Source organism: Bacillus sp. 41-22 (assembly GCF_025809295.1).
GTDB lineage: Bacteria > Bacillota > Bacilli > Bacillales > Bacillaceae_G > Bacillus_A > Bacillus_A mycoides.
Genome location: NZ_CP084035.1, coordinates 205,344 through 263,014, shown reverse-complemented (window position 1 = coordinate 263,014; position 57,671 = coordinate 205,344). Strand labels below are relative to the sequence as shown.

At 37.5% G+C, this 57,671-nt stretch carries 53 protein-coding genes, 14 tRNA genes and 3 rRNA genes (1 of these 70 only partly in view); 10 read left to right on the top strand and 60 right to left on the bottom strand.

Annotated elements, in window-relative coordinates; genetic code table 11:
* Positions 1-216 precede the first annotated feature (216 nt).
* Entirely contained in the window at positions 217-966 is a 750-nt protein-coding gene (locus LCF45_RS01525) for a CPBP family intramembrane glutamic endopeptidase (RefSeq protein WP_002009988.1), read from the top strand.
* Positions 963-1,154, top strand: coding sequence for a YdiK family protein (locus LCF45_RS01520; protein ID WP_001246201.1), 192 nt, complete (start codon positions 963-965; stop codon positions 1,152-1,154). Before LCF45_RS01525 ends, LCF45_RS01520 begins: the two co-directional genes overlap by 4 nt.
* A gap of 29 nt (positions 1,155-1,183) precedes the next feature.
* Here LCF45_RS01520 and LCF45_RS01515 read toward each other — a convergent pair whose 3' ends face one another.
* Positions 1,184-1,813, bottom strand: a complete 630-nt coding sequence (locus tag LCF45_RS01515; protein ID WP_000372704.1) for a redox-sensing transcriptional repressor Rex — start codon at positions 1,811-1,813, stop codon at positions 1,184-1,186.
* Positions 1,814-2,000: 187 nt separating this feature from the next.
* Between LCF45_RS01515 and LCF45_RS01510 the strand changes: the two genes are divergently transcribed.
* A complete protein-coding gene (locus tag LCF45_RS01510) occupies positions 2,001-3,923 on the top strand; it encodes an ABC-F family ATP-binding cassette domain-containing protein (protein ID WP_090835618.1) in 1,923 nt (640 codons plus the stop codon).
* A 413-nt stretch (positions 3,924-4,336) separates the two neighbouring features.
* On the opposite strand, the gene tsaD is transcribed toward LCF45_RS01510, so the two are convergent.
* The 22 genes from tsaD to LCF45_RS01400 all read right to left on the bottom strand — a co-directional run bounded on the left by tsaD (position 4,337) and on the right by LCF45_RS01400 (position 13,958).
* Complete coding sequence (tsaD, locus tag LCF45_RS01505; protein ID WP_002009991.1) at positions 4,337-5,353, bottom strand: tRNA (adenosine(37)-N6)-threonylcarbamoyltransferase complex transferase subunit TsaD; 1,017 nt, start codon at positions 5,351-5,353, stop codon at positions 4,337-4,339.
* Complete coding sequence (gene rimI, locus LCF45_RS01500) at positions 5,353-5,796, bottom strand: ribosomal protein S18-alanine N-acetyltransferase (protein ID WP_002063534.1); 444 nt, start codon at positions 5,794-5,796, stop codon at positions 5,353-5,355. The genes tsaD and rimI overlap by 1 nt, the downstream gene beginning before the upstream one ends.
* 13 nt (positions 5,797-5,809) lie before the next feature.
* A complete protein-coding gene (gene tsaB, locus LCF45_RS01495; RefSeq protein WP_002124827.1) occupies positions 5,810-6,502 on the bottom strand; it encodes a tRNA (adenosine(37)-N6)-threonylcarbamoyltransferase complex dimerization subunit type 1 TsaB in 693 nt (230 codons plus the stop codon).
* The gene (gene tsaE / locus LCF45_RS01490) at positions 6,483-6,956 is read right to left on the bottom strand and encodes a tRNA (adenosine(37)-N6)-threonylcarbamoyltransferase complex ATPase subunit type 1 TsaE (protein ID WP_002009995.1); all 474 of its coding nucleotides are present in this window, start codon (positions 6,954-6,956) and stop codon (positions 6,483-6,485) included. The genes tsaB and tsaE overlap by 20 nt, the downstream gene beginning before the upstream one ends.
* A 174-nt stretch (positions 6,957-7,130) precedes the next feature.
* A tRNA-Asp gene (locus LCF45_RS01485) sits at positions 7,131-7,206 on the bottom strand.
* Between the two features lie 3 nt (positions 7,207-7,209).
* Positions 7,210-7,286, bottom strand: a tRNA-Met gene (locus LCF45_RS01480).
* Between the two features lie 12 nt (positions 7,287-7,298).
* Positions 7,299-7,414: ribosomal RNA gene (rrf, locus tag LCF45_RS01475) — 5S ribosomal RNA — on the bottom strand.
* Between the two features lie 102 nt (positions 7,415-7,516).
* Positions 7,517-10,438, bottom strand: a 23S ribosomal RNA gene (locus LCF45_RS01470).
* Between the two features lie 146 nt (positions 10,439-10,584).
* Positions 10,585-12,136 (bottom strand): 16S ribosomal RNA (locus tag LCF45_RS01465).
* Together the 16S, 23S and 5S rRNA genes with 14 tRNA genes alongside form the textbook arrangement of a ribosomal RNA operon.
* Before the next feature lie 76 nt (positions 12,137-12,212).
* Positions 12,213-12,283: transfer RNA gene (locus tag LCF45_RS01460), tRNA-Gly, on the bottom strand.
* Between the two features lies 1 nt (position 12,284).
* Positions 12,285-12,361 (bottom strand) — tRNA-Pro (locus LCF45_RS01455).
* A gap of 3 nt (positions 12,362-12,364) precedes the next feature.
* Positions 12,365-12,441 (bottom strand) — tRNA-Arg (locus LCF45_RS01450).
* Positions 12,442-12,537: 96 nt separating this feature from the next.
* Positions 12,538-12,620, bottom strand: a tRNA-Leu gene (locus LCF45_RS01445).
* A 16-nt stretch (positions 12,621-12,636) separates the two neighbouring features.
* Positions 12,637-12,709, bottom strand: a tRNA-Lys gene (locus LCF45_RS01440).
* Between the two features lie 5 nt (positions 12,710-12,714).
* Positions 12,715-12,789 (bottom strand) — tRNA-Gln (locus tag LCF45_RS01435).
* A gap of 87 nt (positions 12,790-12,876) precedes the next feature.
* A tRNA-Asp gene (locus LCF45_RS01430) sits at positions 12,877-12,952 on the bottom strand.
* A 3-nt stretch (positions 12,953-12,955) separates the two neighbouring features.
* Positions 12,956-13,032 (bottom strand) — tRNA-Met (locus LCF45_RS01425).
* A gap of 24 nt (positions 13,033-13,056) precedes the next feature.
* Positions 13,057-13,132 (bottom strand) — tRNA-Val (locus tag LCF45_RS01420).
* Between the two features lie 4 nt (positions 13,133-13,136).
* A tRNA-Glu gene (locus LCF45_RS01415) sits at positions 13,137-13,211 on the bottom strand.
* 8 nt (positions 13,212-13,219) lie between these two features.
* Positions 13,220-13,310, bottom strand: a tRNA-Ser gene (locus LCF45_RS01410).
* Positions 13,311-13,313: 3 nt separating this feature from the next.
* Positions 13,314-13,388 (bottom strand) — tRNA-Asn (locus LCF45_RS01405).
* 114 nt (positions 13,389-13,502) lie between these two features.
* On the bottom strand, positions 13,503-13,958 hold the full coding sequence (locus tag LCF45_RS01400; RefSeq protein ID WP_016095131.1) for a SprT family protein: 456 nt from the start codon (positions 13,956-13,958) through the stop codon (positions 13,503-13,505).
* Positions 13,959-14,168: 210 nt separating this feature from the next.
* Between LCF45_RS01400 and cmpA the strand changes: the two genes are divergently transcribed.
* Complete coding sequence (cmpA, locus tag LCF45_RS01395; protein ID WP_001143642.1) at positions 14,169-14,285, top strand: cortex morphogenetic protein CmpA; 117 nt, start codon at positions 14,169-14,171, stop codon at positions 14,283-14,285.
* A gap of 57 nt (positions 14,286-14,342) precedes the next feature.
* Here the strand turns inward: cmpA and LCF45_RS01390 are convergent, their stop codons facing one another.
* From LCF45_RS01390 to acpS, 6 genes are all read right to left on the bottom strand, one after another.
* Positions 14,343-16,511 carry a Tex family protein gene (locus tag LCF45_RS01390; RefSeq protein ID WP_002029442.1) on the bottom strand — a complete coding sequence of 723 codons (2,169 nt, stop codon included), beginning with the start codon at positions 16,509-16,511 and terminating at the stop codon, positions 14,343-14,345.
* A 68-nt stretch (positions 16,512-16,579) separates the two neighbouring features.
* Positions 16,580-16,930, bottom strand: coding sequence for a type II toxin-antitoxin system endoribonuclease NdoA (gene ndoA / locus LCF45_RS01385; protein ID WP_000635965.1), 351 nt, complete (start codon positions 16,928-16,930; stop codon positions 16,580-16,582).
* Positions 16,931-16,934: 4 nt separating this feature from the next.
* Positions 16,935-17,222: an antitoxin EndoAI gene (locus LCF45_RS01380; protein WP_000004570.1), complete on the bottom strand. Its 288-nt coding sequence runs from the start codon at positions 17,220-17,222 to the stop codon at positions 16,935-16,937.
* A gap of 311 nt (positions 17,223-17,533) precedes the next feature.
* On the bottom strand, positions 17,534-18,703 hold the full coding sequence (gene alr, locus LCF45_RS01375; RefSeq protein WP_002124821.1) for an alanine racemase: 1,170 nt from the start codon (positions 18,701-18,703) through the stop codon (positions 17,534-17,536).
* Between the two features lie 117 nt (positions 18,704-18,820).
* Positions 18,821-19,771: a LolA family protein gene (locus LCF45_RS01370; protein ID WP_002124820.1), complete on the bottom strand. Its 951-nt coding sequence runs from the start codon at positions 19,769-19,771 to the stop codon at positions 18,821-18,823.
* A 156-nt stretch (positions 19,772-19,927) separates the two neighbouring features.
* Positions 19,928-20,287, bottom strand: a complete 360-nt coding sequence (gene acpS / locus LCF45_RS01365) for a holo-ACP synthase (protein WP_002009969.1) — start codon at positions 20,285-20,287, stop codon at positions 19,928-19,930.
* A gap of 92 nt (positions 20,288-20,379) precedes the next feature.
* Here acpS and LCF45_RS01360 point away from each other — a divergent pair, with 92 nt between their 5' ends.
* Positions 20,380-20,952, top strand: a complete 573-nt coding sequence (locus LCF45_RS01360; RefSeq protein ID WP_002124818.1) for a rhomboid family intramembrane serine protease — start codon at positions 20,380-20,382, stop codon at positions 20,950-20,952.
* On the opposite strand, the gene uvsE is transcribed toward LCF45_RS01360, so the two are convergent.
* From uvsE to LCF45_RS01290, 14 genes are all read right to left on the bottom strand, one after another.
* Positions 20,945-21,907 (bottom strand): UV DNA damage repair endonuclease UvsE, encoded by a 963-nt coding sequence (gene uvsE / locus LCF45_RS01355; protein ID WP_002009966.1) that lies wholly within the window; start codon positions 21,905-21,907, stop codon positions 20,945-20,947. The two genes, LCF45_RS01360 and uvsE, sit on opposite strands and share 8 nt — an antisense overlap.
* 92 nt (positions 21,908-21,999) lie before the next feature.
* A complete protein-coding gene (locus LCF45_RS01350) occupies positions 22,000-23,616 on the bottom strand; it encodes a degradosome RNA helicase CshA (RefSeq protein WP_002063522.1) in 1,617 nt (538 codons plus the stop codon).
* 306 nt (positions 23,617-23,922) lie between these two features.
* Positions 23,923-25,299, bottom strand: coding sequence for a UDP-N-acetylmuramoyl-tripeptide--D-alanyl-D-alanine ligase (gene murF / locus LCF45_RS01345; RefSeq protein WP_263894443.1), 1,377 nt, complete (start codon positions 25,297-25,299; stop codon positions 23,923-23,925).
* Positions 25,300-25,359: 60 nt separating this feature from the next.
* Complete coding sequence (locus tag LCF45_RS01340; RefSeq protein ID WP_263894442.1) at positions 25,360-26,448, bottom strand: D-alanine--D-alanine ligase; 1,089 nt, start codon at positions 26,446-26,448, stop codon at positions 25,360-25,362.
* 300 nt (positions 26,449-26,748) lie between these two features.
* Positions 26,749-28,023 carry an MDR family MFS transporter gene (locus tag LCF45_RS01335; protein WP_002124811.1) on the bottom strand — a complete coding sequence of 425 codons (1,275 nt, stop codon included), beginning with the start codon at positions 28,021-28,023 and terminating at the stop codon, positions 26,749-26,751.
* Between the two features lie 107 nt (positions 28,024-28,130).
* Positions 28,131-29,546: a branched-chain amino acid transporter BcaP gene (locus tag LCF45_RS01330; protein ID WP_002124809.1), complete on the bottom strand. Its 1,416-nt coding sequence runs from the start codon at positions 29,544-29,546 to the stop codon at positions 28,131-28,133.
* 257 nt (positions 29,547-29,803) lie between these two features.
* Positions 29,804-30,976 (bottom strand): homogentisate 1,2-dioxygenase, encoded by a 1,173-nt coding sequence (locus tag LCF45_RS01325; RefSeq protein WP_263894441.1) that lies wholly within the window; start codon positions 30,974-30,976, stop codon positions 29,804-29,806.
* The gene (locus LCF45_RS01320) at positions 30,942-31,898 is read right to left on the bottom strand and encodes a fumarylacetoacetate hydrolase family protein (RefSeq protein ID WP_263894440.1); all 957 of its coding nucleotides are present in this window, start codon (positions 31,896-31,898) and stop codon (positions 30,942-30,944) included. The genes LCF45_RS01325 and LCF45_RS01320 overlap by 35 nt, the downstream gene beginning before the upstream one ends.
* 66 nt (positions 31,899-31,964) lie before the next feature.
* Positions 31,965-33,083 (bottom strand): 4-hydroxyphenylpyruvate dioxygenase, encoded by a 1,119-nt coding sequence (gene hppD / locus LCF45_RS01315; RefSeq protein ID WP_002124802.1) that lies wholly within the window; start codon positions 33,081-33,083, stop codon positions 31,965-31,967.
* A 310-nt stretch (positions 33,084-33,393) separates the two neighbouring features.
* Entirely contained in the window at positions 33,394-33,504 is a 111-nt protein-coding gene (locus LCF45_RS01310) for a DUF3948 family protein (RefSeq protein WP_001083697.1), read from the bottom strand.
* Between the two features lie 42 nt (positions 33,505-33,546).
* On the bottom strand, positions 33,547-33,663 hold the full coding sequence (locus LCF45_RS01305) for a DUF3948 family protein (RefSeq protein ID WP_002029425.1): 117 nt from the start codon (positions 33,661-33,663) through the stop codon (positions 33,547-33,549).
* 35 nt (positions 33,664-33,698) lie between these two features.
* Complete coding sequence (locus tag LCF45_RS01300; RefSeq protein WP_073536510.1) at positions 33,699-33,815, bottom strand: DUF3948 family protein; 117 nt, start codon at positions 33,813-33,815, stop codon at positions 33,699-33,701.
* 35 nt (positions 33,816-33,850) lie between these two features.
* Positions 33,851-33,970: a DUF3948 family protein gene (locus tag LCF45_RS01295; RefSeq protein WP_000700010.1), complete on the bottom strand. Its 120-nt coding sequence runs from the start codon at positions 33,968-33,970 to the stop codon at positions 33,851-33,853.
* A 34-nt stretch (positions 33,971-34,004) separates the two neighbouring features.
* Entirely contained in the window at positions 34,005-34,124 is a 120-nt protein-coding gene (locus tag LCF45_RS01290) for a DUF3948 family protein (protein ID WP_002009865.1), read from the bottom strand.
* A gap of 464 nt (positions 34,125-34,588) precedes the next feature.
* Between LCF45_RS01290 and LCF45_RS01285 the strand changes: the two genes are divergently transcribed.
* Positions 34,589-35,461, top strand: a complete 873-nt coding sequence (locus tag LCF45_RS01285; protein ID WP_002187510.1) for a Cof-type HAD-IIB family hydrolase — start codon at positions 34,589-34,591, stop codon at positions 35,459-35,461.
* A 182-nt stretch (positions 35,462-35,643) separates the two neighbouring features.
* Here the strand turns inward: LCF45_RS01285 and LCF45_RS01280 are convergent, their stop codons facing one another.
* From LCF45_RS01280 to LCF45_RS01255, 6 genes are all read right to left on the bottom strand, one after another.
* Positions 35,644-36,609: an ABC transporter ATP-binding protein gene (locus LCF45_RS01280; RefSeq protein ID WP_002124795.1), complete on the bottom strand. Its 966-nt coding sequence runs from the start codon at positions 36,607-36,609 to the stop codon at positions 35,644-35,646.
* Positions 36,606-37,586: an ABC transporter ATP-binding protein gene (locus LCF45_RS01275; RefSeq protein WP_002091396.1), complete on the bottom strand. Its 981-nt coding sequence runs from the start codon at positions 37,584-37,586 to the stop codon at positions 36,606-36,608. Before LCF45_RS01275 ends, LCF45_RS01280 begins: the two co-directional genes overlap by 4 nt.
* Positions 37,587-37,596: 10 nt before the next feature.
* A complete protein-coding gene (gene opp4C / locus LCF45_RS01270) occupies positions 37,597-38,520 on the bottom strand; it encodes an oligopeptide ABC transporter permease (protein ID WP_016121366.1) in 924 nt (307 codons plus the stop codon).
* A 13-nt stretch (positions 38,521-38,533) separates the two neighbouring features.
* Positions 38,534-39,490 carry an ABC transporter permease gene (locus tag LCF45_RS01265; RefSeq protein ID WP_002091399.1) on the bottom strand — a complete coding sequence of 319 codons (957 nt, stop codon included), beginning with the start codon at positions 39,488-39,490 and terminating at the stop codon, positions 38,534-38,536.
* Positions 39,491-39,593: 103 nt separating this feature from the next.
* The gene (locus tag LCF45_RS01260) at positions 39,594-41,321 is read right to left on the bottom strand and encodes an ABC transporter substrate-binding protein (RefSeq protein WP_002169302.1); all 1,728 of its coding nucleotides are present in this window, start codon (positions 41,319-41,321) and stop codon (positions 39,594-39,596) included.
* Between the two features lie 243 nt (positions 41,322-41,564).
* Entirely contained in the window at positions 41,565-43,268 is a 1,704-nt protein-coding gene (locus LCF45_RS01255) for an ABC transporter substrate-binding protein (protein ID WP_002124791.1), read from the bottom strand.
* A gap of 233 nt (positions 43,269-43,501) precedes the next feature.
* On the opposite strand from LCF45_RS01255, the gene LCF45_RS01250 reads away from it, so the two are divergent.
* Complete coding sequence (locus LCF45_RS01250) at positions 43,502-43,699, top strand: hypothetical protein (RefSeq protein WP_002115459.1); 198 nt, start codon at positions 43,502-43,504, stop codon at positions 43,697-43,699.
* Between the two features lie 15 nt (positions 43,700-43,714).
* Here the strand turns inward: LCF45_RS01250 and LCF45_RS01245 are convergent, their stop codons facing one another.
* The 7 genes from LCF45_RS01245 to LCF45_RS27000 form a co-directional block, all read right to left on the bottom strand.
* Complete coding sequence (locus LCF45_RS01245) at positions 43,715-44,860, bottom strand: ABC transporter permease (RefSeq protein WP_002169304.1); 1,146 nt, start codon at positions 44,858-44,860, stop codon at positions 43,715-43,717.
* An 11-nt stretch (positions 44,861-44,871) separates the two neighbouring features.
* A complete protein-coding gene (locus tag LCF45_RS01240) occupies positions 44,872-46,068 on the bottom strand; it encodes an ABC transporter permease (protein WP_002124787.1) in 1,197 nt (398 codons plus the stop codon).
* A 15-nt stretch (positions 46,069-46,083) separates the two neighbouring features.
* Positions 46,084-47,016, bottom strand: a complete 933-nt coding sequence (locus LCF45_RS01235) for an ABC transporter ATP-binding protein (protein ID WP_000960163.1) — start codon at positions 47,014-47,016, stop codon at positions 46,084-46,086.
* Positions 47,017-47,154: 138 nt separating this feature from the next.
* Positions 47,155-47,811: a response regulator gene (locus tag LCF45_RS01230; protein ID WP_000619338.1), complete on the bottom strand. Its 657-nt coding sequence runs from the start codon at positions 47,809-47,811 to the stop codon at positions 47,155-47,157.
* Positions 47,808-49,001 (bottom strand): sensor histidine kinase, encoded by a 1,194-nt coding sequence (locus LCF45_RS01225; RefSeq protein WP_000902013.1) that lies wholly within the window; start codon positions 48,999-49,001, stop codon positions 47,808-47,810. The genes LCF45_RS01230 and LCF45_RS01225 overlap by 4 nt, the downstream gene beginning before the upstream one ends.
* 153 nt (positions 49,002-49,154) lie before the next feature.
* A complete protein-coding gene (gene abc-f / locus LCF45_RS01220; protein ID WP_002124786.1) occupies positions 49,155-51,041 on the bottom strand; it encodes a ribosomal protection-like ABC-F family protein in 1,887 nt (628 codons plus the stop codon).
* A gap of 124 nt (positions 51,042-51,165) precedes the next feature.
* Positions 51,166-51,300, bottom strand: a complete 135-nt coding sequence (locus LCF45_RS27000; RefSeq protein WP_000650295.1) for an RAxF-45 family protein — start codon at positions 51,298-51,300, stop codon at positions 51,166-51,168.
* A 420-nt stretch (positions 51,301-51,720) separates the two neighbouring features.
* Between LCF45_RS27000 and LCF45_RS01215 the strand changes: the two genes are divergently transcribed.
* Both LCF45_RS01215 and LCF45_RS01210 read left to right on the top strand, forming a co-directional pair.
* Positions 51,721-51,849 carry a hypothetical protein gene (locus tag LCF45_RS01215; protein ID WP_002029408.1) on the top strand — a complete coding sequence of 43 codons (129 nt, stop codon included), beginning with the start codon at positions 51,721-51,723 and terminating at the stop codon, positions 51,847-51,849.
* Between the two features lie 133 nt (positions 51,850-51,982).
* Complete coding sequence (locus tag LCF45_RS01210) at positions 51,983-52,777, top strand: DUF4931 domain-containing protein (RefSeq protein ID WP_078206734.1); 795 nt, start codon at positions 51,983-51,985, stop codon at positions 52,775-52,777.
* An 11-nt stretch (positions 52,778-52,788) separates the two neighbouring features.
* Here the strand turns inward: LCF45_RS01210 and LCF45_RS01205 are convergent, their stop codons facing one another.
* A complete protein-coding gene (locus LCF45_RS01205) occupies positions 52,789-53,322 on the bottom strand; it encodes a transglycosylase SLT domain-containing protein (protein ID WP_000713256.1) in 534 nt (177 codons plus the stop codon).
* Between the two features lie 248 nt (positions 53,323-53,570).
* Between LCF45_RS01205 and LCF45_RS01200 the strand changes: the two genes are divergently transcribed.
* Positions 53,571-55,220: a DUF2334 domain-containing protein gene (locus LCF45_RS01200; RefSeq protein WP_000831642.1), complete on the top strand. Its 1,650-nt coding sequence runs from the start codon at positions 53,571-53,573 to the stop codon at positions 55,218-55,220.
* A 32-nt stretch (positions 55,221-55,252) separates the two neighbouring features.
* Here LCF45_RS01200 and LCF45_RS01195 read toward each other — a convergent pair whose 3' ends face one another.
* From LCF45_RS01195 to LCF45_RS01185, 3 genes are all read right to left on the bottom strand, one after another.
* Positions 55,253-56,023 (bottom strand): TatD family hydrolase, encoded by a 771-nt coding sequence (locus LCF45_RS01195; protein ID WP_059037985.1) that lies wholly within the window; start codon positions 56,021-56,023, stop codon positions 55,253-55,255.
* Positions 56,024-56,769: 746 nt separating this feature from the next.
* Positions 56,770-57,126: a YxeA family protein gene (locus LCF45_RS01190; RefSeq protein ID WP_002009906.1), complete on the bottom strand. Its 357-nt coding sequence runs from the start codon at positions 57,124-57,126 to the stop codon at positions 56,770-56,772.
* A gap of 187 nt (positions 57,127-57,313) precedes the next feature.
* A protein-coding gene (locus LCF45_RS01185; RefSeq protein WP_002009911.1) for a YitT family protein crosses the window boundary here: on the bottom strand, positions 57,314-57,671 show its 3' end. The gene runs 479 nt beyond the window's last position; the window shows 358 of its 837 coding nt (coding positions 480-837); its start codon lies beyond the right edge, outside the window; its stop codon occupies positions 57,314-57,316.

Genomic DNA, 57,671 nt, shown 5'->3' with positions numbered 1-57,671 from the left:
TGAATCGTTGTTCCCACTTCTTGTATGTTACAATATGAAAGACACCCTAAGTTGTTTTCGCTAAACGTACAACTTTTTCCTGTCTCCTATTTTATTTTCAAATACTTATTTACAAAAAAAATATAATTCAAATGAAAGTTTATATCGTAGGTAGCATATTTACATGTTATCCTACCTTATCTCATACACTAGCGTTAGAAAGGATGGTTAAACCATTTGAAAAAACAATATTGGTGGATTATCGTTACATACATTTTAATGCAGTTATCAGGCATTGCCGGGTTACCGCTTCTCCTGAAAACTGGACTATACGATAATAGGGGATTTACTAGAGAGGAAAAACTTCAACTCATAACTGGTCATTGGGCTATCATTAGCTTTTTCATTGCATTATGCGTTGTACTTTGGTTACTCAGAACAGACATTCGTGACAGGCATTTAGATAAAATGCGCTCTACTGTTCCAGCTACAATTGGGTGGATTTTTATTGGTTTCTTCTTAGCGCTGTTCTCGCAAAGCATTGCCGGTATGATCGAAATGCGTTTATTAGGGATTACACCGGGATCTGAAAATACAGCAAGACTTATGGACATCGCAAGAACGACACCTTGGTTCCTTATTGTCATATCTATAATAGGACCTATTTTGGAAGAAATTGTATTTAGAAAAATTTTATTCGGTACACTTTATAAGAAGTTTAACTTCTTTATTGCCGCTATTATTAGTTCACTTGTATTCGCGGCGATTCATTTTGATTTTACTCACTTATTGGTATACACTTCTATGGGGCTCGTATTCGCCTTTTTATACGTAAAAACGAAACGAATTATAGTTCCTATTGCAGCTCATGTTGCAATGAATACATTAGTTGCAGTTGCTCAAGTTGTAGTAAGCAATGAGCAAATTCAAGAAATGATTAAAGAAGCTGAAAAAATGCAAGGCTTTATCGGAGGATTTTTAGTATGAGAAACTCACCATTGTTCATGGCTGCATTGTACTTTCTTCTTGGATGTATCTTTACACGCTTCGCCATTACGAACGTAACAGATACAATCTGGAATATGTGGACAATACTATTTGCAGTTATGGCAACAATTGATTTTAATTTGGCACTTCGCCTTATCTTAGTTAAATTCACAAAGAAAAAACAATAATAAAACGCAGAGGTCATCTCCTCTGCGTTTTATTGTGGATAATTCTTCAAAAAGTAAACAAGAGTTTGTAACTCTACAGCTAAATCAATGTGATGAATCCTTATATTCTCTGACACATTTAAGCGTGCTGGTGTGAAATTTAAAATACCATGCACGTTCGTTTCTGCCAATCTATCTGCCACAGATTGCGCTACTGTAGCGGGTACCGTTAATATTGCCACTTGTATATCAGTTGATAAACGTTCTTCTAGTTCATCCAAATGATATACAGGAATGCCTCCGATTTCTGTTCCAACTTTCTCTTCACTAACATCAAACGCCATTTCAATTTTTGTATTATTGTTTTTCGTGAAATTATAATGTAAGAAAGCGGTCCCTAAATTACCTACTCCAATAAGTGCCACGCGTGTTATATCATCTTGGTCGAGTGTTTCACGGAAAAATGATAATAAATAATTTACGTTATATCCATATCCTTTTTTCCCTAACGCTCCAAAATATGAAAAATCTCTTCGAATAGTTGCGGAATCAACCTTTACCGCTTCACTCAATTCGGCTGATGAAACACGTTGCTTACCAGAAAGAGATAAGTTTTGGATAAATCGATAGTATAGAGGCAATCGTTTGGCAGTGGCCTGTGGAATTTTTTGCTGATCCATATAACCTCTCCTCTCTTCCTATCTTTATTCTTATACTTGAATCAAATACAGAAGTTTAGTACTCATGAATTTCCTTGTATAATAAAGAGAAGAAGTATTCTCTCTTTATTTTAAACTATACACTATTTTTAGTATGATTGAGAAATATAAACATGGCAAAGTTAAGAAATTATTTGAGGTGAAAACATTGATATTATTACAAGTGAATGGGCTTTCGAAATTATACGGTGCAGAAACGATTCTTGCAAACATAAAATTGGAAGTACAAACAAAAGATCGTATCGCATTAGTCGGACGAAATGGAGCTGGAAAATCTACATTATTAAAAATAATAGCTGGCGAGTTATCTCATGATGGTGGTGAAATTATAAAACCGAAAGATGTCTCAATGGGGTATTTAGCTCAAAATACCGGATTAGAAACGTCTTTAACAATTTGGGATGAAATGTTAACCGTCTTTACACACTTGCAGCAGATGGAGACAAAACTTCGAAGGCTAGAGCAAGAGATGGGAAAAGAAGAAAACTTTTCAAATGCGGCTATATATGAGAAATTATTAGCTGATTATGACCAATTACAATTAGATTATAAAGATCAAGGCGGCTATCAGTACGAAGCGGATATACGCTCAATTTTAAGCGGTCTTGGCTTCCCAGTTGAAACGCATCAGACGAAAATTTCCACATTAAGTGGTGGACAAAAGACTCGATTAGCTCTTGGGAAATTATTATTAACTAGACCAGACTTACTTATTTTAGACGAACCTACAAACCATTTGGACATCGAGACACTAACATGGCTTGAACAATATTTACAAGGCTATCCTGGCGCGATTTTAATCGTTTCCCATGACCGTTATTTCTTAGATAAACTCGTTACACAAGTATACGAAATTTCTAATAAGGAAAGCCGACGATTTGTTGGTAACTACAGTAAATATTTAGACTCAAAATCAGCTCTATACGAGCAAGAAATGAAGCGTTATGAAAAACAACAAGATGAAATTTCTAAACTGGAAGACTTTGTACAAAAAAATATAGCTCGTGCATCTACGACAAAACGCGCTCAAAGTCGCCGTAAACAATTAGACAGAATGGAAGTATTAACTAGACCATTAGGCGATTCTAAATCAGCTTCCTTCCACTTCGATATTGAAAAACAAAGTGGAAATGATGTTTTACAAGTGAAAGATGCAACTATTGGCTATTATCAGGAACCGATTATTGAACATGTAAATATGCGCTTAACTCGCGGTGACAGTGTTGCCTTAGTTGGGCCAAACGGAATTGGAAAATCTACATTATTAAAATCCATTGTGAATAAGTTACAGCTATTACATGGAAACGTTGCTTTCGGGTCAAACGTATCTGTTGGTTATTATGATCAAGAACAAGCCAACTTAACATCTTCGAAGCGAGTTTTAAATGAATTATGGGATGAATATCCATTGCAGCCCGAAAAAGAAATTCGCACTATACTAGGCAACTTTTTATTCACAGGGGATGATGTACTCAAACCAGTATCTTCTCTTAGTGGTGGACAAAAGGCTCGACTAGCTCTTGCAAAACTTATGATGCAAAAATCCAATTTATTAATTCTCGATGAGCCAACAAACCATCTTGATTTAAATAGTAAAGAGATTTTGGAGAATGCTTTAATTGATTACCCAGGTACTCTTCTATTCGTCTCTCATGACCGCTACTTTATTAATCGCGTAACGACAACCGTTGTTGAGTTATCAACAGAAGGTGCACAAGAATATTTAGGTGATTACGATTATTACGTTGAAAAGAAAAATGAAATGATTGAACGTGCGGAACTAGAGCAAGAAGATGAAGTACCTGTTCAAAAAGTGGTGGCACAAGAAAAATTAAATTATCTCGAAGAAAAAGAACGTAAACAGTTAGAGCGTCAACGTACTCGAAAAATTGAAGAACTGGAACAAAATATCGTAGGCTTAGAAGAAGAAATTGCTACGTTAGAAGACCAACTTTGCTTACCAGAAATATATGCAGATTATGAAAAGGCTAGTGAAATTACAACTAAAAAACAAACACTGCAAGAACAGCTTGAAGCTTGTATGGCAGAATGGGAAGAACTGCATATATAAGAGAATTTAAAAGAGGAGGATGTCTCATAAGTCGGGCTTTTTGACGAGATGACCTCCTTTTTATTTTCTGTTTTGGAATCAATACCATAATAAATGAAATTATACAAACCATTCGACAAGGATTGACAATAGTAGCACCTTATATAATAAGAGGAGGATGTTTCAAAATGTTTTTTGGACATCTCTTTGTTTTTTATTTCCCAAAAAAGAATTTCTTCAAAGGTCAGACTTCCTCTATGTTATCCACAAGGTTATACACATATCCACCTTTATAATATAAACTTTCAAATAACTTTTCCACATTATCCACAACTAGATAAAAAGTTATACACATTTTATGTACACAAAAAAACCCAAATTATCAACAGATAATTCGGGTTTTATCCACAAGCTGTGGTTAATTTTGTGTATAACTATGCTTCAATATCTAATCCTGGATTTGCATTTAAAGCTAATGTAGCGCGTTTTCCTTGTTCGTATGCAATTGTACCTGCAGCCGCAATCATCGCTGCATTATCTGTGCATAAAGATAGAGGAGGAATAATTAGCTCTATATTTTCTTTTTGTGCAAATTCTGCTGCTAAACGTGCACGAAGCCCTTTATTAGCAGCTACTCCACCAGCAAGAAGCACTTGTTTTACATTATAAGCATCTGCTGCACGAGACGCTTTCGTTACAAGTACATCTATTACACTTTCTTGGAAACTTGCTGCTAAATCTTCTGGTGCAATTTCTATACCGCGCTGTTTTGCGTTATGCACAGTGTTGATAACTGCTGATTTCAATCCACTAAAGCTGAAATCATACGAATCAGGTTCTAGCCACGCACGAGGCAAATCAATTGTTGGTTTTCCTTCATGCGCAAGGCGATCAATATGAGGACCACCTGGATAAGGCATTGATAATGTACGAGCTACTTTATCGTAAGCTTCTCCTGCCGCATCATCTCGCGTTTCACCAATCACTTCAAATGAACCATGTTCTTTCATATAAACAAGCTCCGTATGTCCACCGGATACAACAAGCGATAGTAACGGGAATTGTACTTCTTTTACTAAACGATTCGCATAAATATGACCAGCAATATGATGAACACCAACTAGAGGGATATCATGAGCAAAAGCCACAGCTTTCGCTGCATTTACACCTATTAAAAGTGCTCCGACTAAACCTGGTCCTTCTGTTACAGCAATTGCATCAATATCCTCAAAAGTGATATTCGCTTCTTTTAAAGCTTCTTCTAACACAACTGTGATTTCTTCTACATGATGACGGGATGCAATCTCTGGTACAACTCCGCCAAAACGCTTATGACTTTCAATTTGCGATGCAACGACATTCGCAATGATTTCCGTTCCATTTTTAACAACTGCTACAGCTGTTTCATCACAGCTTGTTTCAATACCAAGTATAATCGTATTTTTTTCCATTATATATTCACCCACATTACAAGACCATCTTCCTGATTGTCTGCATAGTATCGTTTACGAATCCCACCATTTTGAAATCCGTATTTTCTGTATAACTGCTTTGCTACTTCATTTGACATGCGTACTTCAAGTGTCATTGTTTTTACTCCTAAACCTTTCGCTTCGGAAATGACTTCTTTTAATAAGGCATCCCCTAGCTTTTGACCTCTGTATTCCGGCAGGATAGCTATATTTGTTACATGTGATTCATCAATAATTATCCACAATCCACAATATCCAATTACGAGACCATCTTTTTCTAGCACGACATAATGTGCATGTTCATTCACCTCTAATTCACGGTGAAAGGCATCTGCAGTCCAAGGGGTTGAAAAAGATGCTTCTTCAATAGCTACAATTTGAGCAATATCATCGAGTGCCATCTTTCTAAATATCATATCCATCTTCTGTAGGCCCCTATTGTTTTTGACTTTCTAACCATTTTGTTTCAGCTTCAGCTAAACGAAGATAGCTAGGAACAAACGTATGCACGTCTTGTTCTTCTTTTTGTAATCCTAAAAATGCTAATTCACTTGGTCTTGGGTTATTCTTAGTGAACGGAGCAAATACAGCTTGATCACCTAAATATTCTACAATTGTTTCTTTATGCAATTTAACATCGTTACCAATAAATAAAACAGGCTGTTCTTTATCTTTTAACATTTGCAACCAGTCAACAATAAGAATAATTCGGTCTTCTTCTATTGAAGTTATACGCTCTCCTTCATATGTATATAACCCCGTGTAAATTTGACCACGTCGGCCATCAAATAAAGGACAAATTAGTCCATTAAAATTAGTACCATTTGCAGCCACCACTTCCAAACTTGATACACCTACAATTGGTATTTGAAGTGACCAAGCTAATGTTTTTGCCGCTGTCACACCTATACGAACACCTGTATATGATCCCGGTCCAGCTGCTACAACAATTTTAGTCAATTCTTTCGGTTTTACACCGCATTCTTTTAACAGTTTCTCTACAGCTGGCATAAGACGTACAGAATGGTTTTTTGTTAAATTTGTAATGATTTCCCCAATCACGTTCCCTTCCTCAATAAGGGATACACCCATTACGTAATTTGAAGTATCAATTGCTAGTACTTTCATCTTGTAATAGCTCCTCACATAATCTAATATAGCGATCTCCAATTGGCTCGAGTACAATTTTTCTTGTATCATCTCCAGCATGGAATAAACTAATTTGCAACTTCTCATTCGGTAAATATGCTTCTATTAAATGAGCCCATTCTACTACTGTAATCCCTTCACCATAGAAATACTCATCAAATCCTAAATCTTCTTCACTTTCCGCTAAACGATACACATCCATATGATATAGCGGTAATCTTCCTTTATATTCTTTAATAATATTGAAGGTAGGACTATTTACGACTCTTTTCACTCCAAGACCTTTTGCTAGTCCTTTTGTAAAAGTCGTCTTGCCAGCTCCAAGATCACCTTCTAAAATAATTACATCTTTTTCCTTTACAAGTCTCCCTAATTTTTCTGATAATCGCTGGGTTTCTTCGGAAGATTTTGTTGTTATTTCATATTTACTCACAGACTTCACCTACTTTACTCACAATGTTCTCTGCTCTTTATTATACAGGTTTTAAATATATAAAAAAGTCCTTAGGAGTTTTCCTAAGGATAGTTTGACTGTCTTTATTAGTTTTTTGTTAAAACAAATAAAAAAATACGAAACAACTTGTTTCGTTCTTTTCTTTATATAAAATGGCGGTCCCGACCGGGGTCGAACCGGCGATCTCCTGCGTGACAGGCAGGCATGTTAACCACTACACCACGGGACCATTTGGTTGCGGGGACAGGATTTGAACCTGCGACCTTCGGGTTATGAGCCCGACGAGCTACCGTACTGCTCCACCCCGCGATGATATAAATAGCCTGGCAACGTCCTACTCTCACAGGGACAAGGTCCCAACTACCATCGGCGCTAGAGAGCTTAACTTCCGTGTTCGGTATGGGAACGGGTGTGACCTCTCTGCCATCATTACCAGACTATATTCATTTAAGACAAGAATCATCATAACTCATTCGACATTTAAAGTCAATAAGTTTTTTATATTCTCTCAAAACTAGATAACATTAGCTTCATATTATATGGTTAAGTCCTCGATCTATTAGTATTCGTCAGCTCCACATGTCACCATGCTTCCACCTCGAACCTATCAACCTGATCATCTTTCAGGGATCTTACTAGCTTACGCTATGGGAAATCTCATCTTGAGGGGGGCTTCATGCTTAGATGCTTTCAGCACTTATCCCTTCCGCACATAGCTACCCAGCTATGCCCTTGGCAGAACAACTGGTACACCAGCGGTGCGTCCATCCCGGTCCTCTCGTACTAAGGACAGCTCCTCTCAAATTTCCTGCGCCCACGACGGATAGGGACCGAACTGTCTCACGACGTTCTGAACCCAGCTCGCGTACCGCTTTAATGGGCGAACAGCCCAACCCTTGGGACCGACTACAGCCCCAGGATGCGATGAGCCGACATCGAGGTGCCAAACCTCCCCGTCGATGTGGACTCTTGGGGGAGATAAGCCTGTTATCCCCGGGGTAGCTTTTATCCGTTGAGCGATGGCCCTTCCATGCGGAACCACCGGATCACTAAGCCCGACTTTCGTCCCTGCTCGACTTGTAGGTCTCGCAGTCAAGCTCCCTTATGCCTTTGCACTCTACGAATGATTTCCAACCATTCTGAGGGAACCTTTGGGCGCCTCCGTTACACTTTAGGAGGCGACCGCCCCAGTCAAACTGCCCACCTGACACTGTCTCCCGGGTCGATGAGACCCGTAGGTTAGAATTTCAATACAGTCAGGGCGGTATCCCACCAGCGCCTCCACCGAAGCTAGCGCTCCGGTTTCAATGGCTCCCGCCTATCCTGTACAAACTGTACCAAAATTCAATATCAGGCTACAGTAAAGCTCCACGGGGTCTTTCCGTCCTGTCGCGGGTAACCTGCATCTTCACAGGTACTATAATTTCACCGAGTCTCTGGTTGAGACAGTGCCCAAATCGTTACACCTTTCGTGCGGGTCGGAACTTACCCGACAAGGAATTTCGCTACCTTAGGACCGTTATAGTTACGGCCGCCGTTTACTGGGGCTTCAGTTCAGAGCTTCGCTTACGCTAACCCCTCTCCTTAACCTTCCAGCACCGGGCAGGTGTCAGCCCCTATACTTCGCCTTACGGCTTCGCAGAGACCTGTGTTTTTGCTAAACAGTCGCTTGGGCCTATTCACTGCGGCTTTCCGTTAAGAAAGCACCCCTTCTCCCGAAGTTACGGGGTCATTTTGCCGAGTTCCTTAACCAGAGTTCTCTCGCACACCTTAGGATTCTCTCCTCGCCTACCTGTGTCGGTTTGCGGTACAGGCACCTTTTATCTCGCTAGAAGCTTTTCTTGGCAGCGGGGAATCAAAGACTTCGCTCCATAAGGAGCTTCCCCATCACAGCTCAGCCTTCACGATAAGCGGATTTGCCTACTTATCAGCCTAACTGCTTGGACGTGCACAACCAATCGCACGCTTCTTCTATCCTTCTGCGTCCCTCCATTGCTCAAACGATAAAGAGGTGGTACAGGAATATCAACCTGTTGTCCATCGCCTACGCCTGTCGGCCTCGGCTTAGGTCCTGACTAACCCTGAGCGGACGAGCCTTCCTCAGGAAACCTTAGGCATTCGGTGGACGGGATTCTCACCCGTCTTTCGCTACTCATACCGGCATTCTCACTTCTAAGCGCTCCACCAGTCCTTCCGGTCTGACTTCACTGCACTTAGAACGCTCCCCTACCACTGATACCATTGGTATCAATTCGCAGCTTCGGTGGTGTATTTAGCCCCGGTACATTTTCGGCGCAGAGTCACTCGACTAGTGAGCTATTACGCACTCTTTAAATGGTGGCTGCTTCTGAGCCAACATCCTAGTTGTCTAAGCAACTCCACATCCTTTTCCACTTAATACACACTTTGGGACCTTAGCTGGCGATCTGGGCTGTTTCCCTCTTGACTACGGATCTTATCACTCGCAGTCTGACTCCTAAGGATAAGTCATTGGCATTCGGAGTTTGACTGAATTCGGTAATCCGATGAGGACCCCTAGTTCAATCAGTGCTCTACCTCCAAGACTCTTACACTTAAGGCTAGCCCTAAAGCTATTTCGGGGAGAACCAGCTATCTCCAGGTTCGATTGGAATTTCTCCGCTACCCACACCTCATCCCCGCACTTTTCAACGTGCGTGGGTTCGGGCCTCCATTCAGTGTTACCTGAACTTCACCCTGGACATGGGTAGATCACCTGGTTTCGGGTCTACGACCACGTACTAAACGCCCTATTCAGACTCGCTTTCGCTGCGGCTCCGCCTCTTCAGCTTAACCTCGCACGGGATCGTAACTCGCCGGTTCATTCTACAAAAGGCACGCCATCACCCATTAACGGGCTCTGACTATTTGTAGGCACACGGTTTCAGGATCTCTTTCACTCCCCTTCCGGGGTGCTTTTCACCTTTCCCTCACGGTACTGGTTCACTATCGATCACTAGGGAGTATTTAGCCTTGGGAGATGGTCCTCCCAGATTCCGACGGAATTTCACGTGTTCCGCCGTACTCAGGATACATTCAAGAGAGAACGAAGTTTCGACTACGGGGTTGTTACCCTCTGTGACGGACCTTTCCAGGTCGCTTCGTCTACCTCGTTCCTTTGTAACTCCGTATAGAATGTCCTACAACCCCAAGAGGCAAGCCTCTTGGTTTGGGCTAGATTCCGTTTCGCTCGCCGCTACTCAGGAAATCGCATTTGCTTTCTCTTCCTCCAGGTACTTAGATGTTTCAGTTCCCTGGGTCTGTCTTCCATACCCTATGTATTCAGGTAAGGATACCATACCATTACGTATAGTGGGTTTCCCCATTCGGAAATCTTCGGATCAAAGCTTACTTACAGCTCCCCGAAGCATATCGGCGTTAGTCCCGTCCTTCATCGACTCCTAGTGTCAAGGCATCCACCGTGCGCCCTTTCTAACTTAACCAAACTAAAATTAAAAAAATATGAGCTACACTGTTATCTAGTTTTCAAAGAACATACATTTAAACTTGAGAGATAGTTCTCTCAAAACTGAACGAAACAAAACAAGTCAACGTTTATTGATGAACTGCGTTCATCAATTCTCCATAGAAAGGAGGTGATCCAGCCGCACCTTCCGATACGGCTACCTTGTTACGACTTCACCCCAATCATCTGTCCCACCTTAGGCGGCTGGCTCCATAAAGGTTACCCCACCGACTTCGGGTGTTACAAACTCTCGTGGTGTGACGGGCGGTGTGTACAAGGCCCGGGAACGTATTCACCGCGGCATGCTGATCCGCGATTACTAGCGATTCCAGCTTCATGTAGGCGAGTTGCAGCCTACAATCCGAACTGAGAACGGTTTTATGAGATTAGCTCCACCTCGCGGTCTTGCAGCTCTTTGTACCGTCCATTGTAGCACGTGTGTAGCCCAGGTCATAAGGGGCATGATGATTTGACGTCATCCCCACCTTCCTCCGGTTTGTCACCGGCAGTCACCTTAGAGTGCCCAACTTAATGATGGCAACTAAGATCAAGGGTTGCGCTCGTTGCGGGACTTAACCCAACATCTCACGACACGAGCTGACGACAACCATGCACCACCTGTCACTCTGCTCCCGAAGGAGAAGCTCTATCTCTAGAGTTTTCAGAGGATGTCAAGACCTGGTAAGGTTCTTCGCGTTGCTTCGAATTAAACCACATGCTCCACCGCTTGTGCGGGCCCCCGTCAATTCCTTTGAGTTTCAGCCTTGCGGCCGTACTCCCCAGGCGGAGTGCTTAATGCGTTAACTTCAGCACTAAAGGGCGGAAACCCTCTAACACTTAGCACTCATCGTTTACGGCGTGGACTACCAGGGTATCTAATCCTGTTTGCTCCCCACGCTTTCGCGCCTCAGTGTCAGTTACAGACCAGAAAGTCGCCTTCGCCACTGGTGTTCCTCCATATCTCTACGCATTTCACCGCTACACATGGAATTCCACTTTCCTCTTCTGCACTCAAGTCTCCCAGTTTCCAATGACCCTCCACGGTTGAGCCGTGGGCTTTCACATCAGACTTAAGAAACCACCTGCGCGCGCTTTACGCCCAATAATTCCGGATAACGCTTGCCACCTACGTATTACCGCGGCTGCTGGCACGTAGTTAGCCGTGGCTTTCTGGTTAGGTACCGTCAAGGTGCCAGCTTATTCAACTAGCACTTGTTCTTCCCTAACAACAGAGTTTTACGACCCGAAAGCCTTCATCACTCACGCGGCGTTGCTCCGTCAGACTTTCGTCCATTGCGGAAGATTCCCTACTGCTGCCTCCCGTAGGAGTCTGGGCCGTGTCTCAGTCCCAGTGTGGCCGATCACCCTCTCAGGTCGGCTACGCATCGTCGCCTTGGTGAGCCGTTACCTCACCAACTAGCTAATGCGACGCGGGTCCATCCATAAGTGACAGCCGAAGCCGCCTTTCAATTTCGAACTATGCAGTTCAAAATATTATCCGGTATTAGCCCCGGTTTCCCGGAGTTATCCCAGTCTTATGGGTAGGTTACCCACGTGTTACTCACCCGTCCGCCGCTAACTTCATAAGAGCAAGCTCTTAATCCATTCGCTCGACTTGCATGTATTAGGCACGCCGCCAGCGTTCATCCTGAGCCAGGATCAAACTCTCCAATAAAGTTAGTTTGTCTAGCATCTAAAAATAAAAATTGACGTTCACGTTGTTTGTTTCGTTCAGTTTTCAAAGAACTAAAAGCGGGTGAAGAGAATCGAACTCTCGACCAGAGCTTGGAAGGCTCTTGTTTTACCACTAAACTACACCCGCGTGGTCGGGAAGACAGGATTTGAACCTGCGACCCCCTGGTCCCAAACCAGGTGCTCTACCAAGCTGAGCCACTTCCCGTTATGGCGCGCCCGAGAGGAGTCGAACCCCTAACCTCTTGATCCGTAGTCAAACGCTCTATCCAATTGAGCTACGGGCGCTTATTCATGATGTTTTTTCGTCGTTGTATTTTGGCGACTCAATTATCTTACCATACTACATTTTCAAATGCAAGTACTTTTCAAAAGATTTTTTGATGCGGCCGAGAGGACTTGAACCTCCACGGGGTTTCCCCCACTAGGCCCTCAACCTAGCGCGTCTGCCGTTCCGCCACGACCGCGCGGAAAAAACAAAAGTGAGCCATGAAGGATTCGAACCTTCGACCCTCTGATTAAAAGTCAGATGCTCTACCAACTGAGCTAATGGCTCGTAAATGGCTGGGCTAGCTGGATTCGAACCAGCGCATGACGGAGTCAAAGTCCGTTGCCTTACCGCTTGGCTATAGCCCATCGAAATAGTTATCTTCTTTTCAAAGACAAATGTTATTTTACCATAATGTCCAATAAAAAACAACTGCTATATAGCAGAAGTTAAAATGGCGGTCCCGACCGGGGTCGAACCGGCGATCTCCTGCGTGACAGGCAGGCATGTTAACCACTACACCACGGGACCATTTGGTTGCGGGGACAGGATTTGAACCTGCGACCTTCGGGTTATGAGCCCGACGAGCTACCGTACTGCTCCACCCCGCGATAATATTATTTATATAATTTATATGGTGGAGGATGACGGGATCGAACCGCCGACCCCCTGCTTGTAAGGCAGGTGCTCTCCCAGCTGAGCTAATCCTCCGAAGTGGTGACCCGTACGGGATTCGAACCCGTGTTACCGCCGTGAAAGGGCGGTGTCTTAACCACTTGACCAACGGGCCAATATGTATGGCAGAGAAGAAGGGATTCGAACCCTCGCACCGCGTTAGCGATCTACTCCCTTAGCAGGGGAGCCCCTTGAGCCACTTGGGTACTTCTCTGTATGGCTCCGCAGGTAGGACTCGAACCTACGACCGATCGGTTAACAGCCGATAGCTCTACCACTGAGCTACTGCGGAATAATGAAGACAATTTGTATCTTATAAAAATTCTCATCGTAAGTCAAGAAGTTTTTTCACAACATCTTGCGCAAACGTGACATGTTTATAATATACTGGATTGCGTTTTCACTGTCAAGATGTTTTCACTACCAGTTTTAGTTGTCCTTTACACTTTCCACATACATATCTTTGTGTATTTATTTGACGTCTTCTTACATATTGAAAAGAACACCCCATACATTCATACATAGAAACTCTCGTTTCCTCCTCACTAATCATTCGTTTACAAAAACGTGGTGCACCTACTTTCTTTAATAACTCCCGAAAATCTCTATCTCGATGCTTATACCCTTTTCCTGTGATATGTAAGTGATAATGACAAAGTTCATGTTTAACAATCCCGACTAACTCTTCTTTTCCATATACTTCGTAATATCGATAATTCAATTCTATATTATGATTCTTCAATAGATAGCGCCCACCAGTTGTACGTAACCTACTATTAAACATCGCTTTATGTAAAAACGGCATTCCAAAGCATTGTAACGATACCTCTTCCACTAACCGCTGAATTTCTTGCTCATCCATTCTCATTCCTCCTAAACTAAAAAATATTTCCACACTTTTCTCCCTTCTTATACATATAGTAAATAGTACATATACCCATCCTCATTCAAGAAGCGTGATTTCTAAAAATGCAGCATTGCTAGAAATCCACTCACCAACCTCTCATCAAAGTTACTTTAACTAAAAGGAGCTACTTTTTTTGAGAGCAGGATTAAACAAGGAGGGATTCCTATGCCCACGTGGCTAAAGAAACAAATGCAACGTGCATATTTCGAGAAAAACCGGTATCAAATCAAGTTACTAAATGAATGCTGGTTTTATTATAGTAAAATACATCAAAGTTCATAATCAATTAAACTTTCCAGTTCATAAAAAGAGAGCAGTTTCATCTGCTCTCTTTTCTTACTATTCAATCGGTAACATTGATAATGCAACACGACCTTTTTTCGTATCAATATCATCTACCCATACCTTTACAATTTGTCCCACGGATACAATATCTAATGGATGCTTTACAAATTGTTTGCTTAGTTTAGAAATATGTACTAAACCATCTTGCTTCACACCAATATCAACAAAGGCACCGAAATCAACAACATTGCGGATCGTTCCCTCTAATTCCATACCACGCTTTAAATCTTCTAATTTTAAAATCCCCTTTTTCAAAAGTGGCTTTGGCAACTCATCCCTCATATCTCGCTCCGGGCTAATTAAAGCATCCATAATATCAACTAATGTCGGCTCACCAATCTCCGTCTCTTGAGATAATTTAGAAATATCTACTCCTTCGAAACTCTTTTGCAAGTTTGGTTTCCCCACATCATTCTTTGATAACCCTAAGCTCTTCAATAGCAATTCAACATTTTTATATTGTTCTGGATGAATCCCTGTGCGATCTAACGGATTCGCTCCTTCTAATATACGTAAAAACCCGATACATTGTTCATATGTTTTTGCACCTAAACGTGGGATTTTCTTTAATTCAGTACGCTTCGTGAATTTCCCATCTTCCTCACGCTTAGCTACAATGTTTTTCGCAACTGTTTTTGATAATCCCGAAACATATTGCAACAATGCAACTGAAGCTGTATTTACATTAACACCAACTCGGTTAACTGCTGTCTCTACTACAAATGTTAATGATTCATTTAATCTCTTTTGAGATACATCATGTTGATATTGTCCCACCCCAACAGATTTAGGGTCAATTTTCACAAGTTCTGCAAGTGGATCTTGTAGACGTCTCCCAATTGAAACAGCACTTCTTTCTTCAACCTGTAAATTTGGAAACTCCTCGCGAGCTACATCAGATGCTGAGTACACACTAGCACCCGCTTCATTTACAATAATGTAAAATACATCTCGCTCTACATTTTGTAATACATCTACTATAAATTCTTCCGTTTCCCTCGAAGCTGTACCATTTCCAATCGCTATCATTTCAACTTCATATTTATCTATAATTGAAATGATTTTCGTTTTTGCATCCTCATATTTACGAGCAGGCGGATGCGGATAAATAACATCTATGTGAAGAACTTTTCCTGTATCATCTACTACAGCTAATTTACAACCGGTTCTATATGCTGGATCTACCGCTAACACAACTTTCCCTTTCATCGGAGGTTGTAATAATAAATTACGTAAATTCTCAGAGAAAATATGAATCGCTTGTTCTTCGGCCGTTTCCATTAATTCTTTACGAATTTCTCTTTCTATTGAAGGTTGAATTAATCGCTTATATCCATCTTCCATCGCTAATTGTACATAATGCGCACTTTTAGAAGCTTCATCAAGAATCATTTTTTTATGTAAAAACTGAAGAATTTCTTCAATTGGCGTGATAACAGAAACTCTTAATACGTCTTCCTTTTCACCACGATTCATAGCTAGTACACGATGCGGCACTACTTTTTGCAACGGTTCTTCATAGCCATAATACATTTCATATATATTCTTTTCATCTTTTTCTTTATCTTTTACAGATGAAGACATAATCCCTTTTCGGAAAGTAGTATTGCGAATCCAACTACGATATGCCGCATTATCCGAAACAAGTTCCGCAATAATATCTTGCGCACCTTGCAACGCATCTTCTGCAGACGCCACTTCCTTTTCTGCATTAACAAATTCCATAGCCTTCTCTGCTGGATTTTCTTTTTTATATAATAATAGCCACTCAGCTAACGGTTCTAATCCCTTTTCTTTAGCAATTGTAGCTTTCGTTCTTCTTTTTTCTTTATATGGACGATATAAGTCTTCTACTTCTTGAAGTTTTGTTGCAGCAACAATATGACGACGCAACTCTTCGGTTAGTTTACCCTTTTCACCAATAAGACGAAGAACCTCTTCTTTCCTATCTTCTAGTTGCATCATATATTGCCATCTTTCTAAGATTGCACGAATTTGCACCTCATCAAGAGACCCTGTCCATTCTTTTCGGTAACGAGCGATAAATGGAACTGTGTTACCTTCTTCTGTTAATTGAATAACATGACGAACTTGCTTTTCTGTAAAGCCTAATTCTTTCACTAACATTTTCATTAACCCTTGTCGATTATCTACCATTTCCATATCCAACCGTAACCTCCTCTATAATAAAAAAAAGTTGCCCTGTAAAGAGAGCAACTTAAACTGCCGATTTAAAAATCTATTAGTCCTAAACTAATTTGTAACGCTTCATCTACACGACTCATCATCACTTCATCCAAATGAGTGATTTTGTCCGTTAAGCGTTGCTTATCGATTGTTCGAATCTGCTCAAGTAAAATAACAGAATCCCTCTCAAAACCGTACTTTTTCGCATCAATTTCCACATGAGTGGGTAATTTCGCTTTTTGAATCTGTGCAGTAATAGCCGCTACAATCACAGTCGGACTAAAACGATTTCCGATGTCATTTTGAATGACAAGAACCGGACGAACGCCTCCTTGCTCAGAACCAACAACTGGGGAAAGGTCTGCAAAATACACGTCGCCGCGTTTTACAATCAAAATATTACCCCCCGCTAACTAAGCGTTCTACTGTATGAGCTGCTTCATACTCTGCTAAGAAAGCTTCAGATGCAATACCAAGATTAATTTTTCCCATTTCAATGTACCCACGTCGCATTGATTCATGTTGGTAGCGTTTCTTCGTCTTATGTTGACGCAATAACAGTTGTGTTGCCTGGCAAATTAGTTCATGGCGATTCTTATTCTCTTGTTTTCCAATTCCGTCCAATTCCGTTACCATTTGCTTTGGCAACCGAACCACGATTTCAGTAGTTACACTTGATTCGGACACAAAAATACACCTCCACCGTCAACTACACACCCAAATATATATATGACACCTATTGTAATAATACCATTGTATGGAGCCTGTTGCAAAGACTTCCTTATTCCTTGCTTATGTTTTCCAATTCATAAATAAAACATTCATCTTCTTTTACTTTTTATCTCTTTCAAACAAGAAATAAAGCAATCCTTCAGTAATATTTCATTGCAACTTATATTAATAACAAGTATAAAAAGAAGCTCCCCAGCGAAAAAGAGCCTATTCTTTATTAGTGAAACTCCTCCAAATGACGAGGTGCTGAGTAATAATACCTTCTTCTATATATCGTTCAAATAATTGATTACTTCTACAACTTTACCGTGTCGTATAAATATTCTCGGTACACGGAAGCTTATCGTTGCAATAATTTCATAATTAATAGTCCCGGAATATTCAGCAACCTCGGTAGCACTAATATACTCATCACCTTGTCTCCCAATGAGTGTAACTTTCGTACCAAGTGGCACTTCACAAGGAAGATGTATCATGAATTGATCCATTGTCACTCGCCCTACAATCGGTACTCTTTCACCGTTTACAAGTACCTTAAACCCTTGCAATCTTCTAAGCCAGCCATCTCCATATCCAATTGCAACTGTCGCAATCCATTCTTCGGTTCTCGTTCGGTATGTGACATTATAACTAATCCCATCTCCTTTAATCACTTGCTTAATATGAGCAACTTTCGTGTGAAGTGACAACGCCGGTTCCAATTTAAATGGTAAAAAAGGACGTATTTCTACAGATGGGGATAATCCATACATCGCAATACCAATTCGCACCGCATTAAATGTAATCCCTTGAAACCTTAACGTTGCGGCACTATTGGCTGTATGGACAAATTTAGGATTCACTCCAAATTCTTTCAACCAACGTAACTGCTGCAAAAATGTATTATATTGCTTATCAAAGTAAGAAGTCTCAACCTCATCCGCTGTTGCAAAATGCGTATATACTCCTTCTAACTCTAAAAATGGCGCACCTTCTAAACTCTTTAAGAACCCTTTTAATTCTTTTCGTTCACGTATTCCGATTCTCCCCATACCACTATCAAAATTAATATGGAATTTCATTATTGATGAACCATCCCAGAGCTTTATCGCTTCTTCCACCCATTCTTTTTGAAAAACAGTTAATGCTACATCATTTTCAGCAGCTACATTTACATCACGGGGCGGGGAAGGACCTAATACTAAAATCGGTGCAGTAATACCAGCCCTCCGAAGCACTAAAGCTTCATCTAAAAAAGCAACTGCTAATCTTGTTGCTCCTGCTTCTAATGCAGTTTTAGCCACCGGTACATAATCGTGCCCATATGCATTCGCTTTAACTACAGCAAAAATCTCTACATCACTTGGAATGTACTCTTTAATATGTGTAACATTGTTATAGATCGCATCTAAATCCACTTCCACCCACGTGTCACGGTAAAACGGTGCTTCTTCCATAAATACACTTCCTTATACACGATATGCGAAGCTTATTCTTTTATATGCTTCTTTTATGAAATCCACCTTCAAACTAAGAAAAGACGTGGTGCACATATATCACCACGTCTAAGAAGTTTACTTCACCTGCTTCGCTGTAACCGAACGAGCAACCATCAACAACTCATTCGTCTCTAAACCTTTAGACACGAGCATATATTCTACTCCGTTATGTGACCACGTTACAGAGTCTTTCGTCAATGCACCAATCGTGAAACCAAGATCAACCGGCTCTCCACTTACACTTACCGCCGATGAGGCCTCTGCAACTTTTGACTTTTCTTGTATTAAAGTAAAGGATTTCTTACTTCCAGTGTATGTGAGTATTGCACGCTTGCCACTGTCTGTCTTCAACTCTTCTTCCTCTTTCAAAGTCATACCTTGCGGTGTATCACGTGGATACAAAATAGCAAACGGTTTGTCTTCTTTCGCTGCCGTCTGAACATCTACTTGTGCTCTAGACATATTTTGTTTCGTATCAAATGCACCTTTATCAAACTTTGCATCAAACTTTACTTTAGTGAAATCTACTTTTACAAGGACATTTTGATCATTATCCATCAGTTTCACAGAAACTGGTGTTAAATCACTTTTATTCAGCTTAATTTCTTGTTTCGGCAACATATTTTGATGTTGATAATTTGTTTTTGTTTTAAACACATAATACTTATCTGTTTTCTCGAAAGAGAGATTTTTCTTATCTTGCAAAATATCTCTTACAAGTGATTCATATAAATAAGCCTGGCTACTATTTTGCGGCCAATCACTTTGAAAACGGAAACTCTTATTAAGTGCCGGTGTTAATACAAATACACCTTCATCATTCCTTAAAATAATTTGACTCTGATCCTTTTTCGCATTCTGCAAATTCACACGATAATACGAAGGTTCTTTATGCCAAATTTCTACATTGTACTCTTGAGGTTCATTTCCTGTTTTAATAGATAATTTCGCTTCAGCTTGATAACTCTTCATACTTTTAACTTTCGTTTCTAAATCTCTCACAACATCTTCCTGTTTCTTTTCCATACAACCTGCCAACACAAAAACGGTCAATAAACCGACAAGAACTAAAAACAGACGCCTTTTCATCACTTCAGCCCCTTTGCCCCTATAAATGAATGGAAGATATGCCTTCCTTATCGCTACCTCAAATATATGAGACAAAGATATAAAATATGCAGACTAGCGTGACGAGCTTTCCAAAACAACTTGAGCAACGGCAAATTCTTTACTATGACTAATTGATAAATGAACAATATGCTCTGTATTTGTAATGATAATCGGCTTACCTCTATCATCATTCCTTACTTCAATATCTAAAAAACTCACTTCTTTCCCGATACCGGTCCCTACCGCTTTAGAATACGCCTCTTTTGCTGCAAATCTTCCAGCTACAAATTCTGTAAGACGACTTCCTTTCAGCCCCTCAGCAACACCACGTTCTCTTTCAGTTAAAATACGTTCCATAAATTTAAGCTTTCCATCTAGCATTTTTTCAATTCGATTTAACTCAATAATATCGATTCCAATCCCTACAATCATTTCAAAATCCCCTTCTTCTATTTAGCTTTCTTCATTCATATTGTAAGAATAACAGAGAATCTTTCTGATGCAAAAGGAGTGATACTAAAAACATGCTAATACCATCCACTCGCATTTCCTTACAACCGATTATCATTTCTTTACTTCTTATACAATTAGTCATGATTATATTGAGCGACTTTTCCCTCTTTCACCTGGCAGCCCACAATGAATATATCGCTAAAGGAGAATGGTGGCGTGTCATAACTTCCTTACTTGTACACGTAGACTTACAACATTTCCTTTCTAATAGTATTTGTTTATTCGTATTTGGTTCTTCCATCGAAAAACAACTAGGACACTTTTCTTTCATCATTATTTTTTTCCTTTCTGGCATTCTCGGGAATATTTCTTCTTATATTATTATGCCTCTTGAATATATTCACGCCGGAGCATCTGGTGGTATTTTCGGATTACTAGGCGCCCAATTATTTTTATTGTATAGTCGATATTGTTCTTCAAAACCAAGAGACATCGCTATTTTTTCAATAATGATACTTATATTACTACTATTTACTTTCTTTAATCCCTCTGCCAATCCTATAAGCCATTTAACAGGACTGATCATCGGCGGCATGTGCACCCCTTTTTTAACAAAAAAAAACGATGGCGCAGAGCTTATTTAATATAGAAGCTCGCACCATCGATAATTTCCACATCTGTTTGTTTACTTAACTCTCTCATTAGTTGAAATAAAGACTCGTCCTTTTTCTTCGCCTCAATCATACAATCAATTCGCGGAACACTCCCCTTTATCTTTTTCAAAAAAGATAAGAAAGTATCTACATCAATAAAATCTGCATGTGCTCTCGGGTTTTTTCCATCTCTAGGACTGGAGATGTGCATTTTAACCGGTAACAAAGACGATTCCCACGTATGTACAACACGCGCCCAATCTTCATGCCAATCTTCCTGGTCATTATTCATCATATGATGGTGCAAATCAAACACGACTGGAATGTCTAATTTCTCACCTAAATACAATGTTTCTTCTAAAGAAAAGGTCGTGTCATCATTTTCTAATATAATCATCTCTTGAATACCTCTTGGAACAGTTGACCAATTTTCTATAAAGCGTTCTAATGCAAGCTCCTTATCTTTATAACCTCCTCCCACATGTAATACACATCGTTGCTTATGTTCAATTCCCATACCCTTTAACAATTTTTTGTGCATCTGCAATGTCTTTACAGATTGTTTGAGAATACTCTCCTCAGGTGAATTTAGTACAACAAAGTGATCTGGATGGAAGTCAATTCGCATATTCATACGAATTGCATATTCACCTAATTCTTTCAGATTTTCTTTTAACGGACGAATATAGTTCCAATCTAACAACTCCTCATGATTCGCTAAAGGAATAAGCTTGGAACTAAGTCGAAAGAAAGATATATCATGCCCTTTATTATGTTTTAATAACCGTAAGCAATTTTCCAAATTCGAATTAGCGATTCTTTCAAGTTTACGAATCGCAGCCTCTCGATCATCAATCCGCTGAAACTGTGCATACGTCATCGTTTGAGATGGAGAAGCATTCTTCAAATGTACACTCATCGCAACATACCCAAGTCTTACAAGCATATAGCACCTCATTTCTATACGAGTTACTATGTAGTATGCACAATTACAGAAATAAAAAAAGAGAATGCCAGCAAAGGGCATTCTCTTTTTTATTAAGCTTGTGGACGGCTATGATGTTTTCTTTCGCCGCGTCCATTTGAAGATCCAGGGCGACCTTCACCTTTACGACCACGGTTGCCATCACGGCTACCAGCATCACGGCTACCGCCATCACGATTACGATCACGGTTACGACCATCGCCACTTCCGCTTCCACGTCCATCACGATTGCGATCACGGTTACGACCATCGCCACCGCCGCGTCCATCACGACTACGATTACGGTTACCATCACGGTATCCACTTCCGTTACCACCGCGTTTTTTAGAACCGCCACCGCCACCTCTTGAAACAACTGGTGGTTCTGATGTTAAAGCGATCGGAGTTGTATCCGGCTCTTTTGTCATCATTTTTAAAGCAGCAGCTACTACTGTTACAGAATCATTCTCTTCTAACATTTCTTCTGCAATACGCTTGTAGTATGATAAGTTATCATTTTCAATTGTGCTTTGAAGTTTTTCAGCGATTAAACGTTGTTGACCTTCTAACGCCTCGTCAAGTGTCGGTGCGTCCATACGATCAACTTTACGTTTTGTTGTACGCTCGATATTTTTTAATTGTCCTGATTCACGTGGTGTTACAAATAACATTGCAATACCTTTTTTACCGGCACGGCCAGTACGACCGATACGGTGAACGTATGATTCTGGATCTTGTGGGATATCGAAGTTGTATACGTGTGTTACGCCTGAAATATCAAGACCACGTGCAGCAACGTCTGTTGCAACAAGAACTTCAATAGTACCTTCTTTAAATTTACGTAATACAGACATACGCTTCGCTTGTGTTAAGTCACCGTGAATACCTTCTGCTGCATAACCACGTAAGTTTAATGCTTCTGATAATTCATCAACACGACGCTTTGTACGACCGAATATGATTGCAAGCTCTGGAGATTGAATATCTAGTAAGCGTGTTAACACGTCAAACTTTTTCTTTTCTTGCACTTCTAAATAGAACTGCTGAATGTTTGGCATTGTTACTTCTTTTGCTTTTACTTTAATGTGTTGAGGCTCAGTCATGAAACGCTCAGCAATACGACGGATTGGATCTGGCATTGTCGCTGAGAATAATAATGTTTGATGTGTTTCTGGCACATCTGTTAAAATCGCTTCAATATCTTCAATGAAGCCCATGTTTAACATTTCATCCGCTTCGTCAAGAACAACAGTCTCTACGTTTTGTAAGCGAAGTGTTTTACGGTTGATATGATCTAAAATACGACCCGGCGTACCTACAATAATGTGTGGGTGTTTTTTTAGAGCACGAATTTGGCGGTTAATATCTTGACCACCATAAATTGGTAGAATACGAACACGTTTATGTTTACCAATTTTGTATAGCTCTTCTCCAACTTGAATTGCTAATTCACGCGTTGGCGCGATAACAATACCTTGAACTGCTTCTTTATTTGTATCCACTTTATCTAATAGTGGTAATCCGAATGCTGCTGTTTTCCCTGTACCTGTTTGCGCTTGCCCAATAATATCCTTACCTTGCAATGCATGTGGAATTGTTTCAGCTTGAATCGGCGTAGCCTCTTCAAAGCCCATACTTTCAACAGATTGTAGTAAAGACTCACTTAATCCTAGTTCTCGAAATGTTGTCAATGTTACTTCTCCTTTTCTATCCTATACTTATCATTTAAAAAAAGGCGTTTTCCGAACTTGCGGAAAAGCCATTTTCCTGAATACTTACGTATATAACCGGGCGTATATTCTTCACGAAAATACTTCTAAACGTTATTACACTTTATCAATTATAAGTTTTGTAGGTGTAAAAAGCAAACCCCAACTGTTACCTTATTTCATATTCAGAGCTTTTTTCTTTACTTTTATTTTTTTATCGTTTACTGTAAGCGCTTATTATAAGTTTCCACTATTTTCGTGGCTATCATCCCTATTTATATACACCAATTATTTCAACATCGTAATTACTTCTTCTAATTTCATGCCGCGAGATGCTTTTACTAATACAACATCTTTCGTACCGACTACTGCTTGCAACTCTTTTATTAACTCTTCTTTACTATCATACGCTTTTACACGGTCTTTAGGGAAATTAATTTTTGCACCTTCAGCAATTTGAGCCCCTAATTTACCATATGTGAATACATATGAAATTTTTGCTGGATCAATTAATTTACCTACTTCATAATGAAATTGCACTTCTTGATTTCCAAGTTCTAACATATCACCAAGCACAACAATTTTTTTAGCAAATCCATCTAAACCATTCATTAGGTGGAACGCAGCTTCCATAGCTGTTGGACTAGCATTATAAGCATCATTGATAATTGTTAAACCACTATCTGTTTTTACAATTTCCATACGCATACCTGTCATTTGAAGTGTTACTAAACCTTGTTTCATTTCTTCCCACGTTACACCAAAATGTTTTGCAATTGCCATTGAAGCAAGCGTATTATATACATTATGCTTTCCTAGTACTGGCAAATAGAATGACGAAGTTTCATCCCTGTTCATCTTAAAGTGTGTCCCAGTAGCCTGCAATGTTACAGTAGTTGGATAGTAATCATTTGCTCTCGCATCACCAAATGTAACTGTTTCAGCTGCTAAATTCATTTCTGGAACACGATTCGTTAATAGCGGCTCATCTCCATTATATACGAACACGCCACCCTTTTGTAAACCTGTAACAATTTCTAACTTCGCTTCAGCAATCGCCTCACGAGAGCCTAAATCCATTAAGTGCGCCTCACCAATGTTCGTGATAATAGCTGCATTAGGGCGAGCTAACTTAGATAGAAATTTAATTTCTCCTCGGCTTGACATGCCCATTTCTAATACAGCTACTTCTGTATTTTCCTCTAAATTTAAAATAGTAAGAGGTAAACCGATGTGGTTGTTGAAATTACCTTCTGTTTTTTGAACTTTAAATTTAGTCGCAAGAATACTTGTTACAATATCTTTCGTAGATGTTTTACCATTACTACCAGTTACACCAATAACTTTTACATCCAATTGATCACGATAGTTTTTCGCTAACATTTGCAATGCTGCTAGTGTATCTTCTACAAAAATAACCGGAAGATTTTCAGGTGGGTTTTCTACATCTTTCATCCATAATGTAGCAATCGCCCCATTTTCAACAGCTTTGTCTACAAAAGCATGTCCATCGAAACGTTCACCTTGAATTGGAACATATAAATTTCCATTTTCAATTTTCCTCGTATCAATAGACACTCCTTGTATAGTAATTCCCTCATACCGCTCTGCTAATCCAGTACCATTTATCATCTGCTCTACTTGTTTTAACGTTCGATTTATCATGAAAACACTCCTTACATAGAGGAAGCACTATTCCTTCGAATAGTGCTTCCTCCTTTTTTGTTAGATTGTATATTTAATTTTTTGTTTTTCTTCGTGACGCTCAATCGCTAAGCGAATTAGCTCTTCAATTAATTCCGGATACGGTAACCCTGTATGTTGCCATAATAGAGGGAACATACTAAACGGCGTGAATCCTGGCATTGTGTTTACTTCGTTAATATATACTTCTCCATCTTTCGTTAAGAAGAAATCAGCTCGTGTTAAGCCCGAACCATCTAATGATTGGAATGCGATAATTGCATCTCGCTTAATTACATTAGACTCTTCCTCTGTCATTTCAGCTGGAATAATTAACGCTGTATCACCATCGATGTATTTCGATTTGTAATCATAAAAATCTTTTTTCGGTACAATTTCACCTACAACTGAACATTTCGGCTCATCATTACCTAATACACCAACTTCTACTTCACGACCTACAATATTTTCTTCTACAATAATTTTACGGTCAAATTGGAATGCCTCTTCGAATGCATTCTCAAGCTCTTCACGATCATTACACTTATTAATACCAACACTTGAACCAAGATTTGCTGGTTTTACGAAGCAAGGATATCCTAATACTTCTTCTAATTTTTCATACGCTGTTTCACGATCTTTTTCCCATGCGCTACGAATGAAAGATGCATATTTCGCTTGTTTCAATCCAGCTTCTGCAAAGATATTTTTCATAACAACTTTATCCATACCAGCAGATGATGCTAATACACCGTTACCTACATATGGAATGTTTAGTAATTCTAATAACCCTTGTACTGTTCCATCTTCACCATTCGGTCCATGTAATAATGGGAAAATAACATCAATTGCATCTTCTTGTTTAGAAGTTGCAGTTGGGATAATTTCTGTACTTAATGATACAGGAGAGATTGTATTCTCTTCCCCACTCATTTGTAATGCCTCAACATTTGTTACTTCGCCTTCAATACGCTCTCCACGCATCCATTGGCCTTGTTCTGTAATATAAATTGGATGAATCTCGAATTTATCTTGATTTAATGCTTTAATAGCAGCAAGAGCCGTTTGTAACGAAACTTGATGCTCAGCTGATTTTCCACCGTATAATAAACCTAATTTAATTTTTGTCACTGAAATCACCCTAACCAATTGTTTTCATTTTTCTATTTTAGCACTTTTTATAAAAATAGGTAGTTCCTATTTGAAATAAAATGTAACTTCCACAAATAATTAAAAGACACCACTTATTGGTTTTCTACACTTTTTCTCTTTAATTTCTACACACCTAAACAAAATTAAACTTTAAAGCAAAATTGCTATCTAATCTAGTTATGTACCTAAAATATGTAGAAATCCACTTTGTGTGTATGTCATCTATATTACCCTACCATTTGTGGAGGGTGAAAAAACATTGATTAAAGTTTCATTTTATTAAGAAGACTGTTTTGTAGGCGTATCTTTTTGCCTCTGCTCAACAAGACGATCTAAAGAAACATATACAAAGCCTGCAACTACACACCCTACACTTAAAATTGTAAATAAGTAGTGACCAAGCAAACGATCCAATAGAAAACCACCAAGAAGTGGACCGAATGCACTTCCTGTAATCCACTGCAAACTCGCCGCCCCCATATAGGTTCCTCTCAAATGCTCAGGGGCCAAATTCGCTACAAACGTCATCTGTACAGGCGACATAATCATCTCGCCTAACGTATATATGGCATAAACAAACATTAACGTCATTAAAATAATTGTAGCATTTGTATCATATTCTCCAAACCACTTCGGTAACCATCCTATAAAAAACAAACCAATTCCGAACAAACACGCACCGTATAGCATCGTCTTTCCAACAGGTTTATCTGTCGCCCATTTTGAAATTTGAAATTGGAATAAAACAACTAATAGACCATTTAATGCCATTAAATATGGGTATGGATTGTTGACTCCAAAAATATCCTTCATTTCGTTATCAAAGTGAAGCGGTAACATGCCTTCTGTTTGAGAAAACCCCATAGAAATAATGATCCCCGCTAACAAATAAATCATTAACGCCTTATCTCTCATTAAAATTTTCCAAACTGCTCCGGATTCCTTCTCTTTATTTTTTTCCGTCATATCCGTAATTTTTGGCATTGTTTCTTTAATAAGTACTAACACTAGTAGCGCATAAAACAACATAGCGGATGAAGCAATAATAAACACGAGGTTCTTTGATAAAACAACTACTGATGCTCCCATTATCGGTCCAATTGCAGCACCAATATTGTGTCCCATTCGCAATAAACCATATGCTTCTGTTCTTTTTTCTGGCGCCGTCACATCTGCAACCATCGCTGATGCTGCTGGATGAAATAAAGAATTACTTAACCCTAAAAAAATAGATAAAATAGCGTATGGAATAAATCCTTCGATAAATAAAAAACCGAGCATTAATAACGCATTACTCGCCATTGAAAATATCATAATTGGCTTTCTTCCATATATATCAGCTATTCTTCCGCCTATAAGCGAGCCAAAGCTTGCAGCAATTGGAGAAAGCGCCATAATAATCCCAACTTGTAATAAAGAATCTACCTTATCTTTTAAATATAGTGCAAAAAAAGGCATTAACATCATCATCGCAATTCCGTTCAAAGTCTCACCGATAAATCGAATCCATACGTTACGATCCATCTCTCTTAGCTCACGCCATGTATTTTTCACATTTTCACCCCTTTAGTTCGCCAACAATTATCTTATAATACATTCAGAAAAATGTAAATTTTCAAAATAAAAATCCATCCTAACAGAATTAGAATGGATTTTTCCATTTATAAATTTGCTACATCTTCTTCTTTTTTACTATTATTTAAAACACTACGCTTTCTACTATAGGCGAAATAAACTACTATACCGATAACCATCCAAACACCAAAACTAATCCAAGCTGTCGCTGATAATTGAAGCATCAAATATAAGCAAAAGATAACTGTTAATGCTGGTAAAAATGGTACGAGCGGCGCCTTAAACGCCCTTGGTAAATCAGGATGAGTTCGTCTCATCACAATGACAGCAACAGCTACAAGTGCAAATGCTGACAAAGTTCCCATATTTACAAGATGTGCTAAAACATTTAAATCTATTAATCCTGAAATAAGTGCTGCAATAATACCTGTTGTCCATGTATTTAAAAATGGTGTTTTAAATTTCGGATGAACTTTAGCAAGACGCTTCGGTAACAATCCATCTCTGCTCATTGCATATGAAACACGAACTTGCCCATACATCATAACTAGCATTACAGTTGTAATTCCTGTAATTGCTCCTACTGATATCACTCCCGCCAAACTATCTTGTCCAATAAATTGAAGTGCGAAAGCAACTGGATCTGATATATTCAACTGACCGTATGGAACAATCCCTGTCAAAATAAGTGAAACAACAATGTAAAGAACCGTACAAACTAGTAACGATGCAATAATTCCAATCGGCAAATCGCGTTGTGGGCGCTTCACTTCTTCTGCGGCTGTTGATACAGCATCAAATCCAATGAATGCGAAGAAAACTGTAGCTGCTCCAGCCATTACACCATCTAACCCAAATGGCATAAAAGGTGTCCAATTTTCAGGTTTTACATAATTAAATCCGGCGAAGATAAAAATGAGAACAACTGCTAGTTTAATAAATACCATTATATTATTTACACGTGCACTTTCACGAACACCTCTAGATAAAAGAACCGTCATAACTAGAATAATTAGAACTGCAGGTAAATCAATTATTCCACCCTTTCCAGTACCAGGGGCCGAGGAGAGAATGGTCGGAATATGAATCCCAAATCCCTTTAATAACGATTGAAAATACGCTGACCATCCATTAGCTACAGCAGATGTGGCTAATAAATACTCGAGCATTAAATCCCATCCAATTAAGAATGCAAATACTTCTCCCATCGTCGCATACGTGTACGTGTAAACACTCCCTGAGACAGGAACTGAAGAAGCAAATTCAGCGTAACAAAATGCAGCAAAGGCACAAGCTAATGCAGCTATAGCAAATGATAATATAATAGCTGGTCCAGAATGTTTCGCTGCTACAACGCCAGTAAGAACAAAAATACCAGTTCCAACAATTGCTCCGATTCCAAGCATTGTTAAATCAAGTGCCCCTAACGTTCTCGATAATGTCTTTTGTTTACTTTCTTGCAGTAACGTTGAAATTGGCTTCTTTTGAAAAATTTGCTTCATGCTGTGCTCCTCCACGATTTTAGTTTTCTGAAAATTTAATTTACTTTTTCATTTTACCCACGGCATGTTTTTTAGTCAATACTTTTGTCGAAATAAACAGAAAACTATCGAGATACATACTATACTCTTATCATCCTTTCGATAAAAAGATTCAGACAATCATATCTATATATATTTTCATAACTTTTTTTGGTATTATTATACATGTCGATTCCATAAAAGAGGCATGCTCCCGTAGTGAGCATGCCTCTTTTTACTTATTTCACAGTATATGAACCCTCTTCAATCCAGCTATACATATATTTTTCATCTTCCGTCTCATGTGCTTGTTTTACAATACGAAGCGGACGGAATGTATCTATCATAACGGCCAGTTCAAGTGTCTCTTTCTTCCCTATACTCGCTTCTGTTTTCCCTGGATGTGGCCCATGCGGGATCCCGCTTGGATGAAGCGTAATAGAACCTTCTTCTACACCTTTTCGGCTCATAAAGTTACCTTCTACATAGTACAGTACTTCATCACTATTCACATTACTATGATAATATGGTGCCGGAATAGATTCTGGATGATAATCGTATAAACGCGGTACGAAAGAGCAAATGACGAAATTATGCCCTTCGAATGTTTGATGTACTGGTGGTGGCTGATGAATACGACCTGTAATTGGCTCAAAATCCTCCACATTAAAGACCCACGGATATAAATAACCATCCCACCCAACAACATCTAACGGATGGTGCCCTAACACATGCTTGTGCATATAACCTCTCGACTTTGTCATTACGACAAACTCACCTTTGTCATCATATGTCTCCAATTTTTCCGGGCCACGAATATCCCTTTCACAAAACGGACTATGTTCTAACAATTGCCCATATTCATTGCGATAGCGACTTGGTGTTGTAATTTGGCTATTTGCCTCTACAACAAGAAACTTAGTCTCTCCCTCATCTGGAATAACACGATAAATCGTTCCAATTGGAATTGTTACATAATCACCTTTTCTATAGTGAATCGTTCCAAACATCGTTTCAATTTTTCCTGTTCCATAATGAACAAATAACATTTCATCGCCATCACCATTACGGTAAAAATAATCCATTTTTTCTGTTGGACTCACTACTCCAATTAATAAATCCTCATTCCCAAGCATAAAGTTTCTTCCGCTTACTGCATCACCAGTTTTTTTATTTTCTTTCGTACGGAAGTGGCGATGAGCAAGAGGGGCATCCTCTTCATACTGTAACTGACAAGAATGCGATAATGCCGCGTGCCCTACTTCTGTTGGCATATAATGATGATACAAAATAGACTGGGTACCAGAGAAACCTTTTGTCCCCATTACCTGCTCACGATAAAGCGATCCATCTTTTTTACGAAATTGTACATGTCGTTTATGAGGTAGCTTCCCCATGTGACGATAAAACATGCCCATCACCTGCTTTCATGTCTTTTTTGATCGTATTACGTAACGTACCTAAACCAGTAATCGACAGCTCTACAACATCTCCATCTTGTAGCCACTCTTCTGTACCAAGTTCTAAAATACATCCTGTTCCTACTGTCCCAGAACCAATCACATCTCCTGGATATAACGTAACGTCTTCCGAAGCACGTTCAATCATTTCAGCAAATGTATAGTAAATATCTTGGAAGTTTCCCTTTGATAATATCTTTCCATTTACATGAGCAGTCATCTCTAAATCATAACGATCACCGTTACGATAAACGTCTAATTCCTCTTTCGTAACGAGATACGCTCCTAATGAAGTTGCAAAATCTTTTCCTTTCGCTGGACCGAGTCCCACTTTCATTTCTGTTGCTTGTAAGTCCCTTGCACTCCAGTCGTTCATAATGCAGTAACCAAAAATATATTCCTCTGCTTGTTCACGAGAAATGTTTCGTCCTTCTTTCCCAATTACGCAAGCAATCTCTAACTCATAATCAAGCTTTTTAGACTTCTTCGGACCAATAACAAAATCATCTGGTCCAATAACAGCACGGTGGTTCGTAAAATAAAAAACCGGGATATCATACCATTCAGGTACAACATCTAGCCCTCTTCGTCCGCGAGCTGTTTTTACATGCTGCTCAAATGCATAAAAATCTCGAATGCTACTCGGATTAGGAATTGCCGCTGCAAATTGAACTTCCTCTAAGGAATATATACCCTTTGCAGGATTCTTAATATTACGCAATACTTCTACATACTCATCTGCTTTCTCTAAAAAGGCGAACATAGAAGAAGGTAATTGTCCATCACTCGCAAGATTCATATCGATTACTTTGTCACCTTCAAGCCATCCAGCTCGCATTTCTTTCGATGGGAGACGAAATGTAACAAATTTCATCGTGATTCCTCCCTATGAAAATGAAATTTCCACCAACAAAGGAACTCTTGCTGGTGGATACAAATTTTATAAATTTCCGCGACGCTCTTGTTCTCTTTCAATTGATTCGAATAACGCTTTAAAGTTCCCTTCGCCAAATCCACGAGAACCTTTACGTTGGATGATTTCAATAAATAGAGTTGGACGATCTACAATTGGTTTCGTAAAGATTTGTAATAAATAACCTTCTTCGTCACGGTCTACTAGAATCTTCAATTCTTTTAATCTATCAATTTCTTCATCAATTTTTCCAACACGTGCAGTTAACTCATCGTAATACGTATCTGGCGTATCTAAAAACTCCACGCCATTCGCACGAAGCACTTCAATTGTTTTTACAATGTCACTTGTTAATAAAGCAAGATGCTGTACACCCGCTCCGTTATAGAACTCTAGATATTCTTGAATTTGTGACTTTCTTTTTCCGTCTGCTGGTTCATTAATTGGAAACTTAATACGGCTTCCATTCGTCATAACTTTTGACATTAATGCCGAATACTCTGTGCTAATATCGTCATCATCAAAGTGAATCATTTGTTTAAATCCCATGACGTTCTCATAATAACTAACCCATTCTTCCATTTTCTCAACGTTACCAACGACATGGTCTACAGCAATTAAACCGGATTCTTCAAATGGAATATTGAACTCTACCTTTTGAAATCCTGGCATGAATGTTCCTTTATAATTTTTACGCTCTACAAGCGTATGAATTGTATCACCATACGTACCAATAACCGCTTTCTTCAAGGTACCTTCCTCATCTGTTAACTCTTCAGGAGGAGCAATCGCAACAGCGCCACGTTTTACAGCTTCAGAGTATGCTTTATCAACATCATCAACAAGTAAAGCCACATCCTTCACTCCATCACCATGAGTCTTTACAAAATCTGCAATACGACTATCACTACTTAAAGCTCCAGACACAACAAAACGCATATTTTTTTGCACAAGAACATAAGATACCTTTTCACGGTTTCCTGTTTCTAATCCAGAATAAGCTACAATTTTGAATCCAAACGCTCTCGCAAGATAATAACTTGATTGCTTTGCATTCCCTACGTAAAATTCCAAATGATCTACATCACGTACCGGAAAAAAGTCCTCCATTTGTGCAGCTAGCGTATCCATAGATTTTTGTTTCATAATATCTTCATCCCCCTGTAAATAGATTAAATGGTCCATACTTAAAACCAACCGAAAACGCTTCCAACATCAATTAATAGAAATTAGTTAGCAAGCTAACAATTTCCGACCTTTAAAATTTTCTATCTTTTCTGTCAAATTCCTCTTTTTTTCTTACATATAAAATTCGACTTTTTTCTCTTTAAAGTAAGGGGAAAATATTAATACTTGAAGGTATATATGAGAGGAAAACAAAAAAGACTCCAACATATTAACTACTTACTAATACGTTAGAGTCTTTATTTTTTTTGAATGATTGTATTTATATTTTTCATACTAATATATTTGCAAGGAATAGAATAAATGATGTTAATATTACCGCTCCGCCTAATGATCCTAATAAATCTGTTTTTGTTACTTGTAACACTTGTTCACTGTTCATATTCCTCATTCTCCTTTCATTTTGTACAATTTAAAACTTTTATTATACTAATACGCTTGATAGAAATACGATTAATGCTGTTAATACTACTGCTCCGCTTGCTGATCCTAAGAAATCACCTTTTGTTACTTGTAATACTTGCTCTTTCATATCTTTCATTCTCCCTTCATTTATCTTTTGTTACAAAACTTCTATTATACTAATACGCTTGATAGAAATACGATTAATGCTGTTAATACTACCGCTCCACTTGCTGATCCTACGAAGTCACCTTTTGTTACTTGTAATACTTGCTCTCTCATATCTTTCATTCTCCCTTCATTTATCTTTTGTTACAAAACTTCTATTATACTAATACGCTTGATAGAAATACGATTAATGCTGTTAATACTACCGCTCCACTTGCTGATCCTACGAAGTCACCTTTTGTCACTTGTAATACTTGCTCGTTGTTCATAATTTTCATTCTCCCTTCTCTTATTTTTGTTACAAAACTTCTATTATACTAATACGCTTGATAGAAATACGATTAATGCTGTTAATACTACTGCTCCGCTTGCTGATCCTAAGAAGTCACCTTTTGTTACGTTTAATACTTGCTCGTTGTTCATATCATTCATTCTCCTTTTTTATAAGTTATCTATATGTAATTACTAAGAAATGATTAGTTCATAGTTTTCATGTTAACGTTACATTGAAATTAATTACGTAACGTTTGTAACACTAATGTAACATAACTATTATTACGTTGCAATATAATTACGTAAATTTTATTACACTTTTTTTACGTTTTTTTAAATAAACACTCAAAAACCTTGTTTTAATGCGTTTTCTACTACAATCACATTTGTAACACTAGTGTAACATTAAGGTCATAAAGCGAAATATAATATTATTCATCTCTATTTTGTTAAAAACCAAAGTGAAACTTTAATCAACGAGAGTTCCATTCCCTACTAATTATTCCCCTCACCAATCGCACTTTTACTAGAAATTAATGCGGGATAAAATACTATCTTTCCAAGATAAGTTTATATGTTTCCTCTATATAACTATGTATAATGGAAACAAAGAGGTGGTCATTTTGAAATTAATCGCACTAGATATGGATGGTACACTACTATCATCTAATCTTGAAATCTCCAAAGAGAACTTACAAGCTATCCAAACCGCAAAAGAGGCTGGTCATATTGTAATGATTTGTTCTGGCCGCGCGAAAGAGGATGCTTTGAAATTATTGGAAGAATATAAACTATCTCTTCCAGTTGGAGCAAGCAATGGGGCAATTGTTTATGTGGACGGAAAAGTAATTAACTCGCGTTGTTTACAAAATGATAAAGTATACAAGCTTGCAAAATTACTAGAATCTGAAGGTTTCCCATATAAGTTGTACACAAATAAAGGGGTTTATTCTCCTTATACATGGCAAGGTCAAGTCATGCAGGCATTCGAAGAAAATAAACATACACTAGATGTTACACTTGAGGAACTTGAAAGAATTACAGAAAAACAAAAGAAATCTAACTTAATTACTGATTTCCAAAAAATAGAAGATGTCGTAAATAATCCAGAATTAGAAATATCTAAATTCTTCATTTTAACATTTAATGCTGCTCATCGTTCACAGCTATTACAAACTTTACAAGAAGATACGGACATTTCAGTTACGGCATCAGCTCCTACTAATGTAGAGATTATGGATAAGCATGGCCATAAAGGCAATGGTTTGCAAGAAATGGCAGCTTATTTCAATATACCAATTGAAGATACTGTTGCAATCGGTGACAACTTTAATGATGTGCCAATGCTACAAGTAGCCGGCTTATCAGTTGCAATGGGAAATGCTGAAGAAGACGTAAAAAAATTATGTGACGTTGTTACATTAACAAATAATGAAAACGGTGTTGCTCATGCAATTGAGCAATTTGTATTAAAACAAACTTCATCTAGTAAATAAAGTGAAACTTTAATCAGAGGTGGGGTTCCTCTGATTATTAGTTGAACCAATCGGGCTTTTACGGGCAGTTAATCTCCCACCTAACTTCCCCGCATATGTCGAATTTTCAGGTGGGAGTCTTACTGCCCGTTAATGCGGGGTAAAAAAAGGACTCTTTCACATTTTGAAAGAGTCCTTTTCTTTTACACATGATGACAAGCAACAAAATGATCTTCACCCACATTACGGAATTCTGGTACATTCGTTTTACAAATATCTGTAGCAACGGGGCAACGTGTATGAAAACGGCAACCTGATGGTGGATTTGCAGGACTTGGAATATCCCCTTCTAGAATAATCCGTTCTCGCTTAACCGTTGGATCCGGTATTGGCACTGCTGATAACAATGCTTTTGTATATGGATGAAGCGGATTCGCAAATAACTCATCACGTGGTGCTGTTTCCACAATAGTTCCTAAATACATAATTCCAATTTTCGTACATAAGTGCTCCACAACACTTAAATCATGTGAAATGAATAAATAGGATAATCCCTTTTTCTCCTGTAATTCACTAAACAAATTAATGATTTGCGCTTGAATAGATACATCTAATGCCGCAACAGGCTCATCAGCTACAATAAATTCTGGATCTAATACCATCGCCCTTGCAATAACGATACGTTGACGTTGCCCACCGGAAAACTCATGAGGGTACCGGTCAATATGATACGGCGCTAAACCACATAACTCCAATACTTCTATCACCTTTGCACGGACATTTTCTTTCGTCGCTAGTCCGTGAGCCAACATTGGCTCACCAAGCGCTTCTCCAATTCTCATTCTTGGATTTAATGAGCTAAATGGATCTTGAAAGACGAGCTGCATATTAGGACGATGCTTTCTCAGCTCTTCTTTTGATAAAGCATGAACATCTTGACCTTTAAATTTCACTTCACCTTCTGTTTTTTGAACGAGACGGAGAATTGTTTTTCCTATCGTCGTTTTCCCACTTCCAGACTCTCCTACAAGGCCAAACACTTCTCCCTTATCAATTGTAAAGCTTACCCCATCTACCGCTTTCACATGTCCAATCGTTCTACTAAATACGCCGCCCTTAATCGGAAAATACGTTTTTAAGTTCTTCACTTCTAATAATGGTTCACTCATTGCCCAGCACGCTCCTCATATAACCAACAAGCTACTTTATGATCCTCGTCATGCACATTAAGATTTGGCGCTTCATTTTTGCATATTTCCATGCAATGTTCACAGCGGCCACTAAAGTAGCAAAACTCATCTAAGCCAACTAAATTTGGAACTTGCCCTGGAATAGAATAAAGTTTATCTGTTCGTTTCCCCATTACTGGTTTTGATTTTAGCAGCCCTTGCGTATATGGATGTTTCGGATTTTGAAATATCTCTAGTACCGGTGCCTCTTCAATAACTTTTCCACCATACATAACGACAACATAATCGGCCATTTCTGCTACAACACCTAGATCATGTGTAATTAATAAAATGGACGTTTTAAATTCCTCTTTTACTTGTCTTAGTAAGTCTAATATTTGCGCTTGAATCGTAACGTCTAGAGCTGTTGTCGGTTCATCTGCAATTAATAACTTTGGATTACAACTAAGTGCAATAGCAATCATAATACGTTGTAACATACCACCGCTTAATTCGTGCGGATAAGAATGGACAATTTCATCAGCACGAGCAATACCAACTTTACGAATTAATTCAATTGCTTTTTTGTATGCTTCGTTTTTGCTAAGTAGTTCATGCTCTCTTAACGTCTCAACAATTTGCTCTCCAACAGTAAAGACCGGATTAAGTGATGTCATCGGTTCCTGGAAAATCATCGCGATATCATTTCCTCTTAAACTACGAAGTTCTTTCTCTTTCATTCCTAAAAGACTTTTTCCTTCATAAAGAATATCACCACCAACGATGCCGCCAGATTCAGCAATAAGTCCCATAATAGATAAAGCCGTTACACTTTTCCCGCAACCTGATTCGCCTACTACACAAACTGTTTCACCTTCTCGAACTGAAAAGCTAACATGATTGACAGCCTTTACTGTACCTTCTTCCGTCTGAAAGTGTGTTTGTAAATCCTTTAGCTCTACTACTGCTCTACTCATGCTTTCTCACCTACCGCTTCATCTTTGGATCTAATGCATCACGAAGTGCATCGCCAAGTATATTAATTGATACAACTGTTATAAAGATTGCAAAACCAGGCGGGATCCATAACCACGGACGCTTTTGGAAATCGATTAATGAGTTTGCTGCACTAATCATATTTCCCCACGATGGTGTAGGCGGGACAACGCCAAGTCCTAGGTAACTTAGTGCAGACTCTCCTAAAATAGAACCTGCAACACCTAATGTGGATACAACAATTAATATCGGCAGAACATTTGGGATTAAATGATATACAATTTTCCGGTAATCGTTTATCCCGAGTACATCAGCAGCTTGCATAAACGATTGTTCTCGCAGCGATAAAATTTGACCTCGTACGAGGCGTGCAAGTCCTGGCCAACCTACTAAACTTAAAATGATCATAATGACATAAAGACGATAATCAGATGGTACTTTCCATTCTGATAAAATAGCTCCCATTATAATAAGTAACGGTAATCCTGGCATCGACATTAAAATATCCGCGAGACGCATTATAATATTATCGACGATACCACGGTAGAAACCTGCAATCGCTCCTAATAAAGCACCTAGTATAACGGATAACACCATTGAGGCTAAGCCAATTGTTAATGAAATCCGTCCTGCTTGCATAAGCCTCGTTAAAATGTCTCTTCCTAATTGATCTGTGCCAAGCCAATGAGAAAAACTAGGTGGTTTGTTAATTAACGTAACTTGTATTTTTCCTGATGCATACGGTGAAAAGAATGGACCAATAAAACAAAATAAAAACATAAAAACTAATGCGTAAAATCCTATAAGTGCCATTTTATTTTTCTTTATCCTTTTAAAAGCTTGCCTCCACGGCGATGATCCATTCCTTCTTTTCTTTTTTTCTTTTTTTTCCGTAGTTGCTGTAACAGTTTCCATCTCTTTCCCCCCCTTACTTCAACCGAATACGTGGATCAACAACTGCATATACAATATCCGCTAAAAAGTTTGAAACAATTGTCAAACACGAAAGAAACATCGTAAATGCCATTAATACCGTATAATCACGAAAATTAAGTGCTTCTAATTGAATATTACCGATACCTGGCCAGTTGAAAATTTGTTCTATAATAATTGCCCCTGAAAACAACCCTGGTAATTCAAATGCAAGCAATGTAATAGCCGGCAAAATTGCATTTTTTAATGCATGTTTATAAATAACGGTCTTCTCCTTTAAACCTTTTGCTCTAGCCGTTCGAATGTAATCTTGCCGTACAACCTCTAACATACTCGTTCTAAAATAACGAGTTAATGAGCCAACTCCAAGAAGAGTTAAAATAAATACGGGTAAAACCATATGCTTTGCAACTTCTATTCCGTAAGCAAGCCCAGTTGAATTACTCCCAACATCAATCATCCCGCCTATCGGTAACAGCTTAAAGTCAACCGCAAACACTTTAATTAAAAACAAACCGATAAAGAATGAAGGAAATGACATCGCTGCAAATACACCAATTGTTACAAGCTTATCGAATAAAGAATGTTGCTTTGTCGCTGAAAATACACCGATAATAAGTGCAATTAGCCAAATAAAGAACAATGCAATAATCGCAACAATAAACGAATTCCATATAAATTTATTTAATAATGACGTTACAGATTCTTGATATTGAAGAGAAAAACCAAAGTCCCCCTGCAATGCATTACCTAGCCAGTGAAAATATCGCTCAACAATTGGTTTATTCAATCCATACAATTCCCTAAGTTCAGCTGCTCTTTCCGGTGTAATCTTCGGGTTTGAATCAATATAATCTCCTGGAAGAAGTGCGAACAGGAAGAAGATAATAATCGATGTCCCCAACAGTGTAGGAATCATTTGTAACAGCCTACGAATGATATATGTTTTCACCCTTTTTCTCTCCAATCTTATGCTTAAAATAGAAGAACATTTTTTCAAAGCGGCACACTACTTGCCGAATGAAAAAATGTCTTCTACTTATACATTCTTCTCGTTATTTTTCGATAGATAGAGCTGGTAAGTTTGCACTAATACTATTGTATTTTTCAGGGTCAATTCCTTTTATATTCCCGTTATAACCAGTAATTGTTCTACGATAGTTTAATAGAATTACTGGTGGATCATCACTTAATTCTTTATACAGTTCTTTATAGATTGGTTTACGTTTTTCAATATCTACCGTTTCAATACCCTTTTGAATTAACTCATCTACTTTTGTATTTTTATAACCAAGACTCTTCTCATTGACACCCGACAAATATTCACCAGCTGTTTCACTCGGATCACTTGTAATTGGTGTCGAAACAGAAGCTAAATCATAATCACCTTTGTTTACCTTCGAAAGCATAGTATTAAAGTCCATAAATTCAGGGTTAAATTCTACACCTATTTCTTTATAATTCTCTTTTGCAATCGGAATTAATAAATCGCTATCTTTAGCCGAACTTGGGCCGAAATAAGAAAGCTTTAATTTTTGACCATCCTTTTCACGAATTCCATCCGAACCAACTTTCCATCCTGCTTCATCTAATAATTTTTTCGCTTTTTCTTTGTCGTATTCATATTTATTAACTCCTTCTTCCGTATAAGCCCAAGAAGTTGGATGAATTGGTACATTAGCTACCGTACCGTATCCTTTCAATGCTGTATCAACATATTTTTTACGATCTAATCCGTAAATAAGTGCTTGACGAACCTTTTTATCCTTTAAGTACGGCTTATTATTATTCATATAAATATAGCTAAATGACGCTGCTGTTTCGATTTGGATATTTGCAAATTCTAAAGCCTTAGCCTGTTCAAGAACTTCGTCACCAGTACCTAGGCCAGTGTAGTCAACCTCACCTGTTTGGAATAATTGAAGCTTCGTATCACCAGAAGTAATTTTATAAATGAAGTTTGGAATTTTTGGTTTACCCGCATAATAATTTTCATTTGCTACAAATCGCACTTCTTGCCCTGGGATATACTTTTCAAATTTATATGGACCCGCAGCTATCGGTTTTTCATATAACGCTTTTAAGTAATCTAAGCTTGTATTTTGTTTGTAATCTTTTCCATAATAAGCTTTTGATAATACCTCTCCACCTAAGGCTGTTAGTGCCTGTGAATTAACTTTTTTAGTTGTAATTTTAATTGTCTGTGGATCAACAACTTGAATTCCTTCAATAGAAGTTGCTTTTCCTTCTTTATATTCTTTACCACCTTTAACAGCATATTGAGAAATGTCTTTGTCACCCTCATATGCCTTATCATGTAAAAGCGTCAATGTGAACGCTACATCATCTGCTGTTAATGGTGAACCATCGCTAAATTTCAAATCTTTACGTAAATGGAATGTATATGTTAACTGATCAGAGGAAATATCCCACTTCTCAGCTAATTCTGGAGTTGGTTTTCCTTGTTTATCTGTAGATACAAGGGATGCAAAAATAACTGAAGTGACGTTTCCATCCCAACCATTTTGTTGGAAATATGGTAAAAATACGCCGCCTGGTTTACTAATGCCAACTACTAACGTATCTTTTCTATTCTTCGCTTTATCTGGTACTTTCGTCTTATCTGTCGCAGCAATATTTTCAACTTTTATATTTTTTAAATCTTGCTGTTTTACTGGTTCTGTAGAAGCCGTATCCTCCTGTCCCCCACAAGCAGATAACACAAGCGAACTACTCAGTAATACCGAAAATACACCAGCCCATTTTTTTGTCTTTTTCTTCATTGTCCCCACCCTAACTTTTTTTTAATAATTACACCTTATGAACTGCTTGCCTAATGTATGCCTCCCACAGCAACATTTTATAGCCAATCGGAAAAGTCGGTTTTGGTTATAAAAAAATAGTTGTTTTTGAGGGGTAACAATCTTATTCCGACCTTTCCGGTAGACTTTATAGTTATTAGCTTATATCTTTCAGTATATTTTGTCAATTATTTCTATATAAATATTTCGATAATTCTTTCGAAATTATTGAGCAATATTCAATTTAGGTAAACTTAACAAAATACCATTATAATTATCTTCTTGTAATCCTTGAATTCGTGCATTATGTGCAGACACGACTTTACTATTGTTTAAGAAAATAACAGGTGGATCTTCACTTAACTCTTGATATAGTTTTTTATAGATTTCTTTTCGTTTTTCAATATCCAATGTTTCTAATGCCTGCTTAGCTAATTCATCTACTTTCGGATTATGATATCCATCATAATTACGCTTACTTGTCGAAACAAACTCCTCAATTGTTCCGCTCGGATCATCAATCATCGGTGTGGAGACCATCGCTAAATCATAATCTCCTTTAATTACCTTGGAAATCATCGTATTAAAGTCCATGTATTCAGGATTGAAATCTACCCCAATCTTTTTATAATCCTCCTTCATAACGGGGATCATCACATCATTGATTTTACTTGCAGAAGAAGCAAAATAACTTACCTTCAATTTTTGGCCATCTTTTTCACGAATACCATCTGATCCAGCTTTCCACCCAGCTTCATCGAGCAATTTCTTCGCCTTTTCTAAATTATATTCGTATTTATTGATTCCTTCTTCTGTATACGCCCACGAAACTGGTGTAATTGGTACATTAACGAGTGAAGCGTATCCTTGGAAATATGTATCAATGACCTTTTGACGCTCTAATCCATAAATAAACGCTTGGCGTACACGTTTATCTTTAAAGTATGACTTCTTATAATTCATTTTAATGTAACCGTATGAACTTCCCGTATACACATTAACATTAGCAAAGCCTAACTCTTTTAATTGTTCAATCGTCTCCGCATTTGTCGTGAAGCCATCATAATCTACTTCGCCCGCTTGAAATTGTTGCAGCTTCGTATCACCTTTTGTAATTTTATAAATAAAGTGCTCAATCTTCGGTTTACCTTCAAAATAATTTTCATTTGCTACAAAACGAACCTCTTGACCTGGAATATATTTATCTAGTTTATAAGCTCCTGCTCCCATCGGTTTTCCATATAACTCTTTTAAATACTCTAAATTCCCTTGCTTATATTCTTTACCGTAATAAGCTTTTGATATAACTTCTCCACCAATTAACGATAATGTTTGGGCATTTACCTTTTCAGTTGTAATCGTAATTGTTTTCGGATCGATGACTTGAATCCCCTCAATAGATGTAGCCTTTCCTTCTTTATATGCTTGCCCACCCTTTATTGCTGTTTGGCTTATGTCCGTTGCACCACTATAAGTTGGATCATGTAGTAAAGTTAATGTAAATGCTACGTCATCCGCTGTTAACGGTGAACTATCACTAAACTTTAAATCATCTTTCAAATGAAACGTATATGTAAGCTGATCCTCCGAAATATCCCATTTCTTCGCTAGAATTGGAATTGGTTTCCCCTCCTTATCCAATCCAACGAGAGGAGCAAAGATAGCTTGTGTTATATTACCATCCCACCCATTTTCCATAAAATGCGGAAGGAATATCCCGCCAGGGCTCGGCATTCCCACTACAAAGGTATCCTTTCTTTCTTTTGCCTTTGCTGGACTTTTTGCTTTGTCACTCGCTTTAATAAACTCATCTTTTACTTTCGGCATCTTTGTTGCTTCATTTGTACTTGTCTCTTCTTGAGCACATCCTGCTAATAAAACCGATGTACTAAGAAACGTAAAAAGTAACCCTTTAAAAACCTTTCGCATAATTCTCACCCTTACTTTCCTGTTTTTTTATTAAGTGGTAACATAACGCCAATTCTGTAATTATCTTTACTTTACCTATAAAAATAGTATGAATTAATTTCAAGATTATTCCTTTTCACTAGTTATGTCAATCCTTGCTAATTGATGTCTTTCAAAAAATAAAAAACACCTTCTATTACCTAATAGTCCCGCATAGAATAATAACAATTAACTACCAAGAAGGGGGCGAAAATATGGACAACCTATTCCAATATGTCCTGCACTATGTATTATTAACAATCATAATAGTCGGGGCGTTATTACTATTCCCTTTCTTCCCAAAGTTCGTCCTCTTTTTAGCTTTTTTTATTATGCTCGGGATCGCTATTATAATTTCAACAAGGGAAGATACCACACAAAAAGAAAGCAGAGTTCAGCGCGTAAAGCTGTAACTCTGCTTTCTTTTTTCAGTCATAACGTATTCTTGTTAAACCAATTACGAAAAATACTCCTGCAAATAAAATGAGTATACCAATATATCCTCCTATATCAGCTAATGTACCTCCCCTTACAATTAACTCAGTAAAGCCACGCATCGCCCACGTTTGCGGAACAAAATTTGCCGCCGCTTGCATCCATGAAGGCTCAATTTCAATTGGCCAATAAAGACCACCAATCATACACGTTGAAATTACAACGATATTCCCTAGTGCGGACTGCTGTTCTGTTGTTTTCACGATACTTGCCAATAATAAAGCTAGACCAATAACCGCTAATAGCAATACTGAAACGAGTGTAATAACCCCTAATAAATTTCCCCACTGCACATCAAATAATGAATGCGTTAATATCATTAAAACACCAAATTGAATCCACCCTATTAAAAAGAAGGAAAGGATATATCCTGCTAGTATTTGAACTTTTGAAACTGGTGCCCCTAATAAACGAGACCAAACACCAAGTTGTCTAGTTTTCAAAATAGTTCCCGTCGCACTTAACATGACAATCATGACGAATAGAATTGAAAAACCTGCCGCTCGCCCTGTAACGTTATTTAACTTTTGATCATCGTGTAAAATCAATTCTTTTTGAATCGAAACAGGATCTATTTTTGTATAAATTGTTTCATACATCGTTTCCCACGAAGTGTTACTTTTCTTCTCAAAATCTCTTGCTGCACTAACTTCTATCTCCATCTTTTTTAATGCACTTGCTAATACTTGCTCTACAGAAGTTCCACCCGTAAAATCAGCACTGGCTTGAAATTGGATATTTTCTACTTTTCCATCTAGCATACTCTTTTGAAAATCTTTCGGAATGATGATTATACCAGATGCTTTCTTATCTTCGATCCTCTGTGTCCCTTCCCTATACGTTACCTTTTCTATAGAAATTAAATCACTTTTCTTTATTTCCTCATAATACTTGCCAGATAATACAGAACCATCTTTATCTACTAAACTAATATTTACTTTCTCATTCCCACTTCCGCCTAAAAGTCCACCGAATATGAGTGTAAAAATAATAGGCATTCCAAACATGAGTATATAACTTTGTGGCTTAATTAAAATTTGTTTTAATTCTAGCCAACAAAGCGCCCAAACTTTCTTCATCATTTCCCCTCCTATCTCGTACGTAAACGTAACGTTCCAATCATAACGGAGATAATTCCTGCACTACATAAACTTAAAATGACAGGGAATAGCACATCCCAAGATGTTCCCGACATAATATTTAAAAAGCTCGTAAGTGCCCATTTATTCGGAGCAATATTTGCAACTGTTTGAAGTGTATCGGGAAATACGTAAATCGGTAACATTGATCCTCCTAATATAGCTAGTATTTGAATACCGATTCCCCCCATTAAGTCTGCCGTTTTTTCCTCACGAATAAAAGCGGCGATTAACATAGATAAACCAGAAACACAAATTGCATAAGAAATTCCCAACACTACTATTTGAGACACATCTGCGCCCCATTCCACATGAAACATAAAGTGTGTAGCAACTATAAATATTCCAAATTGTATACAGGCAAATAGTAATGTACCTAAAAACTTCCCGAATAAAATTGAAAATGAGCTCGTCGGTGTACTGAACAAACGCGCCAACGTTTCAGTTCGTTGCTCTGTTACAACTGACTTTGCACCTACTGTTATGTTATATAGTAAAAACATGACTAACATTGCTGCTGCATAATATTGCATCGCTGCAACTGTTTTTTTTCCTACCGTTCCTTTTTGGATGTTACCCACACTTGCAGTTGCTATCGTCTGTAGACTTCCACTTACCTCTTTTGCAACTTGTGCTACATCACTCTGCTGAGATTTTGCTAATTCTGTTACAACACTTTTAGTAGATACTGCGACTGTTTGAACACGTTCTGAAAAAGAGCGGATCATTGACTCAGCAATTTTTGCTTGTATATCTTTTGATGGGTCTATAAGCACCTTTGGTTCTTTTAATTTTCCATCTTGTACTTGTTCGCTCCATTTATTTGGGATGGCAATTCCTACATCTATTTTCTTTTCCTTTAACATATCTTCAAGCTCTTCCCGAGAGTTAACTACCTTTACTTTCACATCATCTTTTATTTCTTTAGATTGCAATACATCTTTTTGAAAGACATCTGCAAACTCATCCGTTCCCTCTTGATAATAGCCAATTACTGTTTTCGGTAGTCCACCACTCTCAAATACATTACTTAATGCTGAACCTAAAATGGCCGTTAATACAAGTGGCATAATTAACATCATCATAAATCCGCGCCGATCAATTAAACGGATTTTTAAATCTTTCCATGCAATAATGAAACTTCTCATCTCGTACTAACCCCCTTAATCACGAAGTGAACGTCCTGTTAATTGTAAAAAAAGTGCCTCTAAATTCGGTTCTTTTACTTCCAGTTTTAAAATTTGAGCTTTGTTTTCAACAACTTCTGAAACAACTATGCCAATTGCCTCGCCACCATTTAGTCCAATATCAATCGTGCTACTATCTTCGTCAAAAATAATCCGCTCAACAACAGGTAGTGCCTTCAACTTTTGTAGCAGTTCCGTACTGTAGCGATTTAATTGCAATTTCACCATAAACCCATCTGTTAGACGATTACATAGCTCTCTTTTCGTTCCTAGTGCAATTACCTTTCCATGATCAACGATGGCAATTCGCTCACATAAATACTCAACTTCTTCCATGTAATGACTCGTATAAATGACCGTCATACCTTTTTCATTTAACTTTTTAACAGTCTCTAAAATATGATTTCTCGACTGCGGATCAATCCCGACTGTCGGTTCATCCATAATTAATAACTCTGGTTCGTGCATAAGTGCTGCACCAATATTAATACGCCTTTTCATTCCACCTGAAAATGTTTCAATTTTATCTTTTCCCCGATCCTGTAAACCGACGTAAGCTAACACTTCCTCTGCCCGCTCTTTTGCAACTTTTCCATTTAAACCGTACATCTTTCCCCAGAAGATTAAATTTTCCTTTGCTGAAAGTGTCGGATACAGCGCAATGTCTTGCGGGACAATACCGATTTTCTTTTTCGCTTCTAATGGATACTCTTTTACAGATTTCCCACCAACTTTTATATCACCACTATCGTATGGAATTAACCCGCAAATCATTGATATCGTCGTTGATTTCCCCGCTCCGTTTGGTCCAAGCAATCCAAATGTTTCACCTTTTTTCACTTCAAAAGAAACATTCTTTACGATTTCCTTCTTGCCAAATGATTTCGTAATATGATCTATGACTAACATATTGATTCAGCCCCTTTGTATTCATCTACACTTTCATTGTAGAAAAATTTCTTCTTCTCTCCATCACCCTTAAGATAGAAATACAAAATAAAAAAGCAGCAAATTCTGCTGCTTTTTCACACTTATATATGCCAAAAGTCATGTGTACATCGTGACGCCATACCTTACTGCGTATATTGCTGCTTGTGTTCGATCTCTCAGTTCTAGCTTACTAATCAAATTAGAAACATGATTCTTAACAGTTCCCTCTGTAATAAATAGCTTTTCGGCAATCTCTTTATTATTTAACCCCAGTCCAATTGCTCTTAAAACATCTACTTCTCGCTCAGTTAATTGTTTTAGTTGTTCTGGTGGGTTACACTCTACTGCCACTTTCGTCTTTTTTAATTCCTCTATAATTTGCGCTGTTATATCCTGAGGAAGCACAACCCCGCCACTATGCACCGTTAAAATTGCTTGCGCGATTGCATCTGTCTCCATATCCTTCAATAAATAACCACTCGCTCCTTGCTCTAATGCCTCAAAAATAAGCTCACTATCACTAAAAGTTGTTAACATAAGAACCTTTATATAAGGAAACTTTTCTCTAACTAAACGAGTTCCTTCAACACCATTCATACGAGGCATCCGAATATCCATCAAAATAATTTCAGGCTGTAATTGTTTCACCTTTTGTACGACTTCATCCCCATCACTAGCCGTCCCTACCACTTCCAGTTCCGGACGTAAATTTAATATCATTGCCAATCCATCACGAATCAGTGATTGATCATCAACAATCATAATTCGAATCATAACGCTCCCCCTATTACCCATGTTTTTTCTCGGAGTGGAAATTCGATTTTTAGGCGAAAACCTTTTTCTATTTCACTCTCAAATTGAATGATTCCACCATGCTCCTCTACACGTTCTTTCATATTAAGTAAGCCAAATCCAGGGCTTACTTCATTGACTCCCATACCATTATCCAAAATACATAACTTAACTTGTTCCACTGAACAAACTAAACTCACTTCACATAAACTAGCTTTTCCGTGACGTTTTGCATTCGTTAAAGACTCTTGCATAATACGAAGCAACGTAGGCTGTAGTGACAATGGAATCAAAACCGGATCTCCTTGTAATTGAAAAGATACTTGTACTTTCGTCACTTTAGAATATCCATGTAACATTTCACGCATATTCTCTATTATGTTCCCTAGTTTACTTTCCTCTTTTAAGGCATGCACAGAAGCTCTCACTTCTTGAAGTGATTTTCTAGCTAACCCATGGCATGTATGTAAAACCTCTTCTGTAGCGTCCGATTTTTGTTTCCATAAAACCTCCGCCAGTTGTAACTGAACAAGTAATGCCGTCATATTATGACCAACAGTATCATGAATTTCTCGGGCAATATCATTTCTCTCCCGAACAGCTGTCAATTCTTCTACCTCTTTTGCATATAGACGTAATTGCTCATGTGCTTCTTTTAAAGCTGTATGAGATAATGCTAATTCCCCATATTGCTCATCTACCATTTGCCGAGCAGCTGTAAGTTTTTTTATTAAGTTTCCAGCTAAAGCACTGAAAATGATAAACATAAAGTTAATTGCATTACTCTCCAATTCCAGACTCTCTGTATGTTGATACGTATGTAGTATATTTATAAACCAACAAAGAAAGAAAAAAGCGATAAAAAAATAAGTCATCCTTTTACGCCAATCATGAATAAATAATCCTACCGCATCAATTCCAAATATAATTAAATACAAACATGTCTCGGGAAATAAAAACCCTAATAACGCTGTGACAATACCGTTTGTGAGCAAGGTATAAAAAACAAGTTTCCTACTCCCTTTTGCTTTTACAAGCAAAATATGATTCACAATATAAATAAAAAGTGCAATACCGACAAAAATTTGTAAATTTTCTGTTTCACGTGAAACATGATTTGCGTAAACTAAGCAAATCATGACGATTGTAGCAATCCGCGCATATCCTAACATAAAATTCTCCCCACGTTTTAGTGACCTAAAGTTCATTCTATTATCACAGCAGCAAGAAAATTATACCAATTTTTCCGCTTTCATTATACTAAAAAGAGCAAGCCCTCCCCCAAAATATGAGGAAACAACTTGCTCTTTTTCATTCTATTTTCTTTACTCCACAATATTCTCTAACTCATTATATAACTCCGCTCGTAAAAACTCTTTTTTCGTTTTTTCTTCATATAATTGTTCAAGCATTTCAACATCAACTACATTTTCCATTTTACATTCGAGTGCATATATATCTTCTTCTATATGCATTAACTCATTTTCAACTGCCTCTAAATCCCTAGACTTCTTCTTTTTTATAGGCATTACTTCTAACGCTTTATTCCCTTGCTGTTGCTGCTTCTGTTTTACTACCTGTTTCTCAATTCTTTCTTCCCACTTTTGACGAGCCCATGCATAGTTCCCTGCAAACTCAAATAATTTGTGCTCATCAATCCAATATGTCTTTTCAAACAATTTATTTAAGAAATAACGATCATGTGAAACAGCTAAAATCGTCCCATTATATTGTTCAAGGGCCTCCTCTAAAACCTCCCTTGATTCAATATCAAGATGATTCGTCGGTTCATCTAAAATAAGAAAGTTAACATCTTGATACATAAGTTGCGCGAGCCTTAACCTCATTTTTTCTCCACCGCTAAGTTGCGTTACTTTCTTAAAAACAGCTGGACCATAAAATAAGAAACGAGCTAATATATGTCTTGCTTCTCCCTCTGTTACAGCCACGCAATCTCTGAAAGCTTCCAATACATTGTTCTTCATATTCCCGTACGCATGTTGCGATAAATAACCAATTTTCACACTACTACCAATCCGAATTTCTCCAGCATCTTGCTGCATTTCTTTTAGTAATAGTTTTAATAACGTAGTCTTTCCTGTACCATTACGTCCAACGATAGCTGCGCGCTCCTGAAAACGAATATGCAAATTTACTTTCTCGAATAAAGACCGTTCATCAAATCCTTTACTCACTTCTTTCATTACAACAACATCTTTCCCGCTTCTCTCTTGCCCTTCAAACTGAAGTCCCATCTGTTTTCTATCCAAAATGGGTCTCTTTAGTTTCTCTATGCGCTCTAATGCACGTTCCATATTTCTGGCTCTCTTATGCAATCCTTCATTCGGCGGATTCGCTTGATTTGCCCATTCACGTAGACGCTTAATTGCTTCTTTCATTTTCTTTATTTTCTTTTGCTGTTCTTGATACGCTTGAAATTCTTGAAGCAGCCTTTCTTCCTTTTCCTCAACAAACTGTGAATAGTTCGTATGATATACGTGAATTTCTCCATCTTCTAAATCAAAAATTTTCGTTACAACTTCATCAAGGAAATAGCGATCATGCGAAATGACCATAACTGTTCCTGTATATTCTTTTAGAAATTGCTCTAACCACTCGACTGCAAATAAGTCCAAATGATTTGTTGGTTCATCTAACAAAAGTAGATCTGGTTTCTGCAATAGCATATACGCAAGGCTTACTTTTGTTTGTTCTCCACCACTTAACTCCATAAATGATCTTGGAAATAGTTCCGTCACCTGTAGACCATTTGCTACCTTCATAATATTCGCTTCTATTTCATAACCACCGAGAAACGCGTACCTTTCTTGAATTACTCCGTATCTCTCCATCAATTTTTGTAAAGCAGATGATTCCTGTTCTTCCGCCATATTTTTTTCTAAAGCATGCATTTCTATCTCCAACTCTTTTTCCTTTTTAAAAGCGGAGCTTAATACATCATATACATTCATTTCATTATTAAATTTTGGAATTTGTGCTACATGACCGATGCATGTACCTTTCTTCATATGAATGGCTCCTGCATCCAAACTCTCCATTCCTGTTAGAAGCTGAAAGATAGTTGTCTTCCCACTACCGTTACGACCAACTAATCCAATACGTTCTCCATTCTTTATTTCAAGCGATATATTTTCAAATATGATGTTTCCACCAAAAGATTTCTTTACATTATTTACACTACAAATTGTCATTTTCCGTACTCCTTTCAATATAAAAAACCATGGGAAAGAAACATTCCCCATGGTTTTTGTCATAGAAAAAGGAAGCCAAATAGCTCCCTTTTCACACGTTTATCAAAAATGGGTGAAGAGACTTCTATCGTTCAATAGCTACTATGCAATTGTTAAAAAAGGGCATACGTATCCCGTTAACAACTGCATCATGAAAAATCGCACGACAAATATAGATATAATCTAAAAATTTTGCGCGCGTAGCTAAAGAACATTTCATCTCATTCACTCCTTTCGTACGGAATTTAATACTTACTTCTTTATTATACTTCCCCGATTTATGTTTGAATAGTCATTTTTCTGAAAATAATGAAGATAGACTAAACATTTCAATAAGTGACATCAAATCTTACAAAACTGTTATGTTCACGTAATGGAAAGCGATAGTACGAAAAGATGCCTCCCTATACAATAAAGATATAAACAAGAGAGACAAAAACAAGGAGGAAACAATCATGATGAAAGAAATCGTAAAAGCAATCTTTGAGGTATTAGTGAACGGACAAGCAGTTGTAAAAGAACTAAACGAACTATAAAAGGGAGGAAAGAACTATGATGAACATGCTAAAAATGATCTTACATGCTTTAGTTGATGCGAAAGCAGTTAGCCAAGAATTAAACCAACAATAAAAAGGGGTATATGAATATGAAGAAAGCCATTATTGTAATCGCAAGTACAGCAATTGCCTTATACACAATAAAAAATAGAAAAAAGAAACAAAATGAAAATGCTCTATATTATCCATACACACTATTAAAGAAAAAATAAAAGACAAGGTACCCTATTGCAATGAGGATATCTTGTCTTTTATTTTTCTCTATTCCCTTTAAAGGATTTCCTTCTCCTTTTCCCGAATGTATTAAGCGGGATTTTTACATATATTTTAAAGGGGCATATACAAATGGATACACAACAACTATATTTTTTAAACGATATCGGTAAACAAAAACCAGAAAGCATTCGGAACAGAAGCGCTGCATGTCCTTTTTGTGACAGAGAAAATTTAACGGATATTTTAGCAACTGAGGGCTCTATTATTTGGTTAAAAAATAAATTTCCTACATTAAAGGATACCTTTCAAACCGTGCTAATCGAAACAGATAATTGCGAAGACCATATCGCAACATATACAGAAGAACATATGAGAAAACTAATTCGCTTCTCTATTCTCCATTGGTTAAACTTACAGGAAAATGAAGAATTCACTTCTGTGATTTTATACAAAAATCATGGTCCATTTTCAGGCGGAAGTTTGCATCATGCACATATGCAAATTATCGGAATGAAACATGTAGACTATCTTGAAAATATTGAGGAAGCAAATTTCCAAGGGGTAATTGTTCAAAAAAATGAACGCATTGAACTCAATATTTCAGAGCGTCCTATTATCGGCTTTACTGAATTTAATATCATCATTGAAGATATTGCATTTATAGATGAAATGGCCAATTATATTCAGCAAACTGTACGTTACATACTGACAGATTTCCATAAAGGATGTAGTAGTTATAACTTATTCTTCTATTACTTAAACAGGAAAATCATTTGTAAAGTTGTTCCTAGGTTTGTCGTTTCACCGTTGTATGTAGGATATAAAATACCGCAAGTTTCTACAAAACTAGAAGATGTGAAAATACAACTAGCGCAGTATTTCGCGAAAGAAAAGGATGAAATTATTCATAAAAAAACAGAGTAGGTATAGAAAACCTACTCTTTGATTACACCTTTATTTCGATAGTATACATCCTCTAATCCGATGTTATACTTCATATTGTTATCCGTCCACTCTGGTCCTAAATTCCCTGGCCATCCAGATGTATTCGCTATATATTTCAGTAATGCAAAATCAGTCAAACCTTTTTGCACCCCGCGCTTATAACCTTTCATTAAATGCGGCATTGCAATTTGCGCATTTGTACGTGGATCTTTCAGCTCTTCATCAGTTAAATGATCTGGCGCAAGCCCACCACCGCGGTGTAATTGAAACAATCCGAATGAAGTTCCGTTATCTCCAACACTTCTTGGATTTAACCTACTTTCATGTTCGGCAATTGTAAGAGGTATCCATTCCGGAAGGTTTACTTTCTTTGCTTCCTCTATAATGATTTGTTTCATCTGTTTTGCTTCTTCTGAATCAACATAGCTTGTTTCATTCATTAGCTTACCCATTCCTTCAGACTTTCCTTGGAAATATAAATACACTCCAAGAACAACTAAAAATCCTACAAAGAATTTCTTCACTACCTCTACCTCTTTCTCCGCTGAAATTTGTCCCCTTTCAGCCTTCCTTTTACAATTACCAACACTCTATCATTCTCTTACCTTTCAATCATAGCAAATTACTATACATATTATCATCATGCTTTAGACCGATTTTGCGAAAAAACATATGGTAAATACGTGCAAAAATGTAACTTACATGGACTATAACTTATTTCTTGTATATAATTGTAAATTGAATTCTATATATAGAATAGGAGCATAAATAAATGAAAAGAACTCTACTAATCTTTTTCAGCATTTTACTACTCATTCCTATACATACCTCTGCACAAACATCATCAAAATCAAAAGTACTCGTTTTGTATAGTACAGAAGACAACAAAATTACAAACAATGTACAAATCCTTAATACTCAGTTAGGGCACTTTACAAAAGATATAACAGTAAAAAGCTTAAAGGAAGTAAAGGAAAGTACTGAATCCTCTTCTTATACACATATTGTTTATATCGGAGAGAAAAAAGAAGATTTTTCTATTGCAGCAAAACAATTTCTAGAAAACTTCTCAGGTCCCATATTAGTTTTAGGACAAAATGTTGAACAATTATCTAATCGTTTTTCTTTCATTACCTCGAAAGAAACCGATATACGAATTCACACTATAGAATATCCGACTAACCAGTTAAAAAATGAATTACATGAAGAACGCTTAATGAAGAAAATTGAAACAAAAGGAACAACTCTTGCTTACGCCTTGAGTGCTGATGGAACTCATCCGTTAATCATTCAGCAAGGAACATCCTATTATGTTGCAACTCCAAACCTTTTCGATTGGATGTCTCATTACGTCGGTGAAATGTTATTTTCTTATTTCGGACAAAAACCTGAAACAAATAAAACTTCAGCTTATTTACGTCTTGAAGACGTTCATCCAGCTGTAGATGTAAAGCAATTAAAAGAAATCGCTGAATTACTAAAAGAGAAAAAGCTCCCTTATATGATTACCGTTATCCCTGTTTACAAAGATCCAGACACAGGAAAAACAGTACATTTAAAGGATAACTCTGAATTAATCGATGTTTTACACTTTATGCAAGATAATGGTGGCTCTATCGTTATGCATGGTTACACACATCAGTTTTATGATAGTGAAACTGGCGAAGGTTTTGAATTTTGGGATGTAAAAACAGATCAACCAATTCGCCAACCAAACCATGAAAAATCAAAAACAAAAAAAGATTTTCAGTCTACAGAAGACTATAATAAATACGTAAAAAACGGGAAAGCCTTCGAAGAAAAATATATTAAAGATCATATTGAAAAAGGGATTACAGAGCTTGTAGAAGCTAAATTATATCCAGTTGCCTTTGAAGCTCCGCACTATACAATGTCTCAAAAAGGATATGAAATACTATCACAATATTTTTCAACTTATGTAGGACAAATACAACTAAACGATACAACTTGGAAATCAATGCACTCACCAGCTTATATAAGTACACCGTCATTTTTGCATGGGATGAAATTAATTCCTGAAACTGTTGGCTTTATTGAAGAAGGGAAGCCACAAGCTATAGCAAAAATGAAAGAACGTGCTTTATCTATCACTAAACTATCTGATGGAATTATCGGTGCATTTTATCATCCTTACTTGGGCGTTGAACCATTAAAAGAAGTATTAAAAGAACTAGAAAGTATTCCAAACATAGAGTGGATTGATTTACAAAAAGACATGAATGAAGTAAAAATGAAAGATATTCATATTACTACTAATAAAGAAGGCATTCACGTTGAAAAACCAACAAGTGCGAATGACATAATTGATTATATAAAACAATATGGGTTCTTCCTTATAATTGGGTTCATTATAATTGTCTTTCTTTTATTATTAAGACGTGCGAAAAAATTAGAGTCATAAAAAAAACACCAAGCGAGATGCTTGGTGTTTTTTTATGACTCACTAACTTTATAAAATCGCACCGTATTCGCATATATTTGCTCAGTAACTTTCTCTACTGATATTTTTTTTATTATACTAATTTCTTGTAATACATCTTTTATCATATAAGGATGTGTCATCGTATCCTTCTGAAATTCCCACGGCCCATCTGTTTCTACCATCATATATTCAAGCGGATAATACGAAACTATTTTTCTAATTTTCTCCTTATGTAAAACATCCGGTGTGATGGAAATATAATAACCGTTCCTCATCATCCGTTTCATTGTCTCTTCACTTCCTTTAAACCAATGAAAGTGTGCACGCGAAACTTTATATTCTTCAAGTAAACCACATACAGTGTCAGTATCTTCATAAACCGCATGCAATATAATTGGTAAATCGTATTTACTAGCTAGTTCCACAAACTTTTTTAACACCGCTATGTATGGATCAATAGCAATATTTTCATCTTCTTTCCTTAAATAATATGGGAGTCCCACTTCACCAATCGCAACAATTTCATCTACATGATCTTCAATTAATTTATAAATTTTCTCACATTCCTCTTTATGAATCGGCTGCTCCGGATGAAAACCTATTGCTGGATGTACAAAAGGATATCGCTTTGCTAAAGATAAAGTTTCTAGACATGATTGATAATTCATAGATACTGCAATAAGCCCTTGTATCTCTTTACTGTTTTCCACATCTATAAATAATCTACTTTTCTCTTTATTCTCATATTGATCAACATGTATATGGCTATCAATCAATTTCATCTTTATGCCCCCATAAAAAAAACAAGAAAGGGTCTTCCTTCTTGTTTTATCATCTATATTAGTTAACAATTAAATTTGTTATTATATCAAATAATCCAATACATACTACGGCAACAGTAAAGTAGCTACAGAAATCTTTAATTGGAAACTTCACTACTTCTTCTTTACGCATCCCAGTTTTCTCCCTTCTTAATATATCCCTAATTATTTTTTATCTATTTGTATCTATTATGCAAAAAATATGACAAATTTACTATCGAATTAACTTACGTAAACCTTACAATGTTGTAAGGTTTGAAAAAAGCCTCATCTTAAGCTAAGATGAGGACTATTCAAAGTTAGTTGGTTTTTCGTTCTTCATTAACATTGCGAATCAGAAAGTAATAAAATGAGACTTTCTAGTTACACTATATTAAATTTACTATCTTTTAACTATCGAATTGCATTACAGGAGTCTTACATATTTGTAAGCTATGTGTAATGTAATTCGATAGTTCCCCTTACCTATACTTTGTACAATAAGGTTAGAAAGTAAGCCAAATAAGAAGAATACTCACATAACCAAATTACATTGCTAGTAGCCGACTCTTCTTATACCTTTCACTCATGCTACTACAATGTACCCCCTTCCCCCTTATATAATAAGAAAAGCCTTAGTCCATATGGACTAAGGCTTTTTCACGAATCTAAAATACCCCTACCTAGTATTTTTATTTTCGACAAAAAATAGGCGGGGGTATAATTCGCTATCTCATCGTTAAAAGTTTACTCTTCGCATTAATAGGAATATTTCCAGCTTCAATTTCTTCAATTGCCTCGCCGTAGCGTCCTTTTGCGTACACCTTTAATGCTTCATCTCTCTTTAACATATGCTTAACAGTCTTCTTTATTTTTTGTTCTCTTCCACGTTCATCAAATGCAATAAATTCATATTCATACCATTCATCACCGACATGCTGACCAATCGCATCCACAATTGTATAGTATTCTTTCGTCGTATAAAGCGGATTATATTTATCAATAACCGGTCCAAGTTTCGTAGGTAGTAATACTACCACTATCACTACCATGGCTATTACAGTAGTAATTATTTTTTTCTTCATAATACTGATCTTCCTCCTCTACAGGATACTTATACATCCATTCTAAAGAGCAGGAATTTAATCTACCATTCAATCCCATTACATTACCCTTACATTTTTGTAAGAATAAAGTGAAACTTTAATCAGCCCTCACCAATCGGGCGTTTACGGGCTAAAAAAAAGATGAACGAATTTTCTCGTTCACCTTTTAGCTTGCTTTAAAGCCACCGCCAAGTACATCACGCACATCGTGAATGACAACGAAGGCATCTTCATCAACTCTACTAATAACTTGCTTTAACTTAACAAGCTCTTGTTTATTAATAACGATATATAAAACTTCTTTATTTTTACCAGTATATCCGCCGCGTCCCTCTAATACAGTGACACCGCGTGTCATGTTTTTTGTAATAGTTTCACGTATTAAATCCGGTTGATTTGAAATGATTGTAACAGCTGTTTTTGTATCCATACCTTCCACGATGAAATCAATTACTTTCGCTCCGACAAATACAGCTACAAGTGTATACATTGCCTTTTCTTGTCCTATTATAAATACAGAACCC

Coding starts and splice junctions, on each gene's coding strand:
- LCF45_RS01520 (WP_001246201.1), top strand. CDS start 963: ATGAGAAACTCACCATTGTTCATGGCTGCATTGTACTTTCTTCTTGGA.
- LCF45_RS01515 (WP_000372704.1), bottom strand. CDS start 1,813: ATGGATCAGCAAAAAATTCCACAGGCCACTGCCAAACGATTGCCTCTA.
- tsaD (WP_002009991.1), bottom strand. CDS start 5,353: ATGGAAAAAAATACGATTATACTTGGTATTGAAACAAGCTGTGATGAA.
- rimI (WP_002063534.1), bottom strand. CDS start 5,796: ATGGATATGATATTTAGAAAGATGGCACTCGATGATATTGCTCAAATT.
- tsaB (WP_002124827.1), bottom strand. CDS start 6,502: ATGAAAGTACTAGCAATTGATACTTCAAATTACGTAATGGGTGTATCC.
- LCF45_RS01400 (WP_016095131.1), bottom strand. CDS start 13,958: ATGGATGAGCAAGAAATTCAGCGGTTAGTGGAAGAGGTATCGTTACAA.
- cmpA (WP_001143642.1), top strand. CDS start 14,169: ATGCCCACGTGGCTAAAGAAACAAATGCAACGTGCATATTTCGAGAAA.
- LCF45_RS01390 (WP_002029442.1), bottom strand. CDS start 16,511: ATGGAAATGGTAGATAATCGACAAGGGTTAATGAAAATGTTAGTGAAA.
- alr (WP_002124821.1), bottom strand. CDS start 18,703: ATGGAAGAAGCACCGTTTTACCGTGACACGTGGGTGGAAGTGGATTTA.
- LCF45_RS01370 (WP_002124820.1), bottom strand. CDS start 19,771: ATGGAAAAGAAACAGGAAGATGTTGTGAGAGATTTAGAAACGAAAGTT.
- acpS (WP_002009969.1), bottom strand. CDS start 20,287: ATGATTGTAGGGATTGGAATCGATATTATTGAGTTAAATCGAATTGAA.
- LCF45_RS01360 (WP_002124818.1), top strand. CDS start 20,380: ATGCTAATACCATCCACTCGCATTTCCTTACAACCGATTATCATTTCT.
- uvsE (WP_002009966.1), bottom strand. CDS start 21,907: ATGCTTGTAAGACTTGGGTATGTTGCGATGAGTGTACATTTGAAGAAT.
- murF (WP_263894443.1), bottom strand. CDS start 25,299: ATGATAAATCGAACGTTAAAACAAGTAGAGCAGATGATAAATGGTACT.
- LCF45_RS01330 (WP_002124809.1), bottom strand. CDS start 29,546: ATGAAGCAAATTTTTCAAAAGAAGCCAATTTCAACGTTACTGCAAGAA.
- LCF45_RS01325 (WP_263894441.1), bottom strand. CDS start 30,976: ATGTTTTATCGTCACATGGGGAAGCTACCTCATAAACGACATGTACAA.
- LCF45_RS01320 (WP_263894440.1), bottom strand. CDS start 31,898: ATGAAATTTGTTACATTTCGTCTCCCATCGAAAGAAATGCGAGCTGGA.
- hppD (WP_002124802.1), bottom strand. CDS start 33,083: ATGAAACAAAAATCTATGGATACGCTAGCTGCACAAATGGAGGACTTT.
- LCF45_RS01310 (WP_001083697.1), bottom strand. CDS start 33,504: ATGAACAGTGAACAAGTGTTACAAGTAACAAAAACAGATTTATTAGGA.
- LCF45_RS01305 (WP_002029425.1), bottom strand. CDS start 33,663: ATGAAAGATATGAAAGAGCAAGTATTACAAGTAACAAAAGGTGATTTC.
- LCF45_RS01300 (WP_073536510.1), bottom strand. CDS start 33,815: ATGAAAGATATGAGAGAGCAAGTATTACAAGTAACAAAAGGTGACTTC.
- LCF45_RS01295 (WP_000700010.1), bottom strand. CDS start 33,970: ATGAAAATTATGAACAACGAGCAAGTATTACAAGTGACAAAAGGTGAC.
- LCF45_RS01290 (WP_002009865.1), bottom strand. CDS start 34,124: ATGAATGATATGAACAACGAGCAAGTATTAAACGTAACAAAAGGTGAC.
- LCF45_RS01280 (WP_002124795.1), bottom strand. CDS start 36,609: ATGAGTGAACCATTATTAGAAGTGAAGAACTTAAAAACGTATTTTCCG.
- LCF45_RS01275 (WP_002091396.1), bottom strand. CDS start 37,586: ATGAGTAGAGCAGTAGTAGAGCTAAAGGATTTACAAACACACTTTCAG.
- opp4C (WP_016121366.1), bottom strand. CDS start 38,520: ATGGAAACTGTTACAGCAACTACGGAAAAAAAAGAAAAAAAGAAAAGA.
- LCF45_RS01260 (WP_002169302.1), bottom strand. CDS start 41,321: ATGAAGAAAAAGACAAAAAAATGGGCTGGTGTATTTTCGGTATTACTG.
- LCF45_RS01255 (WP_002124791.1), bottom strand. CDS start 43,268: ATGCGAAAGGTTTTTAAAGGGTTACTTTTTACGTTTCTTAGTACATCG.
- LCF45_RS01250 (WP_002115459.1), top strand. CDS start 43,502: ATGGACAACCTATTCCAATATGTCCTGCACTATGTATTATTAACAATC.
- LCF45_RS01245 (WP_002169304.1), bottom strand. CDS start 44,860: ATGAAGAAAGTTTGGGCGCTTTGTTGGCTAGAATTAAAACAAATTTTA.
- LCF45_RS01240 (WP_002124787.1), bottom strand. CDS start 46,068: ATGAGAAGTTTCATTATTGCATGGAAAGATTTAAAAATCCGTTTAATT.
- LCF45_RS01235 (WP_000960163.1), bottom strand. CDS start 47,016: ATGTTAGTCATAGATCATATTACGAAATCATTTGGCAAGAAGGAAATC.
- LCF45_RS01230 (WP_000619338.1), bottom strand. CDS start 47,811: ATGATTCGAATTATGATTGTTGATGATCAATCACTGATTCGTGATGGA.
- LCF45_RS01225 (WP_000902013.1), bottom strand. CDS start 49,001: ATGTTAGGATATGCGCGGATTGCTACAATCGTCATGATTTGCTTAGTT.
- abc-f (WP_002124786.1), bottom strand. CDS start 51,041: ATGACAATTTGTAGTGTAAATAATGTAAAGAAATCTTTTGGTGGAAAC.
- LCF45_RS27000 (WP_000650295.1), bottom strand. CDS start 51,300: ATGAAATGTTCTTTAGCTACGCGCGCAAAATTTTTAGATTATATCTAT.
- LCF45_RS01215 (WP_002029408.1), top strand. CDS start 51,721: ATGAATATGAAGAAAGCCATTATTGTAATCGCAAGTACAGCAATTGCC.
- LCF45_RS01210 (WP_078206734.1), top strand. CDS start 51,983: ATGGATACACAACAACTATATTTTTTAAACGATATCGGTAAACAAAAA.
- LCF45_RS01200 (WP_000831642.1), top strand. CDS start 53,571: ATGAAAAGAACTCTACTAATCTTTTTCAGCATTTTACTACTCATTCCT.
- LCF45_RS01195 (WP_059037985.1), bottom strand. CDS start 56,023: ATGAAATTGATTGATAGCCATATACATGTTGATCAATATGAGAATAAA.
- LCF45_RS01190 (WP_002009906.1), bottom strand. CDS start 57,126: ATGAAGAAAAAAATAATTACTACTGTAATAGCCATGGTAGTGATAGTG.